At 70.4% G+C, this 56,858-nt stretch carries 54 protein-coding genes (1 of these 54 running past the window's edge); 15 read left to right on the top strand and 39 right to left on the bottom strand.

Annotation, left to right across the window (positions count from 1 at the left end; genetic code table 11):
• The 5 genes from ACTMTF_RS22975 to ACTMTF_RS22955 all read right to left on the bottom strand — a co-directional run.
• On the bottom strand, window positions 1-608 hold the 5' portion of the coding sequence (locus tag ACTMTF_RS22975; RefSeq protein WP_441112530.1) for a PrsW family intramembrane metalloprotease. It extends 529 nt beyond the left edge of the window; 608 of the gene's 1,137 nt are visible here — the first part of the coding sequence; the start codon lies at window positions 606-608; its stop codon lies off the left edge, out of view.
• Between the two features lie 167 nt (window positions 609-775).
• Window positions 776-1,174, bottom strand: coding sequence for an IS200/IS605 family transposase (gene tnpA / locus ACTMTF_RS22970; protein WP_441112529.1), 399 nt, complete (start codon window positions 1,172-1,174; stop codon window positions 776-778).
• 26 nt (window positions 1,175-1,200) lie between these two features.
• Window positions 1,201-2,139, bottom strand: a complete 939-nt coding sequence (locus tag ACTMTF_RS22965; protein WP_441112528.1) for a cation diffusion facilitator family transporter — start codon at window positions 2,137-2,139, stop codon at window positions 1,201-1,203.
• A complete protein-coding gene (locus ACTMTF_RS22960; RefSeq protein WP_397013398.1) occupies window positions 2,139-2,522 on the bottom strand; it encodes an ArsR/SmtB family transcription factor in 384 nt (127 codons plus the stop codon). Before ACTMTF_RS22960 ends, ACTMTF_RS22965 begins: the two co-directional genes overlap by 1 nt.
• Window positions 2,523-2,571: 49 nt before the next feature.
• Window positions 2,572-3,531, bottom strand: coding sequence for a heme o synthase (locus ACTMTF_RS22955; RefSeq protein WP_397013399.1), 960 nt, complete (start codon window positions 3,529-3,531; stop codon window positions 2,572-2,574).
• A gap of 258 nt (window positions 3,532-3,789) precedes the next feature.
• Here ACTMTF_RS22955 and tkt point away from each other — a divergent pair, with 258 nt between their 5' ends.
• From tkt to pgl, 5 genes are all read left to right on the top strand, one after another.
• Complete coding sequence (gene tkt, locus ACTMTF_RS22950) at window positions 3,790-5,898, top strand: transketolase (RefSeq protein WP_441112527.1); 2,109 nt, start codon at window positions 3,790-3,792, stop codon at window positions 5,896-5,898.
• A gap of 4 nt (window positions 5,899-5,902) precedes the next feature.
• Window positions 5,903-6,997: a transaldolase gene (gene tal, locus ACTMTF_RS22945; RefSeq protein WP_441112526.1), complete on the top strand. Its 1,095-nt coding sequence runs from the start codon at window positions 5,903-5,905 to the stop codon at window positions 6,995-6,997.
• 106 nt (window positions 6,998-7,103) lie between these two features.
• Window positions 7,104-8,705: a glucose-6-phosphate dehydrogenase gene (zwf, locus tag ACTMTF_RS22940; protein ID WP_441112525.1), complete on the top strand. Its 1,602-nt coding sequence runs from the start codon at window positions 7,104-7,106 to the stop codon at window positions 8,703-8,705.
• On the top strand, window positions 8,706-9,620 hold the full coding sequence (locus tag ACTMTF_RS22935; protein WP_441112524.1) for a glucose-6-phosphate dehydrogenase assembly protein OpcA: 915 nt from the start codon (window positions 8,706-8,708) through the stop codon (window positions 9,618-9,620).
• 66 nt (window positions 9,621-9,686) lie between these two features.
• A complete protein-coding gene (gene pgl / locus ACTMTF_RS22930) occupies window positions 9,687-10,460 on the top strand; it encodes a 6-phosphogluconolactonase (protein ID WP_397013406.1) in 774 nt (257 codons plus the stop codon).
• A 4-nt stretch (window positions 10,461-10,464) separates the two neighbouring features.
• Here pgl and add read toward each other — a convergent pair whose 3' ends face one another.
• From add to ACTMTF_RS22915, 3 genes are all read right to left on the bottom strand, one after another.
• Entirely contained in the window at window positions 10,465-11,481 is a 1,017-nt protein-coding gene (gene add, locus ACTMTF_RS22925; RefSeq protein ID WP_441112523.1) for an adenosine deaminase, read from the bottom strand.
• Window positions 11,482-11,919: 438 nt separating this feature from the next.
• Window positions 11,920-12,684 (bottom strand): hypothetical protein, encoded by a 765-nt coding sequence (locus ACTMTF_RS22920; protein ID WP_441112522.1) that lies wholly within the window; start codon window positions 12,682-12,684, stop codon window positions 11,920-11,922.
• 88 nt (window positions 12,685-12,772) lie between these two features.
• Window positions 12,773-13,825 carry an N-acetyltransferase family protein gene (locus tag ACTMTF_RS22915; protein ID WP_441112521.1) on the bottom strand — a complete coding sequence of 351 codons (1,053 nt, stop codon included), beginning with the start codon at window positions 13,823-13,825 and terminating at the stop codon, window positions 12,773-12,775.
• Window positions 13,826-13,932: 107 nt separating this feature from the next.
• On the opposite strand from ACTMTF_RS22915, the gene ACTMTF_RS22910 reads away from it, so the two are divergent.
• Both ACTMTF_RS22910 and ACTMTF_RS22905 read left to right on the top strand, forming a co-directional pair.
• Window positions 13,933-15,324, top strand: a complete 1,392-nt coding sequence (locus ACTMTF_RS22910; protein WP_441112520.1) for an NAD(P)/FAD-dependent oxidoreductase — start codon at window positions 13,933-13,935, stop codon at window positions 15,322-15,324.
• Between the two features lie 75 nt (window positions 15,325-15,399).
• Window positions 15,400-16,980: an amidohydrolase gene (locus tag ACTMTF_RS22905; protein WP_441112519.1), complete on the top strand. Its 1,581-nt coding sequence runs from the start codon at window positions 15,400-15,402 to the stop codon at window positions 16,978-16,980.
• 55 nt (window positions 16,981-17,035) lie between these two features.
• Here ACTMTF_RS22905 and ACTMTF_RS22900 read toward each other — a convergent pair whose 3' ends face one another.
• From ACTMTF_RS22900 to gap, 5 genes are all read right to left on the bottom strand, one after another.
• Complete coding sequence (locus ACTMTF_RS22900; RefSeq protein WP_189140373.1) at window positions 17,036-17,380, bottom strand: RNA polymerase-binding protein RbpA; 345 nt, start codon at window positions 17,378-17,380, stop codon at window positions 17,036-17,038.
• A 71-nt stretch (window positions 17,381-17,451) separates the two neighbouring features.
• On the bottom strand, window positions 17,452-17,682 hold the full coding sequence (secG, locus tag ACTMTF_RS22895; RefSeq protein ID WP_397013414.1) for a preprotein translocase subunit SecG: 231 nt from the start codon (window positions 17,680-17,682) through the stop codon (window positions 17,452-17,454).
• 99 nt (window positions 17,683-17,781) lie between these two features.
• Window positions 17,782-18,558 carry a triose-phosphate isomerase gene (tpiA, locus tag ACTMTF_RS22890; protein ID WP_441112518.1) on the bottom strand — a complete coding sequence of 259 codons (777 nt, stop codon included), beginning with the start codon at window positions 18,556-18,558 and terminating at the stop codon, window positions 17,782-17,784.
• Between the two features lies 1 nt (window position 18,559).
• A complete protein-coding gene (locus tag ACTMTF_RS22885; RefSeq protein WP_441112517.1) occupies window positions 18,560-19,747 on the bottom strand; it encodes a phosphoglycerate kinase in 1,188 nt (395 codons plus the stop codon).
• Between the two features lie 47 nt (window positions 19,748-19,794).
• Window positions 19,795-20,799 carry a type I glyceraldehyde-3-phosphate dehydrogenase gene (gap, locus tag ACTMTF_RS22880; protein WP_397013419.1) on the bottom strand — a complete coding sequence of 335 codons (1,005 nt, stop codon included), beginning with the start codon at window positions 20,797-20,799 and terminating at the stop codon, window positions 19,795-19,797.
• 185 nt (window positions 20,800-20,984) lie between these two features.
• On the opposite strand from gap, the gene ACTMTF_RS22875 reads away from it, so the two are divergent.
• Window positions 20,985-21,608, top strand: a complete 624-nt coding sequence (locus tag ACTMTF_RS22875) for a hypothetical protein (RefSeq protein WP_441112516.1) — start codon at window positions 20,985-20,987, stop codon at window positions 21,606-21,608.
• Window positions 21,609-21,694: 86 nt separating this feature from the next.
• Here the strand turns inward: ACTMTF_RS22875 and whiA are convergent, their stop codons facing one another.
• The 8 genes from whiA to uvrA form a co-directional block, all read right to left on the bottom strand.
• Window positions 21,695-22,675, bottom strand: a complete 981-nt coding sequence (gene whiA, locus ACTMTF_RS22870; protein WP_397013423.1) for a DNA-binding protein WhiA — start codon at window positions 22,673-22,675, stop codon at window positions 21,695-21,697.
• Window positions 22,676-22,746: 71 nt separating this feature from the next.
• A complete protein-coding gene (locus ACTMTF_RS22865; protein WP_397013486.1) occupies window positions 22,747-23,664 on the bottom strand; it encodes a uridine diphosphate-N-acetylglucosamine-binding protein YvcK in 918 nt (305 codons plus the stop codon).
• Window positions 23,665-23,744: 80 nt separating this feature from the next.
• On the bottom strand, window positions 23,745-24,614 hold the full coding sequence (gene rapZ / locus ACTMTF_RS22860) for an RNase adapter RapZ (protein ID WP_397013425.1): 870 nt from the start codon (window positions 24,612-24,614) through the stop codon (window positions 23,745-23,747).
• The gene (gene uvrC / locus ACTMTF_RS22855; protein WP_441112774.1) at window positions 24,611-26,512 is read right to left on the bottom strand and encodes an excinuclease ABC subunit UvrC; all 1,902 of its coding nucleotides are present in this window, start codon (window positions 26,510-26,512) and stop codon (window positions 24,611-24,613) included. Before uvrC ends, rapZ begins: the two co-directional genes overlap by 4 nt.
• 108 nt (window positions 26,513-26,620) lie before the next feature.
• Window positions 26,621-27,076, bottom strand: coding sequence for a Rieske (2Fe-2S) protein (locus ACTMTF_RS22850; RefSeq protein WP_441112515.1), 456 nt, complete (start codon window positions 27,074-27,076; stop codon window positions 26,621-26,623).
• A gap of 46 nt (window positions 27,077-27,122) precedes the next feature.
• A complete protein-coding gene (locus ACTMTF_RS22845) occupies window positions 27,123-27,584 on the bottom strand; it encodes a Rieske (2Fe-2S) protein (protein ID WP_441112514.1) in 462 nt (153 codons plus the stop codon).
• A 105-nt stretch (window positions 27,585-27,689) separates the two neighbouring features.
• The gene (locus ACTMTF_RS22840) at window positions 27,690-28,121 is read right to left on the bottom strand and encodes a Rieske (2Fe-2S) protein (protein ID WP_441112513.1); all 432 of its coding nucleotides are present in this window, start codon (window positions 28,119-28,121) and stop codon (window positions 27,690-27,692) included.
• Window positions 28,122-28,307: 186 nt separating this feature from the next.
• Window positions 28,308-31,148, bottom strand: a complete 2,841-nt coding sequence (uvrA, locus tag ACTMTF_RS22835; protein WP_441112512.1) for an excinuclease ABC subunit UvrA — start codon at window positions 31,146-31,148, stop codon at window positions 28,308-28,310.
• Between the two features lie 237 nt (window positions 31,149-31,385).
• Between uvrA and ACTMTF_RS22830 the strand changes: the two genes are divergently transcribed.
• Together ACTMTF_RS22830 and ACTMTF_RS22825 are read left to right on the top strand one after the other, a co-directional pair.
• On the top strand, window positions 31,386-32,177 hold the full coding sequence (locus tag ACTMTF_RS22830) for a maleylpyruvate isomerase family mycothiol-dependent enzyme (protein ID WP_441112511.1): 792 nt from the start codon (window positions 31,386-31,388) through the stop codon (window positions 32,175-32,177).
• A complete protein-coding gene (locus ACTMTF_RS22825; protein WP_441112510.1) occupies window positions 32,174-32,830 on the top strand; it encodes an MBL fold metallo-hydrolase in 657 nt (218 codons plus the stop codon). Before ACTMTF_RS22830 ends, ACTMTF_RS22825 begins: the two co-directional genes overlap by 4 nt.
• A 203-nt stretch (window positions 32,831-33,033) precedes the next feature.
• On the opposite strand, the gene ACTMTF_RS22820 is transcribed toward ACTMTF_RS22825, so the two are convergent.
• The 13 genes from ACTMTF_RS22820 to ACTMTF_RS22760 form a co-directional block, all read right to left on the bottom strand.
• A complete protein-coding gene (locus ACTMTF_RS22820) occupies window positions 33,034-33,309 on the bottom strand; it encodes a hypothetical protein (RefSeq protein ID WP_397013439.1) in 276 nt (91 codons plus the stop codon).
• 87 nt (window positions 33,310-33,396) lie between these two features.
• On the bottom strand, window positions 33,397-34,218 hold the full coding sequence (gene pssA, locus ACTMTF_RS22815; protein ID WP_397013440.1) for a CDP-diacylglycerol--serine O-phosphatidyltransferase: 822 nt from the start codon (window positions 34,216-34,218) through the stop codon (window positions 33,397-33,399).
• The gene (locus tag ACTMTF_RS22810) at window positions 34,205-34,846 is read right to left on the bottom strand and encodes a phosphatidylserine decarboxylase (protein ID WP_397013442.1); all 642 of its coding nucleotides are present in this window, start codon (window positions 34,844-34,846) and stop codon (window positions 34,205-34,207) included. Before ACTMTF_RS22810 ends, pssA begins: the two co-directional genes overlap by 14 nt.
• Window positions 34,847-34,956: 110 nt before the next feature.
• The gene (locus ACTMTF_RS22805; RefSeq protein ID WP_441112509.1) at window positions 34,957-35,940 is read right to left on the bottom strand and encodes a TerC family protein; all 984 of its coding nucleotides are present in this window, start codon (window positions 35,938-35,940) and stop codon (window positions 34,957-34,959) included.
• A 178-nt stretch (window positions 35,941-36,118) separates the two neighbouring features.
• Complete coding sequence (locus ACTMTF_RS22800; RefSeq protein WP_441112508.1) at window positions 36,119-37,222, bottom strand: glycosyltransferase family 4 protein; 1,104 nt, start codon at window positions 37,220-37,222, stop codon at window positions 36,119-36,121.
• Window positions 37,223-37,321: 99 nt separating this feature from the next.
• Window positions 37,322-38,944, bottom strand: coding sequence for a murein biosynthesis integral membrane protein MurJ (gene murJ, locus ACTMTF_RS22795; RefSeq protein ID WP_441112507.1), 1,623 nt, complete (start codon window positions 38,942-38,944; stop codon window positions 37,322-37,324).
• Between the two features lie 40 nt (window positions 38,945-38,984).
• Entirely contained in the window at window positions 38,985-39,830 is an 846-nt protein-coding gene (locus ACTMTF_RS22790; RefSeq protein WP_441112506.1) for a hypothetical protein, read from the bottom strand.
• Between the two features lies 1 nt (window position 39,831).
• The gene (locus tag ACTMTF_RS22785) at window positions 39,832-40,809 is read right to left on the bottom strand and encodes a copper transporter (RefSeq protein ID WP_441112505.1); all 978 of its coding nucleotides are present in this window, start codon (window positions 40,807-40,809) and stop codon (window positions 39,832-39,834) included.
• Complete coding sequence (gene steA / locus ACTMTF_RS22780) at window positions 40,806-42,002, bottom strand: putative cytokinetic ring protein SteA (RefSeq protein ID WP_397013454.1); 1,197 nt, start codon at window positions 42,000-42,002, stop codon at window positions 40,806-40,808. Before steA ends, ACTMTF_RS22785 begins: the two co-directional genes overlap by 4 nt.
• 73 nt (window positions 42,003-42,075) lie before the next feature.
• Window positions 42,076-43,815, bottom strand: coding sequence for a DNA repair protein RecN (gene recN / locus ACTMTF_RS22775; RefSeq protein ID WP_441112504.1), 1,740 nt, complete (start codon window positions 43,813-43,815; stop codon window positions 42,076-42,078).
• Window positions 43,816-43,896: 81 nt separating this feature from the next.
• A complete protein-coding gene (locus tag ACTMTF_RS22770) occupies window positions 43,897-44,796 on the bottom strand; it encodes an NAD kinase (RefSeq protein ID WP_441112503.1) in 900 nt (299 codons plus the stop codon).
• Complete coding sequence (locus ACTMTF_RS22765; protein WP_441112502.1) at window positions 44,793-45,605, bottom strand: TlyA family RNA methyltransferase; 813 nt, start codon at window positions 45,603-45,605, stop codon at window positions 44,793-44,795. Before ACTMTF_RS22765 ends, ACTMTF_RS22770 begins: the two co-directional genes overlap by 4 nt.
• Entirely contained in the window at window positions 45,602-45,760 is a 159-nt protein-coding gene (locus ACTMTF_RS22760; RefSeq protein WP_397013461.1) for a hypothetical protein, read from the bottom strand. Before ACTMTF_RS22760 ends, ACTMTF_RS22765 begins: the two co-directional genes overlap by 4 nt.
• Window positions 45,761-45,885: 125 nt before the next feature.
• Here ACTMTF_RS22760 and ACTMTF_RS22755 point away from each other — a divergent pair, with 125 nt between their 5' ends.
• Window positions 45,886-46,233, top strand: a complete 348-nt coding sequence (locus ACTMTF_RS22755) for an SCP2 sterol-binding domain-containing protein (protein WP_441112501.1) — start codon at window positions 45,886-45,888, stop codon at window positions 46,231-46,233.
• A 13-nt stretch (window positions 46,234-46,246) separates the two neighbouring features.
• On the opposite strand, the gene ACTMTF_RS22750 is transcribed toward ACTMTF_RS22755, so the two are convergent.
• Window positions 46,247-47,218, bottom strand: coding sequence for an HAD-IIA family hydrolase (locus tag ACTMTF_RS22750; protein WP_441112500.1), 972 nt, complete (start codon window positions 47,216-47,218; stop codon window positions 46,247-46,249).
• Window positions 47,219-47,295: 77 nt separating this feature from the next.
• Here ACTMTF_RS22750 and ACTMTF_RS22745 point away from each other — a divergent pair, with 77 nt between their 5' ends.
• A complete protein-coding gene (locus tag ACTMTF_RS22745) occupies window positions 47,296-47,736 on the top strand; it encodes a TipAS antibiotic-recognition domain-containing protein (RefSeq protein WP_441112499.1) in 441 nt (146 codons plus the stop codon).
• A gap of 316 nt (window positions 47,737-48,052) precedes the next feature.
• On the opposite strand, the gene ACTMTF_RS22740 is transcribed toward ACTMTF_RS22745, so the two are convergent.
• Complete coding sequence (locus tag ACTMTF_RS22740) at window positions 48,053-48,475, bottom strand: tetratricopeptide repeat protein (RefSeq protein ID WP_441112773.1); 423 nt, start codon at window positions 48,473-48,475, stop codon at window positions 48,053-48,055.
• Between the two features lie 100 nt (window positions 48,476-48,575).
• Between ACTMTF_RS22740 and ACTMTF_RS22735 the strand changes: the two genes are divergently transcribed.
• Entirely contained in the window at window positions 48,576-50,060 is a 1,485-nt protein-coding gene (locus ACTMTF_RS22735; protein ID WP_441112498.1) for a DUF1015 family protein, read from the top strand.
• A gap of 1,241 nt (window positions 50,061-51,301) precedes the next feature.
• Here ACTMTF_RS22735 and ACTMTF_RS22730 read toward each other — a convergent pair.
• The gene (locus ACTMTF_RS22730; protein WP_441112497.1) at window positions 51,302-51,715 is read right to left on the bottom strand and encodes a single-stranded DNA-binding protein; all 414 of its coding nucleotides are present in this window, start codon (window positions 51,713-51,715) and stop codon (window positions 51,302-51,304) included.
• A 109-nt stretch (window positions 51,716-51,824) separates the two neighbouring features.
• Here ACTMTF_RS22730 and ACTMTF_RS22725 point away from each other — a divergent pair, with 109 nt between their 5' ends.
• On the top strand, window positions 51,825-52,751 hold the full coding sequence (locus ACTMTF_RS22725) for an MBL fold metallo-hydrolase (protein ID WP_441112496.1): 927 nt from the start codon (window positions 51,825-51,827) through the stop codon (window positions 52,749-52,751).
• Window positions 52,752-52,790: 39 nt separating this feature from the next.
• On the opposite strand, the gene ACTMTF_RS22720 is transcribed toward ACTMTF_RS22725, so the two are convergent.
• Together ACTMTF_RS22720 and ACTMTF_RS22715 are read right to left on the bottom strand one after the other, a co-directional pair.
• Complete coding sequence (locus tag ACTMTF_RS22720; protein WP_441112495.1) at window positions 52,791-54,005, bottom strand: hypothetical protein; 1,215 nt, start codon at window positions 54,003-54,005, stop codon at window positions 52,791-52,793.
• Window positions 53,945-55,420 (bottom strand): hypothetical protein, encoded by a 1,476-nt coding sequence (locus ACTMTF_RS22715; RefSeq protein ID WP_441112494.1) that lies wholly within the window; start codon window positions 55,418-55,420, stop codon window positions 53,945-53,947. Before ACTMTF_RS22715 ends, ACTMTF_RS22720 begins: the two co-directional genes overlap by 61 nt.
• Before the next feature lie 538 nt (window positions 55,421-55,958).
• Here ACTMTF_RS22715 and ACTMTF_RS22710 point away from each other — a divergent pair.
• On the top strand, window positions 55,959-56,708 hold the full coding sequence (locus tag ACTMTF_RS22710) for an SAM-dependent methyltransferase (RefSeq protein ID WP_441112493.1): 750 nt from the start codon (window positions 55,959-55,961) through the stop codon (window positions 56,706-56,708).
• Window positions 56,709-56,858: the final 150 nt, after the last annotated feature.

Below are 56,858 nucleotides of genomic sequence, written 5' to 3'. Positions count from 1 at the left end.
ACCGCCACCCCGATCATCGAGGTGAACAGCGGATGGGCGAACGGCGACAGGATGCCGCGCAGCACCACGGTGACCGCCAGCCCCACCCCGCCCTGCTCCGAGTTGAGCGCGGCCAGGTAGTAACTGACGTTCTCGCTCATGGCGAAGCCGAGGCCGACCATGCTGGCGTAGATGATGCCGTCGGTCAGCCCGTCGAGCTCGGTCCTGCGGAACTTGAACAGCCCGAGCAGCACCAGGCCCTTCATCGTCTCCTCGACCACCGGGGCGCCGAAGGTGGCGGCGATGTTGCGGGCGCTGGCCTCGGAGAGCTGGACGGTGTCCATGATGTAGTGCAGGTTCAGCGAGTTGACCAGGCCGGCCACGAGCACGGCGACGCCGGCTCCCCAGGCGAAGGCGAAGACCAGGTTGCTGCGCGGCTCGGGCTCCATGCGGTCCAGCGCGAGCACGGCCGCCAGCAGCAGCGGGACGGGGGCCAGCGCCAGGCCGAGCGCGATGAAGAACTGCACCGGCTCGCCGTTGAGCACGTCGAAGGAGAACGAGGCCAGTGCGCAGAGCCCGGTGAGGACCAGGCCGGTGATCAGCCCGGACGAGGGGCGGTCCTTCAGCACCCAGCGCGGATCACGGGACGTCCTGGTGGGCCCTTCGTGTCCGAAGGGCCGGGACGCGTTCACGGCGCCCCGGCGGCCGGCCGCCGGATCGTCGGCCCGGATGCTCGCGGGTCCCGCACGACCTCATGGTCCCGGCTGAGCGGGCGCGCCGTCCAGGGCGGCGGCATTCAACGGCCCTGCTGCTGCTCGAGGTAGTGCTCGACCATCTCGTCCTGAGCGCCCCCCACGGTGGCGACGAGGTAGGAGTTGGTCCACAGCGTCGGCAGCCGGCTGCGCAGGTGCGGGAACTCCTCGCGCAGCGCGTGGGAGGAGCGGCCCTTCACGGCCTTGACCAGCCGGTGCACGCCATACTGCGGGTCCACCTCCACCACCAGGCGCACGTGGTCGGCCTTCACCTCCGACTCCACCAGCCAGGCCTCCTTGTCCGCCACGACCTCGTGGATGAGCTCCGTGAGGCGTCCTCCGACCTTGTCGCCGAGCACCTGCCTGCGATATTTCGTGCACCACACGACGAGGAAGGCGCATCGGAAGACGACGCTGCCGTTGGACCGCAGAGTCACAGCCACCCGAATAATATACAGCTTGGGGTTATCTAATGCTCACGCGCCGTCCTCCCGAGATGCCGGGGTCCGTGGGGATCTTCGCAGTGCTCGCCGGTCTCGGCGGCGCCGTGGTCGACCTGCAAGGTGGTGTGCCCGATGTCGAAGCGGTCATGCAGCAGGCTCGCCAGGCGCACGCGCAGGCTGTGGCAGTCGGACCCGCGCGCCGCGATGATGTGCGCCGACAACGTCGGATAGCCGCTCGTCACCGTCCAGACGTGCAGGTCGTGCACCTCCACCACGTCCTCGTCGGCGGCCAGCAGCCGGCCGATCTCGTCCGGGTCGAGGTCGCTCGGCGCGGCCTGCAGCAGGACTCGCGCCGAGTCGCGCAGCAGCCCCCAGCCGGCCTTCAGCATGAGCGCGGCGACCACCAGCGCGGCGATCGCGTCGGCCTGCCGGAACCCGGTCAGCCAGACCACCATGCCGGAGACGGCGGTGGCGATGAAGGCGTACATGTCGTTGAGCACGTGCTGGAAGGCGCCCTCGACGTTGAGGCTGCGCCGGTCGGCCCTGGACAGCAGCCAGGCGGCCAGCGCGTTGATCGCGATGCCGGCGACCGCCGTGACGACCACCAGGGGCCCCGACACCTCGGGCGGGTCCACGAGCCTGTGCACGCTCTCGTAGACGAAGTACGCCACCAGCAGGAGCAGGGTCACGCCGTTGATCTGGGCGGACAGGATCTCGGCGCGCTTGAAGCCGAAGGTGTACGCGCCCCGCGCCGGCCTGGCGGCGATGCGCATGGCGAGCAAGGCCAGCGCGATGGCGGTGGCGTCGGTGAGCATGTGGGCCGCGTCGGAGATCAGCGCGATCGAGTTGGCGACGAGACCGGCGACCACCTCGATCACCATGAAGCCGGCGATGAGGGCGAGCGCGCCGACCAGGTAACGCTTGTCGGCCGTGGCGGAGTGCCCGTGCCCGTGCCCGGTGCCCATCAGGTCACCTCTCTCAGGTGCTCGCGGCTCAGGTCCAGCAGCATCCGGACGTGCCCGTCGGCCAGGCGGTAGTAGATCATGCGGCCCGCGCGGCGGCTGGCCACGATGCCGGCCGTGCGCAGCAGGCGCAGCGCGTGGGAGACGGCCGTGTCGGTGACCTCGACGACGTCGGCCAGGTCGCACACGCACAGCTCACCCGCCTCCAGCAGCGCGTAGAGCAGCCGGGCCCGCGTCGGGTCGCCGAGCAGCCTGAACAGCTCGGCCAGCCGGGTGGCCTCCTCCGGCGTGACCAGCCGGTCGCGGGTGGCGGCTACACGCGCGGCATCCGGCTCCGGCGTGACACACGCGTCCAATCCCGCCACAACACCTGAAGAGCTGTTCATATGTGCATATTACGGCCGGAAAGAGGCCCGCCGCAACGGCGCGGCGGGCTCAGGCCAGCAGAGGGTCGATCGCGACGGCGAGGAAGAGCAGCGCGAGGTAGGCGTTGGACCAGTGGAAGAAGCGCATCGGGCGCAGGTCCACCCCGGTCCTGCCGGAGTTGAGGCGGGCCATCAGGCGATGCACCTCCCACAGGCACATCACGCCGAGGACGCCGGCCACCGCCGGGTAGAACAGCGTCGTACCCGCCACCGGCCACAGCGCCAGCGAGCACGCCACCGTGGCCCAGGTGTAGACGATCGACTCCTGGATCACCCGGCGCTCGGTGGCCACCACGGGCAGCATCGGCACCTTGGCCGCCGCGTAGTCCTCCTTGTAGCGCATGGCCAGCGTCCAGGTGTGCGGCGGCGTCCAGAAGAACACCACGCCGAAGAGCACCAGCGGCGCCCAGTCGAGCCGCTCGGTGATGCCCGCCCAGCCGATCAGCACCGGCATGCAGCCCGCGATGCCGCCCCACACGATGTTCTGGGCGGTGCGCCGCTTGAGGATCATCGAGTAGACCAGCACGTAGAACAGGATGGCGCCGGTCGACAGCACGGCCGCGAGCCAGTTGGTGGTCAGCCAGAGCCCGACGGTGGACAGCACGCCCAGCACGATCCCGAAGACCAGCGCGCCCCGTGGCGACACCTGGTGCCTGGCCAGCGGGCGCCGCCTGGTGCGGCGCATCATCTGGTCGATGTCGCGGTCGACGTAGCAGTTGAGGACGTTGGCGCTGCCCGCCGACAGGGTGCCGAACACCATCACCGACACGGCCGTCCACAGCGGCGGCAGGCCGCCGGCCGCCAGGAACATCACCGGCAGAGTCGTGATCAGCAGCAACTCGATGATCCGCGGCTTGGTCAGCGCGATGTAGGCCTTCACGACCGCGCCGACAGAGCGGGGGCCGATCGTTCGCGGCGCCTCGGCCTCGAGGGCGGGGGCCGTCGTCTGCCTGTTCGTCAGCACCGTCAAGGCGCTTCCAGCACGTGCGGAGTCAACGCGTAACCTCAGATTAGAGCGGATTCGTGAACGGGTGCCGTGGCTCCCTGCGAACAACCAAACTGTAGTCGCAGGGTGGGCCGGTCCGGCCAATGGGGGGCGCGCGCCATCTACGGACACCACGACAGAAAGGGAATCGATCGCCATCCCCACTCGGTTAGGGTCCGATGTGGGCGGGATATGCCAACCGGCACCACCACTAATGACAAGTAGATTCCGGAGACCGAGCACTTGAGCACCGAACTCGTGCCAGCCCTCGAATGGACCGACCTCGACAAGCGGGCGGTCGATGTCGTTCGAGCCCTGGCGATGGACGCAGTGGAGAAGGCGGGTTCGGGACATCCCGGCACCGCCATGAGCCTGGCCCCCGCCGCCTACCTGCTCTTCCAGCGCACGATGCGGCACGATCCGACCGACCCCAACTGGCTCGGCCGCGACCGTTTCGTCCTGTCCGCGGGGCACACCAGCCTGACGCTTTACATCCAGCTGTTCCTGTCCGGCTACGGACTCACGCTGGAGGACCTGCGCCGCCTGCGCCAGTGGGACAGCCTGACGCCGGGCCACCCAGAGCACGGCCACACCGCGGGCGTGGAAACCACCACCGGCCCGCTCGGCCAGGGCCTCGGCAACGCCGTGGGCATGGCGATGGCGGCCCGCCGCGAGCGCGGCCTGTTCGACCCGGAGGCCGAGCCCGGCACCTCCCCCTTCGACCACCACATCTGGTGCGTCGTCAGCGACGGCGACATCGAGGAGGGCATCAGCCACGAGGCCAGCTCCCTGGCCGGCCACCAGCAGCTGGGCAACCTCGTCGTCATCTACGACGACAACAAGATCTCCATCGAGGACGACACGCAGATCGCCCTGTCGGAGGACGTCCTCAAGCGTTACGAGGCCTACGGCTGGCACACCGCGAGCGTCGACTGGACCGACTCCGGCAAGTACGCCGAGGACGTGGCCGCCCTGCACGCGGCGCTGGAGGAGGCCAAGGCCGAGACCGGCAGGCCGTCCTTCATCCGGCTGCGGACGGTCATCGGCTGGCCCGCGCCCAACAAGCAGAACACCGGCAAGATCCACGGCTCGGCGCTCGGCGCCGACGAGGTGGCCGCCACCAAGCGGGTCCTCGGCATGGACCCGGCCAAGTCCTTCGACGTGCCGGACGAGGTGCTCGAGCACGCCCACCAGGTGGCCGCCCGCGGCCGCGACGCGCACACGGCGTGGAAGCAGGGGTACACGAGCTGGCGCGAGGCCAACCCGGAGCGGGCGGCGGAGTACGACCGCATCTCCCGCCGGGAGCTGCCCGCCGGCTGGGCGCGCGCGCTGCCGTCGTTCGAGATCGGCGCCTCGATGGCCACCCGCAGCGCCTCCGGCGAGGTGCTGAGCGCGCTCGCGCCGGTGCTGCCGGAGCTGTGGGGCGGCTCGGCCGACCTGGCCGGGTCCAACAACACCACGATGAAGGGCGAGCCGTCCTTCATCCCGGAGGAGCACCAGACCAAGGACTTCCCCGGCAACCGCTACGGCCGCACGCTCCACTTCGGCATCCGCGAGCACGCCATGGGCGCCATCCTCAACGGCATCGCGCTGCACGGCGGCACCCGCCCGTACGGCGGCACCTTCCTGGTCTTCTCCGACTACATGCGGCCTTCCGTACGGCTCGCCGCGCTGATGAAGCTGCCGGTCACCTACGTGTGGACGCACGACTCCATCGGCCTGGGCGAGGACGGCCCGACGCACCAGCCGATCGAGCACCTGTGGGCGCTGCGCGCCATCCCCGGCCTCGACGTGGTGCGCCCCGCCGACGCCAACGAGACCGCCGCCGCCTGGAAGGCGGTGCTGGAGCACAACGACCGCCCCGCCGCGCTCGCCCTGTCCCGGCAGAACCTGCCGGTGTACGACGGCACCAGCGCCGAGGGCGTGGCCCACGGCGGTTACATCCTGCGCGAGGCCGCAGGCGGCCAGCCGCGGGTGATCCTCATCGCCACCGGCAGCGAGGTGCAGATCGCCGTCGAGGGCAGCGAGCTGCTGGAGTCGCAGGGCATTCCGACACGAGTGGTGTCCATGCCGTGTGTCGAGTGGTTCAAGGGGCAGGATTCCGCGTACAGGCAGACCGTTCTGCCGCCGTCGATCCGGGCTCGGGTGGCGGTCGAGGCGGGCATCGCACTCGGCTGGCACGAGTTCGTCGGGGAGTGCGGCGAAGTCGTCAGCCTCGAGCACTTCGGCGCCTCCGCGCCGTACAAGACTCTGTACGAGCAGTTCGGGCTGACGGCGGAGCGGGTGGCCGCGGCAGCCAGGGCGAGCCTGGCCAAGCTGGGTCAGGACAAGGGCGAGACGACGGGAAACTGAGAAGATGAGCGAGATTTTGAACAAGCTGTCCGGCCAGGGCGTGTCCATCTGGCTCGACGACATCAGCCGTGAGCGGCTGCGCACCGGCAACCTGGAAGAGCTGATCCGCGACAAGAACGTGGTCGGTGTGACGTCCAACCCGACCATCTTCGCCGGCGCGCTCAGCAAGGGTGACGCCTACAACACCCAGCTGCACGACCTGGCCGTCCGCGGCGTCGACGTGGGCGAGGCCGTGCGGGCCATCACCACCTACGACATCCGCTGGGCCGCCGACGTGCTGCGTCCCGTCTACGACGCCACCTCCGGCGTCGACGGGCGGGTGTCGATCGAGGTCGACCCGCGCCTGGCCCGTGACGCCGACAAGACGATCGCCGAGGCCCGCGCCCTGTGGTGGCTGGTCGACCGGCCCAACCTGTTCATCAAGATCCCGGCGACCGTGGAGGGCCTGACCGCGATCACGCAGGCGATCGGTGAGGGCATCAGCGTCAACGTCACGCTGATCTTCTCGCTGGCCCGCTACCGCGCGGTCATGGACGCCTGGCTGGCCGGACTGGAGGCCGCGCAGGCCAAGGGCCTCAACCTGGCCACGATCGAGTCGGTCGCGTCGTTCTTCGTCAGCCGCGTCGACTCCGAGATCGACAAGCGCCTCGACAAGATCGGCGGCCAGGACGCGCTGAAGGGCAAGGCGGGCGTCGCCAACGCGCGCCTGGCCTACGCCGCCTACGAGGAGGTCATGAACTCCGAGCGCTGGCAGCGCCTGCGCGCCGCCGGAGCCCGTACGCAGCGGCCGCTATGGGCCTCCACGGGCGTGAAGAACCCCGACTACTCCGACACGATGTACGTCGACGACCTCGTCGCCCCCGGCACCGTCAACACGATGCCGGAGAAGACGCTCGACGCCGCCGCCGACCACGGCAACGTCACCGGCGACACCATCCGCCCCTTCTACGAGCAGGCCTGGAACACCATGGCCGAGCTGAAGGAGGCCGGCGTCGACTACGACGATGTGGTCCGGGTGCTGGAGGACGAGGGCGTACAGAAGTTCGAGGCGTCCTGGAACGAGCTGATCGAGAGCGTCAGCAAGAACCTGGTCCCTTGATGAGACTGTCCCACCGCGATGAGGGAGAGGCCGGCGCCGCCTCCCTGTCGCGGGGCCGCGCGGCGGGGAGCCGCGCGGCCGCTCCCAGCGGCGCAGGAGGTTTGAGATGAGTGAGCCGGCAGGGCCCCCTGAGGAGGCCGTCGCCGTGGCGGCCGCCGTCGCCGGCACCTCCACCACACTGGAGGTGGCGGCCGCGAACCCGTTGCGGGACCCGCGTGACAAGCGGCTGCCGCGGGTGGCGGGGCCGTGCGTGATGGTGCTGTTCGGTGTGACGGGCGACCTGGCCAAGCGCAAGCTGCTGCCGGCGATCTACGACCTGGGCAACCGGGGGCTGCTGCCCCCGGGCTTCTCCCTGGTCGGTTTCGCCAGGCGCGACTGGAAGGACCAGGACTTCGCCAAGCTGACCCATGACGCCGTCAAGGCCCATGCCAGGACCCCCTTCCGCGAGGAGGTCTGGAACCAGCTGCGCGAGGGCATCCACTTCGTGCCGGGCGAGTTCTCCGACGACGGGGCGTTCGACGCGCTGGCGATGGCGCTGCGGGAGATCGACGAGCTGCGGGGCACGGGCGGCAACTATGCCTTCTACCTGTCGGTGCCGCCGAAGTTCTTCCCCGTGGTGGTGGAGCAGCTCCGGCGGACGGGGCTGGCCGACGCGCCCGACGGGTCGTGGCGGCGGGTGGTCATCGAGAAGCCGTTCGGCCATGACCTGAAGTCGGCGCACGAGCTGAACGAGATCACCAACTCCGCCTTCCCGGAGAGCTCGATCTTCCGGATCGACCACTACCTGGGCAAGGAGACGGTCCAGAACATCATGGCGCTGAGGTTCGCCAACAACCTCTACGAGCCGATCTGGAACCGCAGCTTCGTCGACCATGTGCAGATCACCATGGCCGAGGACATCGGCATCGGCGGCCGGGCCGGCTACTACGACGGCATCGGCGCCGCCCGCGACGTGATCCAGAACCACCTGCTCCAGCTGCTGGCGCTGGTGGCGATGGAGGACCCGACCTCCTTCGACGCCGCCGCCCTGCGGCGGGAGAAGGAGAAGGTGCTCAAGGCCGTGCGGCTGCCCGCCGACCTGTCGCTCAACACCTCGCGCGGCCAGTACGCGGCGGGCTGGCAGGGCGGCCAGAAGGTCGTCGGCTACCTGCAGGAGGACGGGATCTCGGTGGAGTCCACCACGGAGACCTACGCCGCGGTCAAGCTGGAGATCGCCAACCGGCGCTGGGCCGGCGTGCCGTTCTACCTGCGCACCGGCAAACGGCTGGGCCGCCGGGTCACCGAGGTGGCCGTGGTGTTCCAGCGGGCGCCGCACCTGCCCTTCAGCAAGGACGACACCGAGATCCTCGGCCAGAACGCGCTGGTGATCAGGGTGCAGCCGGACGAGGGCATCACCGTGCGGTTCGGCTCCAAGGTGCCGGGCACGGCCATGGAGGTGCGTGACGTGTCCATGGACTTCGCCTACGGCGAGTCGTTCCTGGAGTCGTCGCCCGAGGCGTACGAACGGCTGCTGCTCGACGTGATGATCGGCGACCCGCCGCTCTTCCCGCACCAGCGGGAGGTCGAGCTGTCGTGGACGATCCTCGACCCGATCGAGGAGTTCTGGTCCACCCAGGGCCAGCCGGAGCCGTACCCGTCGGGTTCGTGGGGGCCTGCGGCGTCCGACGCGATGATGGCCCGCGACGGGCGCGTCTGGAGGAGGCTGTAAGTGACCACGTTCATGCTGGCCGACACGACGGCAGGCAAGATCTCAAGTCAGCTCACCCAGTTGCGCCACCAGATGGGCGCGCCCGCCGTCGGCATGGTGCTGACGCTGGTCGTGGTCTGTGAGGAGCGCGACCAGTACGACTCGCTGCGCGCCGCCACCGAGGCGGCGCGCGAGCATCCGTCGCGCATCCTGGTGGTGATCAACCGGGAGACCGACGAGGCCAACCGGCTCGACGCCGAGCTGCGCATCGGCGAGTCCTCGCCGGGCGAGACGGTGGTGCTGCGCCTGTACGGCGAGCTCACCGAGCACGCCGACTCCGTGGTCAGCCCGCTGTTGCTGCCCGACACGCCGGTGGTCGCGTGGTGGCCGAGCCGCGCTCCGGAGGTGCCGTCGGCGGACTCGATCGGCATGCTCGCCCAGCGGCGACTCACCGACGCCAGGAACGCCGGCGACGACGGCGTCTCCTTCCTCGCCGACCGGGCCAAGGGCTACGCGCCGGGCGACACCGACCTGGCGTGGGCGCGGCTCACGCCGTGGCGCAGTCTGCTGGCGGCCGCCTTCGACCAGCCCGTGGGCAAGGTGCACGAGGGGATCGTGGAGGCGTCCGCGGGCAACCCGAGCGCGCCGCTGCTGGCGGCCTGGCTGTCGGATCGGCTCGGCGCGGAGATGCGGGTCGGCGCCTCCGACGGCCCCGGCATCACCGCGGTCCGGCTCACGATCGACGACGGGGAGCTGTCGGTGATCCGCGACGACGCCCGTCAGGCGGTGCTGTCCCGCCCCGGGCAGCCCGGCAGGAACGTCGCGCTGGCCCGGCGGCAGCTGTCGGAGCTCCTGGCGGAGGAGCTGCGCCGGCTGGACACCGACGAGATCTACGAGTCCGCGGTCAAGCGCCTGGCGCAGTTGTACCGGCGCTGAGTCCCGGGCGCCGCCGTGCTCGCGCGGCGGCGCCCGGGCATGCCCGAAACGTGAAAGAGTGTTCCAGTGAGCGTTCCCACTGTTGTTGTGCACCGTGACGGCGAAGTGCTGGCCAAGGCCGTGGCGGCGCGGATCATCACCCGGCTGGTCGACGTGCAGTCCGCCACCGGGTCGGCGTCGCTGGTGCTGACCGGAGGCACGGTCGGCACCGCCACGCTGGCGGCGATCCGCGACACGCCCGCCCGAGACGCCGTCGACTGGCGCCGTCTGGACATCTGGTGGGGTGACGAGCGCTTCCTGCCCACCGGTGACCCCGAGCGCAATGAGACCGGGGCCAGGCAGGCGCTGCTCGACCACGTCGACGTCGACCCCGAGCGGGTGCACGTCATGCTCGGCCCCGACTCCGGCCTGTCGGCCGAGGAGTCGGCCGACGCCTACGCCACCGAGCTCCGCAAGGCCTCCCGTCCGGAGGACCACGGCCCGGCGCCCAGCTTCGACGTGATGCTGCTCGGCATGGGCCCCGACGCCCACGTGGCGTCGCTGTTCCCCGGCATGCCGTCGCTCTACGACACCCGTGCCGTGGTGGCGGTGCACGGCGCGCCCAAGCCGCCGCCGACGCGCATCTCGCTGACGCTGCCCGTCATCCAGGCCTCGCGCGAGGTGTGGGTGGTGGCGGCCGGTGACGGCAAGTCCGGTGCCGTACGGCTCGCGCTGTCGGAGTCCGGGCCCGTCCAGGTGCCCGCGGCGGGCGCCCGCGGCCGGGGCCGGACGCTGTTCCTGCTCGACCGCGCCGCCGCCGGGAAGATCCCGCCGGGTCTGGGGCGCATCGCCTCTCCCTGACCGCTCAGGCGGCGGCCAGCGCGTCGATCTCGTCCAGGAGCGCCTGCTTGCGTCCGGCCGGCAGGTAGGACGCCCGGACGCCGTTACGCGCCAGCAGCGTCAGCTCCTGGACGCCGAAGCCGAACACCCGGGCGGCGACCCGGTACTCCTCGCTCAGCGTGGTGGCGAACATGGGCGGGTCGTCGCTGTTGAGCGTGACGAACAGGCCCTCGGCGAGCATGCGCGGCAGCGGGTGGTCCTCCATCCGCCCGACCTGGCCGGTGCACACGTTCGAGGTGGGGCAGACGTCCAGCGGGAGCTGGGTCTCGCGCAGGTGGGCGACCAGGCGCGGGTCGTCGAGGCAGGCGATGCCGTGACCGATGCGCTCGGCGCCCAGCCCCTCGATGACCTCCCAGATGGTCTCCGGGCCCGTCATCTCACCGCCGTGCGGAACGCTGTGCAGCCCGGCCGCCCGCGCCGCGGCGAACGCGTCGCGGAAGACGTCCCTGAACGGCGCCCGGCGCTGCTCGATCCCGCCGATCCCGAAACCTACCAGCGCGGCGGGAGGTTCACCCAGCGCGTGGTCGAGCGTGATCTCTGCCGCCTCCTTCCCGAACTCCGAGGGGATGTCGAAGATGTACGCCATCTCGACGCCGTGCTCGGCCAGGGACTGCTTGGCGGCCAGGTCCAGGGCCTGAGTGATCTCCCGTTTCGGCAGGCCCATGATGTGGTGCGCGTACGGGGTCACCTGCAGTTCCGCGTAGCGGCCCCCTTGGGTGGACAGGTCACGCGCCAGTCCGAGGACCAGGGTCGCCACGTCCTCGGGCTCCCGCACCAGCGCGTTGACGGCGCCGTAGACCTGGGCGAAGTGGGGGAAGTCGCGGAAGGTGTAGAAGGCTCGGAGTTCCTCCTCGCTGGTGGGCACCTGGCTGTCCGGGTGCCGCCGCGACAGCTCCAGCACCGTGGCCACCGAGGCGGAGCCGATCAGGTGCACGTGCAGCTCGACCTTGGGCAGAGCTTGGATGAAGGCGTCGATGGTCATACCGACGACGATAGGGCTGACATTTCGCGTTCGGTAAGCGTTTATGGCGATATCTCACACAAAAATGTCGGTTTTCTGACCGTCGCTCACGGCAGCGTGCCGCCCCTCCTGCTCCACGGCGTCCGACCACGACGGGAACCCGGCCAGAAGCGGCTGTAGGGGCTCCAGCTTGCCCCTGCGGCCCACAGACTCCCAGGTGTCCCGGCCAGGCCATGCCGGAGCGCTGTGGGCCCGCCCAGCGCTCCTGCGACCCCACCCGCCGACCGCTGCCAAGCGCGCCCCTTCGGCAGCCGCTCCCAAGCGCGCCGGCCCCCGGCTTCGGTCGCTGCCGCACGCCTGCTCCCCGGCTTCGGTCGTTGCCGTGCCTGCTCCCCGGCTTCGGTCGTTGCCGTGCCTGCTCCCCGGCTTCGGTTGTTGCCGCACGCTGGCTCCCCGGTTCTACTCTTCCAGCCGTTGCCGGGCGTGCCGCTCCTCGCGCCTGGTCACCTCCAGTCGCTGGGCACTCTCGGCGAGCCGCTTGCGCGCCTTGGCCAGCTTGGCCTCCAGCCTGGCGACCTTGTCCGCGCGTTCGCCGTGCTCCCGCTCGGCCTCGGCCAGCGCCTCACGCCACTCGCGGTGCGCGGCCTCGGCCTCCTGCCGCTCCCTGGCCTTTCGGGCCTCGGCCTCCGCGCGTTTTCCGGCCCGTGCCTCCTCGTCCTCCCCGGTGGGCTTCTTCCGGCCGCCGGGACGTCCGCCCGTAGCGGGCGCCGGGGCGAAGCCGCTGTAGCTGAGCGGCTTGACCAGCCGGCCGCGCCGTACCTCCTCGGCGGCGTCGGCGTCCACCACGGCGGCGTCGAGCGTCTGGTCCACCTCGGCCGCGGCGGCGGCCGAGACGTCGCCGCCCTGCCTGATCAGCCTGGCGAGCCTGCCGGTCACCTCGCCGCGCCGCCGGGTCAGCTCCGCCAGCGCCTCGGCGTCCTGCGCCTGCCAGGCCGCACGCAGTTCCTGGCCCACGGAGAGCAGTTCGTCCAGTTCGCCCGGATGCTCACGGGCGACCCGGTTCACCGCCCAGGCCGAGACCGTGGGCCTGCGCAGCCCGGCGATCCGCCGGGCCAGCGCGGCGTCGCCCGCCTGCTTGGCCGCGGCTGCCTCCGCGGCACGGGCGGCGGTGAACTCCGAAGGCGGGAGCGCGTACAACCGGCCTGCCACCTCGTCAAGATCCACACAGGTCAGATACCCCACCTGGGCGGGTTTCTAGCGCATGGCGCAGGCCCCCACGCGAACTCCGATCGCCCCCGCAGGGTCGCCGTCCTCACCCAGGAGGAAGCGCGGCCGATGAGGATCGGACCGACGCCACCGCTCCGACCGGCAGCCGGGCCTCCACGACGCCGGGGTCCTCGGTGTAGTTGAGGGGTGCGCCCAGCGAGATCAGCAGCCGGCGCATCCGGACGTTGTCCGACAGCATGGTGGCCTTCACCTCGGCGTAGCCCCGGTCGCGCGCCTCGCGCACCAGCATCCGGGCCAGCACCTGGCCCAGACCGCGCCCCTGCCAGCGGTCCTCGACCAGGAAGGCCATCTCGGCGACGCCGGGATCGGCGGTGAAGAACAGGTTGGCCAGCCCCACCACCTGTCCGTCGTTCCCCGCCACCAGGGAGTATCCCCGGCTGCGGTCACAGAGCCGGTCGAACAGGCGCGGCGGCAGCGTGGGCATGGCGGTGAAGTAGCGGAACCTGCGCGCCTCCGGCGAGCACCTGTCGTGCAGGTCGCGTACGGACTCGCGGTAGATGGAGGTGAGCGGCCGGATGGTGATCTCGGCGCCGTCGACCAGCTTGACCGGGCTCTCGCCTGCGGCCTGCTCCACCGGCGGCTGGGCGAGCCGGGCGAAGGAGGCCGCCCTGGCCGCCTCGGTCAGGGTGAAGGGCAGCTCGGCGCGGCGCAGTCGTACGGCACGCCTCGGCGCGACGGGCACCACGAGCTGCGTCGGGTCGGGAAGATCGCTCACCGCCTCACCATAGATCCACCTGGCGTCGTCGGCGCGCAGCAGCTCGGCCAGGAGCTCGGGCAGCCGCCAGGGCATGGCGCGCAGCCTGGAGGCGAGCAGCAGCGCGCGGGTGGGCTCGTCGGTCAGCTCGTGCGCGGTCGCGGGGACCACCTGGACCCGGCGGCCCCCGGCCGCCTCCAGGGCCTCGCGCACGGCTTCGGGGTGTGCGGGGATGTCGGCGACGAACTCGTCGACGGTGCCGTCGCTGTCGGACTGGACGCTCAGGCCGAGGATGTTGCCACCCCGGGCGGCCAGGGCCGCGGCGAGGGAGGCGAGCCGTCCCGGCCGCTCGTCGACCGTGGTGCGGATGCGCATGAATCCCATAGGAGAAGGATGCCGGGTGCCTGTTACGGTGCCGCTAACGTCATGTTTCGTCGCGGAATTCGTACCGAGATGCGCAAACTTATCCGGATATAGCAGGATATGGCGTCATGAGCGCGCGAGTTCCCTTGTCACCCGGATACGTCAATGGCGATGTGGCCTTCTGGTACCGCTCCTCCGGCGTGCCCACCCCCGGCCCGCCGCTCGACCGGGACCTCCAGGCCGACGTGGCCGTCGTCGGCGCCGGCTACACCGGGCTGTGGACGGCCTACTACCTCAAGCAGGCCCGTCCCTCGCTGGAGGTGGTGGTGCTGGAGCAGGAGTTCGCCGGGTTCGGCGCCTCCGGCCGCAACGGCGGCTGGCTCACCGGCGACCTGGCCGGCTCGCACGAGCGGTACGCCAGGACGCACGGGGCCGAAGAGGCCAGGCGGCTGCAGCGGGAGATGTACGCCTCCATCGACGAGGTGATCGCCGTCTGCGAGAAGGAGGGCATCGACGCCGACATCGTCAAGGACGGCGTCGTCAACGTGGCGCGCACCACCGCCCAGGCGGCCCGGCTGCGGGCCTCGGTCTCGGCCGCCCGCGCCTGGGGCAGCACCGAGCAGGACCTGCGGCTGGTGGAGCCCGGCGAGCGCCTCCAGGTGGCCGGAGCCGTCGCCGCCACCTGGAGCCCGCACTGCGCCCGCATCCAGCCGGCCAAGCTCGCCCAGGGCCTGGCGCAGGCCGTACGCGACCTGGGGGTGACGATCTACGAGGGGACACCCGTCACGCGCATCACCCCGCACCTGGCGCGGACCCCGTACGGCACGGTGCGCGCGCGGCATGTGATCCGCGCCACCGAGGGCTTCACCGCGCGACTGCCGGGGCTGCGGCGGCAGTGGCTGCCGATGAACAGCTCCATGATCGTCACCGAGCCGCTGCCCGCTTCGTTCTGGGAGTCGACCGGCTGGCACGGCGCCGAACTGCTCGGCGACCTCGCGCACTACTACATGTACGCCCAGCGCACCGCCGACGACCGGATCGCCTTCGGCGGCCGGGGCAAGCCCTACCTGTACGGCTCCCGCGTCGACGCCCGCGGCCACACCCACGAGCGGACGGTCGAGGCCCTGTGGGACCTCCTGACGGACTTCTTCCCGGCGGCGGCCTCCTCCAGCGTGGCGCACACCTGGTCGGGCGTGCTCGGCGTGCCGCGCGACTGGTGCTCGGCCGTGCACCTGGACCCGGCGACCGGGCTCGGCTGGGCCGGCGGCTACACCGGTCACGGGGTGACCACCACCAACCTGGCCGGTCGTACCCTGCGCGACCTGATCCTGGGCGAGCGGACGTCGCTCACGACGCTGCCGTGGGTGGGGCGCGAGGTGCGGGCGTGGGAGCCGGAGCCGCTGCGCTGGCTGGGTGTGCACGCGATGTACCGCCTCTACCGGGTGGCCGACCACCGGGAACGCTCCATGCCCCGCACGTCCGTGCTGGCCCGGCTGGCCGACCGGATCACCGGCCACTGACCATCCGCTCCGGGCATGATGGGCGGCACCGAGATGGGAGACACCCCTGTGGACATCCTTTTCAGAGGCGGACGCGTGTTCACCGCCACGGACGGCTTCGCCGAGGCCGTCCTGGTGCGGGACGGGACCATCGCCGCCGTCGGCGCCGAGCGGGAGCTCGCCCGGCTCACCGCCGCGTACGACATCGTGGACCTGGACGGCGGGCTGCTCGTGCCGGGGTTCACCGACGCGCACCTGCACCCCGTCCAGGCGGGTCTCGAGCGCGCCAGATGCGACCTGTCGGAGCTGTACGGACTCGGCGACTACCTCGACGCCGTGGCCGCCTACGCCGAGGCGAATCCCGGCAAGGAGTGGATCGACGGCGGCGGCTGGGACATGACGGCGTTCCCCGGCGGGCTGCCCCGGCGCGAGCAGCTCGACTTCCTCGACCGGCCGGTCTACCTGATCCAGCGCGACCACCATGCCGCCTGGGTCAACAGCCGGGCGCTGGAGCTGGCCGGGGTCACCAGGGACACGCCGGACCCGGCCGACGGGCGGATCGAGCGCGACGCCGACGGCGCCCCCAGCGGCGTCCTGCACGAGGGCGCGATGGACCTGGTGGGCCTGCTCACGCCCCGGCCCACCGCCGAGGACCTCGACGCGGCCCTGGCCGACGCCGAGCGTCACCTGCTGTCCCTGGGCATCACCGGCTGGCAGGACGCGATCGTGGGCTCGTACGCGGGCTCCGACGACCAGCTCCCCACCTACCTGTCGGCGGCGCGCTCGGGGCGGCTGCGGGCGCGGGTGGTGGGCGCGTTGTGGTGGGACAGGACCCGCGGCCTGGAGCAGATCGACTCCCTGGTGGCGCGCCGGGCCTCCGCCGAGGGGCTGGACCGCTTCGCGGCGACCTCGGTGAAGATCATGCAGGACGGCATCACGGAGAACTTCACCGCCGCCACGCTGGAGCCCTACTGCCGCTGCGGCGGCACGGGCCTGTCGTACGTGGACCCGGCCAAGCTCAAGGAGTACGTCGCGGAGCTGGACCGGCTGGGCTTCCAAGTGCATTTCCACGCGATCGGCGAGCGGGCGGTGCGTGAGGCGCTGGACAGCTTCGAAGGCACCGACCCGGCCAACCGGCACCACATCGCGCACCTGCAGATCATCGAGCCGTCGGACGTGCCGCGCTTCGCCGCGCTCGGTGTCACCGCCAACCTGCAGCCGCTGTGGGCCACCCACCACGCGCAGATGGACGAGCTGACGCTGCCCTTCCTCGGCGAGCCCCGTTCGTCGTGGCAGTATCCGTTCGCTGACCTGCTGGCGCACGGCACCTCGTTCTGCGCGGGCAGCGACTGGCCGGTGTCGACCGCCGACCCGCTGCAGGCCATGCACGTGGCGGTGAACCGCACCGAACCGGGCAGCTCGGTGCACGCGGACTACCCGACGGCGCGGACACCGTTCCTGCCGGAGCAGCGCATCGACCTGGCGACCGCGATGACCGCCTACACGGCGGGCTCGGCCTGGATCAACCGCTCCCCCGCCGGCGTGATCGAGCCGGGCCGCCCGGCGGACCTGGTGGTGCTGGACCGCGACCCGTTCGCGCTGCCCGCCGCGGAGATCTGGACCACCGGGGTCCGCATGACCTTCATCGACGGCGTCCCCGTCCACGAACGGCCGTAGCACAACAGCGTGGCCCCGGCGACAACGGTCGCCGGGGCCACGCTCACGTACGGTCCTACCAGGGGGACTTGTTGTTGCGCAGACGCTCCAGCGCTTCCTCGAGGATCGCCTTGCCGTCCTTGTCGCTCCTGCGCTCCTTCACATACGCCAGGTGCGTCTTGTACGGCTCGTTCCGGGGCGGGGCAGGCGGGGCCGCCTCGTCCTGACCGGCCGGGAGCCCACAACGCGGACAGTCCCAAAGCTCGGGAACCGCCGCGTCGCTGGCGAAGCTGGGGCGCGTCTCATGCATGTTGGCGCACCAGAACGAGACCCGCACTCTCGGAGCTGCCTCGCCGCGCTCGGCCTCCCCCATAGGGCCGGCGCCGACTCGGCTGCCACGGATCGCGTTGCCACTACCCACGGATGAACTCCTCGCTCGATCGCCCCGTGAGACACGGGGGGAGAATCACTGTCACGCGTTTACTTGGCCTCTCAGGGCCTGACGACCAGGCCCAGAGCGATGATGCAGACGAACCAGACCACGCCCGTGATGACGGTCAGCCGGTCGAGGTTGCGCTCCACCACCGAGGAACCACCGAAGTTCGACGAGAAGCCACCGCCGAACATGTCAGACAGGCCGCCTCCCTTGCCCTTGTGGAGCAGGACGAGAAGGATCATGAGAAGACTCGCCAGGGCGACGGCGATGGAGATTCCGAGTTCCACGGTATGCCTGTTCCTTCAATGCTCTGTTACGCGTGACGATTCAAACTTGCTTCTTGAGGGTACGGCCTGTTGTCAAGTCGCACCCCCAGAACGACTCAGTTAGCCAGGCATATCGGAGAAACGGCAGATTCGCACGAGCTCCGGGGCATCGATGCTGGCACCGCCCACGAGCGCGCCATCGACGTCCTGTTGCGCCATGATCCCCGCTATGTTTCCTGACTTGACCGAGCCTCCGTAAAGGATACGGACTGACGAGGCCACTTCGGCGTCGTAGAGCTCCGCGAGTCGCACTCGCAGCGCCCCGCAGACCTCCTGGGCGTCCTCGGGGGTGGCCACCTCGCCGGTACCGATCGCCCATACCGGCTCGTAGGCCACCACCATCGATTTTGCCTGATCGGCGGAGACCTTGCGCAGGCCGCCGTCGAGCTGGCCCAGCGTGTGCGCGATCTGACCGCCCGCCTGGCGCACCTCCAGCCCCTCGCCCACGCAGAGGATGGGGGTGAGCGAGTGGCGCAGGGCCGCCTGCACCTTGGCGTTGACCAGGTCGTCGTCCTCACGGTGGTACTGACGCCGCTCGGAGTGGCCGGCCAGCACGAACGTGCAGCCCAGCTTGGCCAGCATGGCGCCGGACACCTCACCGGTGTAGGCGCCGGCGTCGTGCGCGGACAGGTCCTGGGCGCCGTAGAGGATGCGCAGCTTGTCGCCGTCGATGAGCGTCTGCACGCTGCGCAGGTCCGTGAACGGCGGCAGGACCGCGATCTCCACCTTGTCGAAGTCCTTGTCGTTGAGCGCGAAGGCCATCTTCTGGACCAGCGCGATCGCCTCAAGGTGGTTGAGGTTCATCTTCCAGTTGCCGGCGATGAGCGGCTTTCTCAAGTCAGTCCTCCAAGGCGGCGAGTCCGGGCAAGGTCTTGCCCTCGAGGTATTCCAGGCTCGCCCCGCCACCGGTGGAGATGTGGGAGAAGCCGTCTTCTGCCAGGCCCAGCCTGCGCACGGCCGCCGCCGAGTCGCCGCCGCCCACCACGGTGAAGGCGTCGGAGGCGATCAGCGCCTCGGCCACCGCCCGGGTGCCGCCGGCGAACGCCTCGAACTCGAACACGCCCATGGGGCCGTTCCAGAAAACGGTCCTGGCGTCGGCCAGCTTGGCCGCGAACAGCTCCCGGGTCTCGGGCCCGATGTCGAGCCCCTCCCGGTCGGCCGGGATGCGGGTGGCGTCCACGACGTCGTACGGCGCGTCCTCGGCGAAGCCGGTGGCGGCCAGCACGTCGACGGGCAGCACCAGGTCGACGCCGCGCTTGGCCGCCTCGTCGAGGAAGCCGCGCACCTGGTCGAGCTGGTCGGCCTGCAGCAGTGAGTTGCCCACCTCGTGGCCCTGGGCCGCGAGGAAGGTGTAGGCCATGCCGCCGCCGACGAGGAGCCTGTCGACCTTGGTGAGCAGGTTGGCGATGACGCCGAGCTTGTCGCTGACCTTGGCGCCGCCGAGCACGACCACGTAGGGCCGCTCGGTGTCGTCGGTGAGCTTGCGCAGCACCTCCACCTCGGCCACGACCAGCCCGCCCGCCGCGTGCGGCAGCAGCGCGGGCACGTCGTAGACGCTGGCGTGCTTACGGTGCACGGCGCCGAAGCCGTCACCCACGTAGAGCTCGGCCAGCGCCGCCAGCCTCTCGGCGAACGCACGGCGGGTGGCGTCGTCCTTGGACTCCTCACCCGGCTCGTAGCGCAGGTTCTCCAGCAGGGCCACCTGGCCCTCCTGGAGGCCCGCCACGGTGCTCTGCGCGCCCGGCCCCGCCACGTCGGTGGCGAAGGCCACGTCCTGGCCGAGCAGCTCGCCCAGGCGCCGGGCCACCGGCCGCAGCGAGAACTCGGGCTTCGGCCGGCCCTTGGGCCTGCCGAGGTGGGCGCAGACGATGACCTTCGCCCCGGCCTCGGCCAGGGCGGTGATCGTGGGCACGGAGGCGCGGATGCGCCCGTCGTCGGTGATCGTCTCACCGTCGAGCGGCACGTTGAGGTCGGCGCGCACGAGCACGCGCCGGCCCTTGACGTCGAGATCGTCCAGCTTGCGCAACTAAGCTCCTCCCGTCCGCTCGGACGGCCCGGTGCGGCGGCCTCCGGTCACAGGTCCTTGCCCACCAGCTCGATGAGGTCGGCGAGGCGGTTGGAGTAGCCCCACTCGTTGTCGTACCAGCCGACGACCTTCACCTGGTTGCCGATGGCCTTGGTCAGGCCGGCGTCGAAGATGCAGGAGGCCGGGTCGGTGACGATGTCGGAGGAGACGATCGGGTCCTCGGTGTAGCTGATGATGCCCTTGAGCGGCCCCTCGGCGGCGGCCTTGACCGCGGCGTTGACCTCGTCGGCGGTGACCTCGCGGCCGAGGTCGACGGTGAGGTCGGTGGCCGAGCCGGTGGGGATCGGCACGCGCATCGCGAAGCCGTCGAGCTTGCCCTTGAGCTCGGGCATGACCAGGCCGATGGCCTTGGCGGCGCCGGTGGAGGTGGGCACCACGTTGAGCGCGGCGGCGCGGGCGCGGCGCAGGTCCTTGTGCGGGCCGTCCTGCAGGTTCTGGTCCGCCGTGTAGGCGTGGATGGTGGTCATCAGACCCCTCTCGATGGTGAAGGTGTCGTGGATCACCTTCGCCATCGGGGCCAGGCAGTTGGTGGTGCAGGAGGCGTTGGAGACGATGGTGTGCCGCGCCGGGTCGTAGGCGCCGTGGTTGACGCCCATCACGACGGTGACGTCCTCGTTCTTCGCCGGGGCGGAGATGATGACCTTCTTGGCGCCGTTGTCGACGTGCGCCCTGGCCTTGTTGGCGTCAGTGAACAGGCCCGTGGACTCCACGACCACGTCCACCCCGAGGTCACCCCAGGGCAGCTTGCCCGGATCGCGCTCCGCGAAGACCTTGATGGCCTTGCCGTCCACGGTGATCTCGTCGCTGGAGGCCTTCACCTCGTACGGCAGACGGCCCAGGATGCTGTCGTACTTCAGCAGGTGGGCCAGCGTCGCATTGTCGGTCAGGTCATTGACCGCGACGATCTCGATGTCCTTGCCACTGGCGGCGACCGCGCGCCAGAAGTTGCGACCGATGCGGCCGAAGCCGTTGACGCCTACGCGGATGCTCACGGAACCGATCTCCTCGTACGTGATGGCGGACTACTTACCTCAACCATCGAACCCTATCGGAACCAAATTGGTTTAGACCACTGCAACCCCCGCCTTGGGAATCGCTGTTCAGGAGGCATAGTTTGCGTGGTTCGAGTAAAGTGCCCGACTCGTCGGAGTAAATTAGGCATTCTCTGGGGGCTGAGATGTCACACAAGGGGTCCGGCCTGCTACGCGGACTGATCATCGGGTTGATCGCGGCGTTACTGACGGCGGCGGCATACGGCACGTGGCTCTTCTACCGCGTCCAACTGCCCTACGACGTCCGGTGGCTCGGCGGCGGCGACGTGCTGCCCGCCGCCGGCGCCTTCGTCGTCGGGCTCGTGACCGCTCTCGCGCACTGGGTGGCGCGGGCGCGGAGTCTCCTCCTGCCGTTCAGCGCGGCGCTCTACGCGCTGCTGGCCATGGCGCTCAGCTTCATCGGCGGCCAGACCGCCTACATCATCATCACCGTAGGCTTTCCGGTTGACACCTCGGAGAGAATCCTGCGCGTCCTGGCGGACGCGGCGTTGGGGGTCACGACCTCGTTCCGGGTCTCACCCGACCATTGGCGGGATCTGTCCATCGCCGCGGGCACCGCCCTGCTCCTCACCCTGCTGCGCGTGCTGCGCCTGCGCCGCCGCGCACGACTCGCCCAGGCCGCCGCCGAAGAGGAGACGCCCGCGGACCGGGAGGCCGATTACCGCGCTCCCTTCGAGCCGCTCCAGGCCGCCAAGCCCGCCGCCGCCCCGCCCAACCTCTTCAGCCCGCCCGACCGCGGCGAGGCCTGACCTCACCCTCCCGTACGAATTCCGTACAGGAGGGTGAGTACGGCAGGGACCGGGCGGCCGTGGCCGCAGGCACGGCGCGTCGCAGGTCAGGACGACAGCATGTCGACCGTGAGGTTGGCCTCGGTGTTGGGGACGCCGAGGTCGGAGGCGCGCTTGTCGGCCATGGCCAGCAGCCGCCTGATCCGGCCCGCGATGGCGTCCTTGGTCAGCGGCGGGTCGGCGATCTGCCCCAGCTCCTCCAGAGACGCCTGCTTGTGCTCCACCCGCAGCCGCCCGGCCACCACGAGGTGCTCGGGCGCCTCATCACCGAGGATCTCCAGCGCGCGCTGCACCCTCGCGCCCGCCGCGACCGCCGCGCGGGCCGAGCGGCGCAGGTTGGCGTCGTCGAAGTTGGCGAGGCGGTTGGCGGTGGCCCGGACCTCGCGGCGCATCCGCCGCTCCTCCCAGGCCAGCACGCTGTCGTGCGCGCCGAGCCGGGTGAGCAGTGCGCTGATGGCGTCGCCGTCACGCACCACGACGCGGTCCACGCCGCGCACCTCACGGGCCTTGGCGTGGATCTTGAGCCGCCGGGCGGAGCCCACCAGGGCCAGCGCGGCCTCCGGCCCCGGGCAGGTGACCTCCAGGGACATGGACCGCCCCGGCTCGGTGAGCGAGCCGTGCGCGAGGAAGGCCCCCCGCCAGGCCGCCTCCGCGTCACAGGCCGCGCCCGCCACCACCTGGCGCGGCAGCCCCCGCACCGGCCGCCCGTGGTTGTCGATCAACCCCGTCTGGCGGGCGAGCGCCTCGCCGTCGCGGTAGACGCGCACCACGTAACGCGAGCCCTTGCGCAGCCCGGCGGGCGCGAGCACGAGCACTTCCGCCTTGTGGCCGAACACCTCGCCGATGTCCTTGATCAACCGCCGTGCGGTCGCGTTGGTGTCAAGCTCCGCCTCGATCACGATGCGCCCGCCCACGAGATGCAGGCCGCTGGCGAACCGCAGCAGCGTGGACACCTCCGCCTTGCGGCAGCAGGGCTTGAGCACCGGCAGGCGGCTCAGCTCGTCCTTCACCACACCCGTCATCGCCATAAGCGTTAGTCCTCCCCCATTCAGACCGGCTCACAGCAGTCTCTCGCACCTTTCCGCCGCGCCGACCAGGATCAACGCTTCTGGAGGAAAATCTCGTCCAGGACGGAGGCAAGACGTCGTGGGTCATGCCGGGGCGAGCCGTCGGAGGCGGCCACGTCGGCCATGACCAACCGCGCGCCGAACCCGGCGGCGGCCTTGTCAAGGGCGTCGGGGTCGTCGACCACCCCGGCGTCGGCGAGCACGACGTCCAGCGACAGGCCCGGGGCGTGCTGTCTGAGCACCTCCAGGTGCTGCTGCGGGGAGAAGTCGTCGGTCTCGCCCGGCTGCGGCGCGAGGTTGAGCGTGACGAGCCGCTGGGCCCGCGTCCGGTGCAGCGCCCTGGCGAGCTCGGGCACCTTGAGGTGCGGCAGCACGCTGGTGAACCATGAGCCCGGCCCGAACACCACCCAGTCGGCCTCCAGCACCGCCTCGACGGCCTCCGGCCGCGCGGGCGGATCCTCGGGCACCAGGGTGACCGACTGCACCCGGCCGGCGGTCTGCGCGCACGCCACCTGGCCGCGCACCGTGGAGATCACCCCGTCGAGCTCCACCTGGGCGACGATGTCGAGCGGCACCGACGCCATCGGCAGCACCCGGCCGTGCGCGCCGAGCAGCCGCCCCACCCAGTCGAGCCCGGCGACGGGGTCGCCGAGCAGCTCCCACAGCGCCACGATGAGCAGGTTGCCCACGGCGTGCCCGTGCAGGTCGCCCTCGCTGCGGAAACGATGCTGGACGACCTCGCTCCAGGTGCTGCCCCACTCGTCGTCGCCGCACAGCGCCGCCAGCGCCATCCGCAGGTCACCGGGGGGCAGCACGCCGAGCTCGCGCCTGAGCCTGCCGCTGGAGCCGCCGTCGTCGGCGACGGTCACCACCGCGGTCAGCGCGTCGGTCACCACGCGCAGGGCCGACAACGAGGCGTAGAGGCCGTGCCCGCCGCCCAGCGCGACCACCTTCGGACCGCCGGGCGGATCCTGCGTCCTGGACGAGATCCGGCTTAACTCGCTCGCGGCCGCGCCGAGGCGTTCATCGGTCACTCCCGCCCCACATCCCGGTGACTCACCTGGACCTCCATGCCGCGGTCGCGCAGGCGGGCGGCTATCTGCTCGGACATGGCCACGCTGCGGTGCTTGCCACCCGTGCAGCCGACGGCGAGCGTGGCGTAGCTCTTGCCCTCGCGCGCGTAGCCCCCCGCGATGACCTTGAGGACCTCCTCGTAGGCGTCGAGGAACTCCTTGGCGCCGGGCTGGCCGAGCACGTAGTCGCGCACGGACGGATCCATGCCGTTCATCGGCCGCAGCTCCGGCACCCAGTGCGGGTTGGGCAGGAACCGGCAGTCGACCACGAGGTCGGCGTCGACCGGCAGGCCGTACTTGAACCCGAAGGACACCACGTTGACCCGCAGGCCGGGCCGGTGGTCGCCGCCGAAGTAGGCGACGATCCTGCCGCGCAGCTCGTGCACGTTGTGCGCGGAGGTGTCGATGACCAGGTCGGCGTTGGCGCGCACCTCGCGCAGGATGCCGCGCTCGCGGGCGATGCCGTCGACCAGCCGGCCCTCGCCCTGCAGCGGGTGGGGGCGGCGCACGTTCTCGAAGCGGCGCACCAGCTCCTCGTCACTGGCCTCCAGGAAGACCACGCGCACCTTGACGCCACGGCCCTCGAGCTCCTCGATGGCGGCGTTGAGGTCGGTGGTGAAGGCCAGGCTGCGCACGTCCACGACGGCGGCGACCTTGTCGGCCGCCAGCTTGACCTTGCCGGCCTCCTCGGCCATGGCGAACAGCAGCCCCGGTGGCAGGTTGTCGATGACGAACCAGCCGAGGTCCTCCAGGGCCTTGGCCGCGGTGCTCCGCCCAGCCCCCGACATGCCGGTGACGATGACGAACGCCGGCTCGGTGGTGTTCACTGTCCATCCCCCTTCAGGGTCGACACGATCACGTCGGCGGTGGCCGGGCCGATGCCCGGGACCTCGCAGATCTGCTCCGCGGTGGCCTCGCGCAGTTTCTTCACCGAGCCGAAGTGCTTGAGCAGCGCCTGACGGCGCGCCGGTCCGAGGCCGGGCACGCTGTCGAGCGCGCTCTCCTTCACGGACTTGGACCTCTTGGCTCGATGGTAGGTGATGGCGAACCTGTGTGCTTCGTCTCTGACACGTTGCAGCAGGTAGAGGCCCTCGCTTGAACGGGGCATGATCACCGGTTGGTCGTCGCCCGGCAGCCACACCTCCTCCAGCCGCTTGGCCAGGCCGACCACGGCGACGTCGTCGATGCCGAGCTCGTCCAGGGCGCGCTGCGCGGCGGCGGCCTGCGGCCCGGCGCCGTCGACCACGACCAGATTAGGCGGGTAGGCGAACTTGCGCGGCTTGCCCGTCTCCGGGTCGATGGGACCGTGGGCGTCGTCCTCGGCGGCCAGCTCGCCGGTCGCGGAGCGCTCCTCCAGATAGCGCCGGAACCGGCGCATGATGACCTCGTGGATGGAGGCGACGTCGCCTTCCTTGGACTTGACGGCGAAACGCCGATACTCGCCCTTACGGGCCAGGCCGTCCTCGAACACCACCATCGAGGCCACGACGTTCTCGCCCTGGAGGTGGGAGACGTCGTAGCACTCGATGCGCAGCGGCGCCTGCTCCAGGTCGAGCGCGTCGGCGATCTCCTGCAGCGCCTTGCTGCGCGTGGTCAGGTCGCCGGCCCGGCGGATCTTGTGCTGGGCGAGCGACTCCTTGGCGTTGCGCTCGACGGTCTCCATCAGCGACTTCTTGTCGCCGCGCTGCGGCACGCGCACGTCCACCCGGGCGCGGCGCTGCTCCGACAGCAGCTCGACGACCGCCTCGGCATCCGGCGGCAGCGTCGGCACGAGGACCTCGCGGGGCATCGACTCGGCGCCCGCCTCGCCGTACATCTGCAGCAGGAACTGCTCGACCAGCTCGCCGGGCGTGACCTCGTCGACCTTGTCCACCACCCAGCCGCGCTGGCCGCGGATGCGGCCGCCGCGCACGTAGAACACCTGGACGGCGGCTTCGAGCGGGTCCTCGGCGAGCGCGATCACGTCGGCGTCGGTGGCCTCGCCCAGCACCACCGCCTGCTTCTCCAGCGCCCGCTGCAGTGCCTGGATGTCGTCGCGCAGGCGGGCGGCGCGCTCGTACTCCTGCTTGGCGGCGGCCGCGCGCATGTCCTGTTCGAGGCGCTTGATGAAGCGGGTGGTGTTACCGCCCATGAAGTCGCAGAAGTCCTCGGCCAGGTCGCGGTGCTCCTCCTCGCTGACCCTGCCGACGCACGGGGCCGAGCACTTGTCGATGTAGCCCAGCAGGCACGGACGGCCGATCTGCCCGGCCCGCCGGAACACCCCGGCGCTGCACGTGCGCACCGGGAAGACGCGCAGCAGCAGGTCGACGGTCTCGCGGATGGCCCAGGCGTGGGAGTAGGGGCCGAAGTAGCGGGTGCCCTTGCGCTTGGCGCCGCGCAGCACCTGCACGCGCGGGAAGTCCTCGCCCATGGTGACCGCGAGGTAGGGGTAGGACTTGTCGTCGCGGTACTTCACATTGAAGCGCGGGTCGAACTCCTTGATCCAGGAGTATTCGAGCTGCAACGCCTCCACCTCGGTGCCGACGACGGTCCAGTCGACGTCCGCGGCGGTGGTCAGCATGGACTGGGTGCGCGGGTGCAGGGCGGAGAAGTCGGCGAAGTAGGAGTTGAGCCGCTGCCGCAGACTCTTGGCCTTGCCGACGTAGATCACTCGGCCGTGGGCGTCCTTGAACCGGTAGACCCCGGGTGAATCGGGGATGGAGCCTGGTCTGGGCCGGAAACTCAAGGGGCTGCCCGCTGATCTCGCCACGATTCCAGCCTAATGGCCCGCACCGACAAGGAAGCCCGCCGTACCTTCGAGCCAGGTACGGCGGGCGGAGCGGAAGCGTACGGGTCAGGCGAGCGTGATCTGGTCGCCGTCCACCTTGATCTCCTGCGCGGGGAGCGGCTTGGTCGCCGGACCCTGCGTCACCGAACCATCCTCGATCTTGAACTTGCTGCCGTGGCACGGGCAGTCGATGAGCCCGTTCTCGATGCTGGCCACCGCGCAGCCCTGGTGGGTGCAGCTCGCGCTGAACGCCTTGAACTCACCCTCCGTCGGCTGGGTGACCACGATCTTCTGCTCTTTGAAGATCTTGCCGCCGCCGACGGGGATGTCGGCGGTCTTTGCCAGTCCCTCGGCGGCCGCGGGGGCACTCGACGTGGCCGGCGCACTGGCCGCCGGCTCACTCGTCGCGGGCGCGGCGGTCGTGGTCTCACCGCCCGCGCCACACGCGGTCAACGCCAGCGCCAGGCCGCCCGCGCCGACGCCCGCGAACACCGTTCTACGACTCTTAAGGTCATCTCCCATGCGGCACAGCCAAGCGTACGCACCTGAGAAATTGATGAATATCGCCTTACGCGAGCCTGATCTTGCCGTCCGCCACCTTGATCTGCTTCTCCTCCAGCGGCTCACCGGCGGGCCCCTTGGCCACGGAGCCGTCCTCGATCTTGAACTGGCTGCCGTGGCAGGGGCAGTTGATCACACCGTTGGAAATGCTGGCCACCGTGCAGCCCGCATGGGTGCAGGTCGCGCTGAAGGCCTTGAACTCGCCCTCCGTCGGCTGGGTGATCACCAGCTTCTGGCCCTCGAATATCTTGCCGCCACCCGTGGGAATGTCACTGGTATCGGCGAGCGCCTTCGGCGCCTTGGCCTTCTTCGTCGGCGCGGCCGACGACTCCTCGTCGCCGGCGGGCTCCTCGGCCGGATCCGCCACCACCGTGGTGGGCGAGCCGTAGCTGGCGCACGCTGTCAGAACTGCGGCCAGCCCGGCGCCTCCGGCTCCGAACACCACCGCGCGGCGCGTCGATTCGGTCATGGTGCGTCCTCCCAGGTATTGGGTTTCACTTCAGGTACGTCTCCCGCCCTGACCCGGGTTCAGCGTGCCGTGACCCAATCCCGCGCACTACGCAGAATTACCCGTTCACACCACCACGATGCCGTCGCCCTCGACCTTGACCTGGTAGGCGACCAGCGACCTGGTCGCGGGGCCCGTCATCACCTTGCCCGTGTCGGCGGCGAACTCGCTGCCGTGACACGGGCACCTCAGCACGTTGTCCCGCGGCGCGCCGACCGCGCACCCGCGATGCGGGCAGGCGGAGCCGAACGCCTTGTAGACGCCCTTCGACGGCTGCGTCACCACGATCTTCCACTTGCGCACCACCGTGCCGCCGCCGACGGGCACGTCGGCGGTCTTCGCGATCACCTGTCCCTTGATCCCGGCCACGGGCTTGGCCTCGGCGTCGCCGGCGCCGCACCCGGCGAGCGCCAGCCCGCAGGCCGCGACCCCGGTCGCCCCCAGCGCCTCGCGCCGCCCGACCGCGGGCATGGCGGAGCCCCCCTCAGTAACCGTCATCGCCGCTGACCCCTCCGCGTCCCCGCTGACCCCGTGCAGGTCAGGCCGTTACCGTCCCTTCACCCTAGGGGCGGCACCCCTCGGTCCCGTAAGCGGGTGGCAAGACCCCACGGCCTCACGCGGCACGGCCCCTGACGAGCTCCCAGGTGCCCTTTCTCCCGTACGTCTCCTCAAGTCTGCAGGGATCTAGACAGACAGGATCTTGCGCAGGAAGCGTCCCGTGTGGCTCTCGTCCACCAGGGCGACCTCCTCCGGCGTGCCGGCCGCGACCAGGGAGCCGCCGCGTGAGCCGCCCTCGGGCCCCATGTCGATGACCCAGTCGGCCGTCTTGATGACGTCGAGGTTGTGCTCGATGACGATGACCGAATTGCCGCCGTCGACCAGCCGCCCGAGCACCCCGAGCAGCCTGCGGATGTCCTCGAAGTGCAGGCCCGTGGTGGGCTCGTCGAGGACGTAGATGGTCCGCCCGGTCTGCCGGCGCTGCAGCTCGGAGGCGAGCTTGACGCGCTGCGCCTCGCCGCCGGACAGCGTGGTGGCCGGCTGGCCGAGCCGTACGTAGCCCAGGCCGACGTCGTTGAGCGTCTGCAGGTGGCGCTTGATCGCCGGGATGGCGTCGAAGAAAGCGAGCCCCTCCTCGATCGGCATGTCGAGGATCTCGGCGATCGTCTTGCCCTTGTAGTGGACCTCCAGCGTCTCCCGGTTGTAGCGGGCGCCGTGGCAGACCTCGCAGGGGACGTAGACGTCGGGCAGGAAGTTCATCTCGATCTTGATGGTGCCGTCGCCGGAGCACGCCTCGCAGCGGCCGCCCTTGACGTTGAAGCTGAACCTGCCGGGTTGGTAGCCGCGCACCTTGGCCTCGGCGGTGGCGGCGAACAGCTTGCGCACGTGGTCGAACACGCCGGTGTAGGTAGCCGGGTTGGACCTCGGGGTGCGGCCGATCGGCGACTGGTCGACGTGCACGACCTTGTCGACCTGGTCCATGCCGTTGATGCGCGCGTGGCGGCCGGGCACCGTGCGGGCGCCGTTGAGCTCCTTGGCCAGCGCGTTGTAGAGGATGTCGTTGACCAGCGTGGACTTGCCGGAGCCGGACACGCCGGTGACCGCGGTGAACACGCCGAGCGGGAAGTCGATGTCGACACCCTGGAGGTTGTGCTCGCGCGCGCCCTTGACGGTGATCTGGCGCTTCCTGTCGCGCTTACGGCGCTTGGCGGGGATCGGGATGCTCCTGCGACCGGACAGGTACTGGCCGGTCATGGACTCCTCGCTGGCCAGCAGCTCCTGCACCGTGCCGGAGACGACGACCTGGCCGCCGTGCTCGCCGGCGCCCGGGCCGATGTCGACCACCCAGTCGGCGGCGGCGATGGTGTCCTCGTCGTGCTCGACCACGATCAGCGTGTTGCCCATGTCGCGCAGCCTGATGAGCGTGTCGAGCAGGCGCATGTTGTCGCGCTGGTGCAGGCCGATGGAGGGCTCGTCGAGCACGTAGAGGACGCCGACCAGGCCGGAGCCGATCTGCGTGGCCAGCCGGATGCGCTGCGCCTCGCCGCCGGCCAGGGTGGCGGCGGCGCGGTCCATGGTGAGGTAGTCGAGGCCGACGTCGAGCAGGAAGCCCATCCGGGCGTTGATCTCCTTGACCACCCGCTCGGCGATGTGCATGTCGCGCTCGGACAGCTTGAGCGCGGCCAGGAACTTCGCGCACTCACCGATCGACATGCCCGCCACGTCGGCGATCGACTTGTCGGCCACCGTGACGGCCAGCGTGACCGGCTTGAGCCTGGCCCCCTTGCAGGCCGGGCAGGGGATCTCGCGCATGTAGCCTTCGAACCGCTCGCGGGTCGCGTCGCTCTCCGCCTCGGCGTGCCGGCGCTGCACCCACGGGATGACGCCCTCGAAGGTGGTGTAGTAGGAGCGCTGGCGGCCGTAGCGATTGCTGTAGCGGACGTGCACCTGCTCGTCGTGGCCGAACAGCAGCGATTTCTGCGCCTTCTTGGGCAGCTTCTCCCACGGCGTCGCGAGGGTGAAGCCCATGGTGTGGCCGAGCGCCTCGACGAGACGGACGAAGTATTCGCTGGTGTGGCCGCCCGACCAGGGGTGCAGCGCGCCCTCGCCGAGCTCGCGCTCGGGGTCGGGCACGACCAGGTCCGGGTCCACCTCCATCTTCGTGCCGAGGCCGGTGCACTCGGGGCAGGCGCCGAACGGCGAGTTGAAGGAGAACGAGCGCGGCTCCAGCTCCTCGAACGACAGATCGTCGTAGGGGCAGTAGAGGTGCTCGGAGTAGAAGCGCTCGCGGCCGGGGTCGCCCTCCGGCAGGTCGACGAACTCCAGCGTGATCGTGCCGCCGGACAGCTGCAGCGCGGTCTCGACCGAGTCGGTCAGCCTGCGCCGCGCCGAATCCTTGACCGACAGGCGGTCGACGATGACCTCGATGTCGTGCTTCTCGTACTTCTTGAGCGTCGGCGGCTCCTCCAGCCGGACCACGGTGCCGTCGACCCTGGCGCGGGCGAAGCCCTTGGTCTGCAGCTCGCGGAACAGCTCGCCGTACTCGCCCTTACGGCCTCTGACGACCGGGGCCAGCACCTGGAACCGGGTGCCCTCCTCCAGGTCCATCACCCGGTCGACGATCTGCTGCGGGGTCTGCCTGGCGATCGGGCGGGCGCAGACCGGGCAGTGCGGCTTGCCGATGCGGGCCCACAGCAGCCGCAGGTAGTCGTAGACCTCGGTGATCGTGCCGACGGTGGAGCGAGGGTTCTTGCTCGTCGCCTTCTGGTCGATCGACACCGCCGGCGACAGGCCCTCGATGAAGTCGACGTCGGGCTTGTCCATCTGGCCGAGGAACTGGCGCGCGTACGCCGACAGTGACTCCACATAACGGCGCTGGCCCTCGGCGAAGATCGTGTCGAAGGCCAGGCTCGACTTGCCGGAGCCGGACAGGCCGGTGAAGACGATCAGAGCGTCTCGCGGCAGGTCCAGCGAGACGTCCTTGAGGTTGTGCTCTCGTGCACCACGCACGATCAGGCGGTCTGCCACGGTGATCCCGGATGTCGAAAGGCGGATAGGTCCACGGGGGATGGTAGACGGGGGGTCCGACAATTTCGGCAGGGCCGCATACGGCCTGGCGGAAATCCGTCCCTCTCAGGTTACGGCCTACTCCCACCCCGACAGGAGGCCTTGCTCATTCAACCCCGCGACCTGCCCGTTTATGCCCCTCACCGGCGGCCGGGCCGGTCATGCCCAACCTGATCACAGATGATGAAATATCAAATCATGACTCTTCTGCAGAGACTGCTGGCCGAGATGTCCACCGCCAACGATCGGTTGCTGACCACCGCCGCCTCCCTGTCCGACGACGACATCCTCGCGCCGTCCCGCCTGCCCGGCTGGTCCAGGGGCCACGTGCTCGTCCATGTGGCCAGGAACGCCGACAGCCACGTCAACCTGCTCACCTGGGCCAGGACGGGCGTCGTGACCCCGCAGTACCCGAGCCCGGCCGTCCGCGAGCAGCAGATCGAGTCCCGCGCCGCCCTCCCGGCCGCCGAGCACGTCGCCGACCTGAGGGACAGCGTCGCCCGCCTGGACGCCGCGATCCGCGACCACCCGGAACAGGCGTGGCAGGCTCCGGTGGCCGGCCTGCGCCCACCCCCGCATCCCGCCTGGTACATCGTGGTCAGGAGGCTGCGCGAGCTGGGCATGCACCACGTCGATCTCGGCGCCGGATACCGCCCCTCGGACTGGGCCGGCGCGTTCGTCCGCAGAGAGCTGAACGACTGCCTCATGACCTGGTCGCGCGAGCACAGTACGGTCAGCGCGGTGCGCTTCACCGGCTCCTCGCACACACCGTGGCACGACCTCGGCCAGGGCCCCGAGGTGGAGGGTGCGCCGGCGGACGTCCTGGCCTGGCTCACCGGAAGATCGGCGGGCGAGGGCGTTAAGGTGGTGCCAGTGGGACGATCGTCGCGACCCGGCGCGGCAGGCCAGGACCTTCCGCCGGCACCGCCGTGGCTGACGATGACCGCCCCCGCTGACCTGCCCGCGACGCCACCGAAGGACTACCCATGACCTACACAGGCGACGTTCAGGTCGGCGGCCCCGCCGACGTGCGGGAGCTGCCCGGTCTGACGATCTACAAGCTCGCGGTCGGCCCGTACGACAACAACGCCTACCTGCTGCGCTGCACCGAGACGGGCGACGGGCTGCTCATCGACGCGGCGGCCGAGCCGGACCGGCTGCTCGCCCTGGTGGCCGACCAGCCGATCAGCGCCATCGTCACCACCCACCAGCACGGCGACCACTGGCAGGGGCTGGAGCAGGTGGCCACGGTGACCGGCGCGCAGGTGCTGGCCCACCCGCTGGACGCTCCCGGCCTGCCGATCCCGGTGGACCGCACGATCGAGCACGGCGACCGCATCGCCGTCGGCGTCGTCACCGTCGAGGCCATCCACCTGCGCGGCCACACCCCGGGCTCGGTCGCCCTGCTCTACGACGGCGGCGAGGACGAGCAGCACCTGTTCACCGGTGACTCGCTCTTCCCCGGCGGAGTGGGCAACACCCAGAAGGACCCCGAGCGCTTCCAGCAGCTCTACACGGACGTGGTCGAGCGCCTGTTCGACCGCCTCCCGGACCACACCTGGGTCTATCCGGGCCACGGCAAGGACACCACCCTCGGCGCCGAACGCCCCTCCCTGCCGGAATGGAAGGCCCGAGGCTGGTAACCGCCCCCGCACCGCCGGACCACCGCGCAACGTAACGCCCACCAGCCCCACAACCCAGGAGCGGGCCCGCGCTACGAGCCACAACAGGGGAAAGCGCCGCACGGAGAAGGCACCGCGCGGAAGGCACCGCACGAGGGAAGCCCCTGGGAGAAGGCGCGGCAAGAGGGCCGTCGCCAGCCGCCATGCTCGCGTGATGGTGACGGTCAGCGGCGGGCGAGCACGCGTACGATCCGGGCGGCGGCCAGCGCGGGATCGTCGGCCGCCCCTACCAGATCCCCCCACGACCACCGGTAGAACCACCCCTCCGGCAGGGGCACACAGTCGACGGTCTCGGCGAGCAGCGCCGTGTCGTCGGGATCGCTGACCCGCAGCGCGGGCGGGTCGGCGCGCAGGGTCGCGGTCAGTCCGTGCTGCTCCAGCTCCACGGCCAGTCTGCCGAGGAAGTACGTACGCGTGTGCTCGCGGGGCGTGGCCGGCATGCCTCCATCAAATCCGATGGCACCGCGAAAATCCCGCCCATCGCGATGCCATCCACGTCACAGCCCGGCTGAGAAGCCCTGTCCGGCTCAGGAGCCGATGCGCTCGGCCTCCCGGCGGAGTTCGCGCTTGTAGAAGAGCACACGCAGCGGGATGGCGGCGACCAGCGCGATCTGCATCGTCGCGCCGATCTTGATGGGCAGGTCGCCACCCTCGGGCCAGGCGACCCAGAAGGTGAGGAACGCCACGTTCACCATGATCCATGCGAGGACCACGGCCGCGAGCTGTCCCTTCGGCTTGGGGTACTCGATCCGGCTGACCATCAGCCAGGCCACGCCCAGCACGGCCAGCAGCGACCAGAAGCTCGGCTCGAACAGCAGCACGATCGAGATCACGGTCATCGCGCCCATCGGGATGGGCAGGCCCATGAAGTCGCCGCTCTTGGTCTTGACGCAGGCGAACCGCGCCAGACGCACGACACCGGCGACGAGCACGGCCGCGGCGGCGCCCACCGCCGCCGCGAAGGGCACCTCGTTGGTGAACCCACCCCAGATCACGATCATGAACGCGGGCGCGAACCCGAAGCTGATGACGTCGGCGAGGTTGTCGAGCTCGGCACCCATGGCAGAGGCGCGGAAGCGCCGCGCGACCAGGCCGTCGAACAGGTCACAGGTGGCGCCGATGAGCAGCAGCACCACCGCCGTGGCGAAGTAACTGGGCGCGGGCGTGAACTTGCCGTCTGTCTGGAGCGCCTCGATCGCCGAGGCGGCCAGCACGCATACGGCGAGAAATCCGCACAGAGCGTTGCCCAGAGACAGGGAGTCCGCAGCGGACAGGCGGAACGCCTTTCCGACAGGGCCCCGAGGTTCTTCCTCTTCGACCTGCCAACCGCCGGCGTCAGCCGTGGTCAATTCTGGTCACCCCCGCAACCGTCTTCTCGCCCACGGACACCGCGGGAGAGATCCCTTCGGGAAGGTAGATGTCGACCCTCGAACCGAACCTGATGAGCCCGATCCGCTCGGCGCGCGCGACCTTCGCTCCGGCGCTCACGTACGGCACGATCCTGCGCGCCACCGCGCCCGCGATCTGCACCATCTCGATGTCGCCGAGCGCGGTCTCGAAATGCCACACCACGCGTTCGTTCTGGTCGCTGTCCTTGTTGAAAGCCGGCACGAACCCACCTGGCACATGCTGCACGGAGGCGACATTTCCCGCAAGAGGGGCACGGTTGACGTGAACGTTCAGCGGGCTCATGAAGATCGCGACCCGGGTGCGGCCGTCCGGCCAGGGGTCGACGCTCTGCACGACGCCGTCGGCGGGAGACAGGATCCGGCCCTCGCCAGCGTTGCGGTCGGGGTCGCGGAAGAACCAGAGCATCGCGCCGGTCAACGCGCCCAGCGGCACTGCCGCGAGCGCCCACCGGCGGTCCCGTCGCGTCAGAAGCGCGGTGGCGGCCGCCGTGGCCACCGTCGGGAAGAGCCACGGGGAGACCCCGCGTGCGAGCCTTACGCGGCCCGACTTAGCAGAATCGACTGACACGTACAACCTTCGGTGGTGACTAGGACTGAGGCGCTTTGCCGTGATGTTACAGAACACGCAACTATGACACGACGCAACTACACAAGCAAAGCGCCTCGAAAGCCATTCCGCTAGACCTGCTCCGATTGGGTTTGCTCGCTCTTGCGCACGTCGATGCGGGACTTGACCAGGCTCGCCACTGTTGTGACGACCATGGTGACGCCGATGACCGTGAGCGACACCCAGATGGGGATCTGCGGTGCCCAGGAAACCCCACTGGCGTGCAGAGCTTCCAATACGAGCTTAACCCCAATGAACCCCAGGATGAACGCCAAACCGTAGCTGATGTACACGAGTCGCTGCAGCAGCCCGCCCAGCAGGAAGTACAGCTGACGCAGTCCCATCAGGGCGAACGCGTTGGCGGTGAAGACGATGAACGGATCCGTGGTGAGCCCGAAGATGGCCGGGATCGAGTCGAGCGCGAACAGCAGGTCGGTGCTGCCGATGGCGATCATGACGATCAGCATGGGGGTGACCATGCGCTTGCCGTCGATCTTGACCGTGATCTTGGAGCCGACGTAGGTCTCCGTGGTGGGGAAGGTCCTGCGCGCCCAGCGGAGCAACAGGTTCTCGTTGACCTGTTCCTCTTCACCCTTGCGGTGCTGGCGGATGATGTTGATCGCCGTGTAGATCAGGAAGGCGCCGAAAATGTAGAACAGCCCGCTGAACCGCTCGAGGGCGGCGGCGCCGACCGCGATGAAGATGCCGCGCATGACCAGGGCGAGCAGGATGCCGACGAGAAGCACCTTGTGCTGGTAGGCCTTCGGCACGGCGAACCGGCTCATGATGATGAAGAAGACGAACAGGTTGTCGACGCTGAGACTGTATTCAGTGATATATCCGGCGAAGAACTCGCCGGCCTTCACAGGTCCCGATGTCGCCCAGAGGATCACCCCGAAGATCACGGCCAGCGCGATGTAGAAGGAGACCCAGTAACCGGCCTGCCGCATCGAGAACTCGCGGGCTTCGCCGCGATCGACGATCCACAGGTCGATCGCCAGGACGACCAGAAGGCCGCCGATGACGACAGCCCAAGCCCACCATGGTTCGCTCACGTTGTATTACCTCCGGCATACACGACGGATTGCCGGAGGTCTCTCCCGCCCGCCTGACACGCGGACCGGCAGCCCCGGGGGCCCCGTGGAGTGGGACTACACCGTGATGACGAGGCTGCCGCGAAGGGATACTCCCCTCCCTTAACGCACGCAGTATACGAGAACGCGTATGGCTCACCTAATCAGGGCTTCGATCTGACCGTTCGTAGACATCCAGGACGCTCCTGACGGCGTCGTCCTCCCCCGGCAACTCCGCGCCGCGCCGCGCCGCCGCCGCGGCCAGCCGCGCCGCCGCCTCCGGATCCGCGATCACCTCCTGTACGGCGATGCGCAGAGCGTTCACGTCCCCGTAAGGCACCAGCACGCCGGCGTCGCCGACGAGCTCGGGGACCCCGCCGACGGCCGTCGCGACCACCGGCCGCCCGGCCATGAGCGTCTCGCTGAGGCTCAGCGGCTGCCCCTCCCACCTGCTGGCCCAGACCGCCACGGTGGCGGCGGCGAGCAGATCGGGCACGTCGTCCCGGTTGCCCGGCAGGAGCACGGGCAGCCTCTCGTCGTCGATCCTGCGCTGCAACGCGGCCCGCGACGGCCCTTCTCCGGCGATCACGAACAGCGGCTCCCGCCCGCCCGGCCAGGGGCCCGCGGCGGCGTCCAAAAGGCTTTCGAGCCCCTTCTGCTGGGCGAGCCTGGCGATCGTGAGCACGATGGGCCGCTCCCCCGCCCCCAGCTCGGCCCGGACCTCGGCCGGGGCACGCCGGGCAGGACGCGGCACCGGCGCGGGAACCACCGCCGGGCGCACGTCACGGGCGCCGAGCGCGCTCATCCGCTCTCCCAGGTCGGGCGAGACGACCAGGACATGATCGGCCAGGCGCGCCACGATCCGTTCCAGCACCCCGTAGACCGCCCCGACGGCGCCACCGGCGGTGAGCGCGTTGTGCAGGGTGACGACCAGCCTCGGCCCGCCCCGCCGTACCGGCCGGCCCAGCCCGGCCAGCCCGGCCAGCGCACCGGCGCGCAGCCCGTGGGCGTGCACCACGTCGGCTCCCCTGGTCAGGCGTCTGATCGCCGCGACCGTGCGCAGGTCGTTGACCGGATCCGGCCGATCGGAGACCCGCACCTCCGCGAAGCGGGCTCCCGCCGCGCCGAACCCGAACTGCTCCTCGACGCTGCGCGGCCCCACCACCACCACGCGATGCCCGAGCCGAGCCAGGCCACCGGCCAGCATCAGCACATGCCGCCCGGTGCCTCCGGACGTGGTGCCCAGCACGAATGCCACCCGCACAGCCACTCCTCCCTCTCAACCGACCGTCACCGACCCCCGGCCCAGCCCCTCGCCCGACCTCACGAGGCCCCGCTCGCCCCCATCGACCTGCAGCTCACTTCACGGGCCTTCGCGCCTGCCGAGCGCCCCGGCCACCATCCTGGCGTCGGCCCGGTCCACCAGGACCACGACACCGCCTCCCACGGCCAGCGCCACCACGGCGGCCAGCAGCGTCGCCCCCACGTTCGCCCACGTCCCGGTGGTCGCCCCGAACGCGTCGGCCACGGCGGCCCCTGCCCCGAACCCGGCCACGCCGGCCGCGACGGCGGCGGCTCCCGCCCGCCCCAGCCCGGCCATGGCGGACCTGCCCCGCGCCCGCACCACGAAGAACAGCAGCGCTCCCCCGCCGGCGGTCATCCCGGCGGTCATCCCCAGCGCCATCCCCGCGATCTGCCACCCGGCGGGGAACGCCAGCGCGAACCCGGTCTGCGCCACCATCACCACTCCCCACCCCACCACCGTCCCGGCGGCGGCGGCCCGTCCCCGCCCGAGGGCGTACAGCACCCGGCTCAAGTGCGCGATGAGCCCGTAACCGATCAGCCCCGGCGCGAACAGCGCGACCGTCCGGGCCAGCTCGACCGGCGACACCGTGGTCTGGCTGCTGTCCAGGAACACCACCGAGCCCGGCTCGGACGCGGCGGCGAGCACCCCGGCCGCCACCCCCGACACCAGCACGACCGCGCGCGTGGTGCTCGCCGCGAGCGCCGAGAACGCTTCCGTCTCGCCCCCCTCCGCCTGCGCGCTCAGCCTGGGGAACGCACTGGTGGCGATCGGTACGGCCAGCACGGCGTAGGGCACCAGATAGATGGCCCACGCGTAGTTGTAGGCCGCGAGCGCCCCCTCACCGATCACCTTGTTGGACAGGGCCAGCACGACCACCATGGCGGCCTGCTGCGCCATGAGCGCGGCGATCCCGGCCAGGGCGAGCCTGCGCACCTGCGCGGCCACCCCGTCGGGGAAGCGCAGCGTGGGCCGCCACCGCAGGCCCAGCCTGGCGGTGGGGCCGATGACGGTGAGGACGAGCGCCAGCACACCGAGGCTGGTGCCCACGGACAGCGCGAGCTCGGCGGCCCGTGGCACCTGGCCGGGATCCGCATGGCCCTCGCTGAGCGGCACGAACAGCAGGTACCCGACGATGACCACGATGCTGGAGACGAGCGGCGCGACGGCCGGCCCGGCGAACCTGTTGTGCGACTGGAGCAGTCCGTAGAGCACGACGGCCACACCGTACAGGGGGATCTGCGGCGCGAAGACGACCAGCATCCGGGTCGCGACGGCGTCCACCGCCGCCGCCTCGCACCCGTCGACGCTGAACAGGCCGACGATCGGCCCCGCCAGCAGCGCGGTGAGCACGGCCACGGGGACGAGCACCACGAGCACCCAGGTCAGCAGCGCCGAGGTGATCCGCCCCACCCGGTCGCGGCCGGACCCGGGCTCGGTGACTCCGGCCGCCGAGCCGGCCAGCACCGGCACCACCATCCCGGCCAGCGCCCCGCCGATGACGACCTCGAAGACGATGTTGGGGATCTGGTTGGCCGTGAAGTACGCCGAGGAGAGGCAGTTGGTGCCGACGGTCTGGGCGAGGGCGTACTGCTTGGCGAATCCCGTGACGCGGGCCAGGACGGTGATCGCCCCGATGAGCAGCGCGCCTCCCGCCACGCCGCGAGCGAGCCGGGACGTCACGCTCCTCCTGACATTCGCCCGATGACGGCGGGCACGGTCCTCACACGGGGTCGACGGGGCGGCGGCCCAGCATGTCCAGCCGGTTGAGCACCCGATTGCCCGCGATGACCTTGGTGAAGCTGATCTTCTCCGAGGCGGCGGTGAGCGCCGCCACGGTGCCGAGCAGGACCAGCCTGCCGGGGCGGCCGAGCTGGGTCACGGCGGCGAGGCCGAGCAGGGCGCCCAGGGCGTTGGCTCCGGCGTCGCCGAGCATCGCCTGCTCGCCGAGGTCCTCCGGCAGCAGCGCGGCGGCGGCCCCCAGCGGCACCGCGGCCAGCGCCGCCGTCATCGGCGAGTCACGGACGACGGCGGCCACGAGCAGCGGCCCGCCGGTGAGCAGGCCGACCTTGATAGCGCGGCCGGGGCGCAGGTCGAACAGGTTGGCCAGGTTGGCGGCGCCGGCGATGGCCGCGCCGTTGACCACGGTGTCGACCGGCCCGCGGGAGACGAGGGCGGCGGCGCCGAGCCCGGTCGCGCCGATCCCGAGGATCTTGACGGCGCCGCTGGTGACCTCGCCGCGCGCGAGCGCCGTCAGATGCCCCTTGAAGCCCTTGGACGAGGTCGTCCCGTAGAGGTCGTCGTAGGCGCCGAGCGCCCCGCTGCCCGCCCCGGCGAGCAGGGCGGCCAGGCGCACCCGTGGTGGCAGCCCGGGCGCCAGTGCGGCGGCGACGCCGGAACCGGCCACGAAGGCGGGGCCTTCCAGCAGCGTGATGGGCTCACCCCGGTGGTTCTTGCGGGCCCAGCGGCTGCCTGTGTCCTTGTCGCGGGTGAAGGCGGTGTAGGCGGCGCGGGCCGCGGCGGCGCCGAGCGCGGCGCCGGCGAGGGCGTAGAGCAGGCCACGGGCCATGTCAGCTCCCTGACTCGGTGGATGTCGGGGTCGGGGTCGGAGTCGGCTCCACGGGCTGGAACGCGCTGACTCCCTGGCCGGTGCCGTACTGCCCGGCGCCCCCGCTCACTTGCTCCCGCAGAGCGTAGACGATCACGATCCGGCCCGCGGGCAGATCGGCACTGTCGACGGTGGAGACGCGCTTGGCGAGCTCGGCGTCCTCCCGCAGCGCGGTGATCACTCCGCCGGGGGCGGCGGCGGTGTCGGCGCCGGCGATCACCAGGCCCTTGCCGCCCGCGTCCAGACCGCCCGCGAGCGCGGTGAAGGCCGCCGCCTGAGCCGGTGCGCCCTCACCCTCGAAGGGATTCTCCGGCGCGAACATCACCGCGACCGTGGCCCGCTTGTCCGGGTCGCCGTCGATGTTGAGGAACCCGCCCGTCTCCAGACCGGTGAGCACGGCCGCGGTCGCCTCGTTGGGGGCGCCCACCTGGGCCTGGTCGGTGGTCATGACGGTGGCGGCGAGCAGGGTGGCGACCTTGTCGTGGGTGCCTGCCGTCGTGGCGAACGTCATCTCGGCCGGCTTGAGCTGATTGACCAGGCCGTCGAGCACGCCCACGCTCTTGGGGTCGAAGAACCGCTCGGTCAGCGACAGGCGGCCGGTGACCAGGGCGCCCGCCGCCGTGAGCACTTCCTGCTCGGCCTCGCGCACGGCGGCGTTGGTCCCCGGCGCCTCCACCAGCAGCACCTGCTCACCGGCGAGCTCGCCGTCGACCAGCTTCGGCATGAGGGTGGTCACGAACGAGTCGGTGGCCTGACTCTGGCCCAGCACCTCGTCGATCTGTTCGCGCTGCTCCTGCTTCTCCGCGGTGAGCTGGCGCGTCAACTCCTCGGCCGACCTGATGGCGGGATCCTCCAGCAGCGTGGTGCCCAGGACGATGCCCACGGCCAGCGCCAGGAAGATGGCGACGATGGAGACCAGGTGATAGCGGAAATCGATCACGAGAAGAGCCCGACCAACCAGAAGATGAAGGAGTTCCAGAAATCTTGCAGGCCGTTCAGCCAGGTCTGGCCGAGCGGTGACAGTGCGAGGGCGACCCCCATGGTGATCAGCGCCGTGATCGCCAGCAGCAGCAGCTGCGGGGTGGAGATGCGGCTGCGGTAGAGCATGCTCACGCCCTTGGCGTCGACAAGCTTGCTGCCGACGCGCAGGCGGGTGAGGAAGGTGCTGGCCATGCCGGAGCGGCCCTTGTCGAGAAACTCCTCCAGCGTGCCGTGGGTGCCGACGGCCACGATGAGCTCGGCGCCCTTGTCGTCGGCCAGCAGCATCGCGATGTCCTCGCTGGTGCCGGTCGACGGGAAGATCACGGCGTCGCGGCCGAGCTGGTGGACCCGCTCCAGGCCGGGCGCCCGGCCGTCACGGTAGGCGTGCACGATGAGCTCGGCGCCGCAGGTGAGCGCCTTGGTGGAGACGGAGTCGAAATCGCCCACGATCACGTCGGGCAGGTAGCCGGCCTCCAGGAGCGCGTCGGCGCCGCCGTCGACGCCGATGAGCACCGGCCGGTATTCCCTGAGGTAGGGGCGCAGGGTGGCGATGTCTTCTTTGTAGTGGTAGCCGCGCACCACGATGAGGGCGTGCCTGCCCTCGATGACGGTGCGGATCGGCGGCACGCCCACCCCGTCGATGAGCAGCTTGCCCTCGCCGCGGACGTACTCCATCGTGTTGACGGCGAACGCCTCGATCTGCACGGCCAGCCCGGCCCGGGCCTCGGCCATGGCGGCTTCGACGGCCTCTGGGGTCTGCGCCTCGCCCTTGCCGACGACCTCGTCGCCGAGGTAGACGGCGCCTTCGTGCAGCCGGACGGTGTCGCCGTCCTTGATCCGCTCGAACAGCTCCTGGCTGGCGTTGTCGACGAACGGGACGCCGGCCTCGATGATGATCTGCGGCCCGAGGTTGGGGTAGCGGCCGCTGATGCCCGCGGCGACGTTGACCACGCCCGCGGCCTCGCATGACACCAACGCCTCCGCGCTGACCCGGTCCACGTCGACGTGGTCAATGATCGCGATCTCCCCCGGCTTGAGGCGCTTGGTGAGCCTCTTCGTCCGCCGATCGATTCGCGCCACACCCGTGACACCGGGAAGGTCGTTGACCTTCCGCCCGCGGAGGCCCGGCATCTTGTTACCCGGAACCTTCATCAAGACCATCCTGCCAGAGGGAAACACTTAGGCGGCCACGCACTGCGGGGCGTGTCCGCTATGTCACGCAGGATCACCGGTCATTCGCGGCCAGGCCGAGCAGCTCCTCCGCGTGTGCCCTGCCCAGCTCGGAGTCCTCCAGGCCGGCGAGCATGCGTGACAGCTCCTTGACCCTACCTTCGTGATTGAGCGTGACGACGCCACTGCGCACCACGCTTCCGTCGCCGGCCTTCTCCACCACCAGGTGCTGATCGGCGAAGGCCGCGACCTGTGGCAGGTGGGTGACGACGATGACCTGCGCGGTGCGGGCCAGCCGGGCGAGCCGGCGCCCGATCTCGACCGCGGCCTTGCCGCCGACCCCGGCGTCGACCTCGTCGAACACGAACGTGGGCACCGGGTCGGCGCCGGCGAACACCACCTCGATCGCGAGCATGACCCGGCTCAGCTCGCCGCCGGATGCGCCCTTGTTGAGCGGGAGCGGCGGCGCGGCGGGGTGGGCGGCCATCCGCAGCTCCACCTCGTCGATGCCGTCGGGGCCGAACTCGGCCGCCTGGGAGAGCTGGACGGTCACCCGGGCGTGCGGCATGGCCAGGGCGGTGAGCTCGTCGGTGACGGCCTGGCCGAACCGCTCGGCGGCCGCCTGCCGGATCCGGGTGAGCTCGGCGGCCAGCTCGGTCAGGCGCTCGGTCAGCTCCTCGTGCTCGCGGGTCAGCTCCCCGATGCGGTCGTCGTCGCCCTCGAGCTCGGTCAGCCGGCCGGCGGCCTCCTGCGCCCAGGCCAGGACCGAGGCGCTGTCCTCGCCGTACTTTCTGATGAGCCCGGTCAGCACCGAGCGCCGCTCCTGTACGGCGGCCAGCCGGGCGGGGTCGCTCTCGATCGACTCGGCGTAGGCGGCCAGGTCGGTGGCCACGTCGGAGATGAGGTAACCGGCCTCGGCGAGCCTGTCGGCCATGTCGGCGAGCTGGGTGTCGAAGTCGCGCACCGCCTCGACGGCCGTGCGGGCCTCACCCAGCAGCGAGATCACGTCGTGCGCGCCGCCGGTGGCCTCCATCGGGTCGCCGAGCAGCGCCGTGTGGGCGGTGGTGGCGGCGCTGCGCAGGGCGTCGGCGTGCGAGAGCCGCTCCTCCTCGCTGAGCAGCTCCTTGTCCTCGCCCGCCTTGGGGTCGACCTTCTCGATCTCCCGCAGGCCGAACCGGAGCAGGTCGGCCTCCTGCGATCGCTCCCTGGCCCTGGTGGTGAGCTCGTCGAGCAACGCGGCGACCTGCTTGTGCCGTTTGTAGGCCTGTGTGTAGGCGCGCAGTGGCTTGACCAGGTCGTTGCCGGCGTAGCGGTCGAGGGAGGCGCGCTGCCTGGCCGGCTGGAGCAGGCGCTGCTGGTCCATCTGGCCGTGCACGGCGACCAGGTCGTCGGCGAGGTAGGTCAGGGTGCCGACGGGCACGGTGCGGCCGCCGAGCCAGGCCCTGGATCTGCCCTCGGCGGAGACGGTGCGGGCGATGATGAGCTCGCCGCCCTCCGCCTCGCCGCCGATGTCCTCGACCTGCTGGGCGACGCGGCCGCCGCCCTCGATGATGAGCGTGCCCTCGATGGTGGCCTTGTCGGCGCCCGGGCGGATGCGCGCGGGGTCGGCCCGGCCGCCGAACAGCAGCCCGAGCCCCGTGACGACCATCGTCTTGCCCGCACCGGTCTCGCCCGTGACCACGTTGAAGCCCGGCGAAAGCTCCAGCACGGCCTCGTCGATGACGCCGAGTCCCTGGATGCGGACCTCCTCGACCCTTGGTCGCAACTGCCCACTCCCGTCACTTCCGTGTTTCATGATCACGCGCTCGGCGAACCTCTCAGGCGTGTTCCGAACACCTGTGCGCATGTGATCCTACGCGCTCGCGCCTCAATTGACTCAGGGTCGCACCCTTCCGCGCCACCCCTGAACGGGTAGTTCGAACTTGGCGACCAACCTGTCGGTGAACGGCGCGCCGGTGCTCTCCACACCGTGCAGGCGGGCCAGCCGTACCGGCTCAGTGCCGCGCCGGACCTCCACCCGCGCGCCCGACGGCAGGTCGAAGCGCCGGCGGCCGTCGCACCACAGCACACCTCCGGGCGTGTCGGGCAGGATCTCGACGGCGAGCGTGGAGCGCGGCGAGACGACCATCGGCCGGGCGAACAGCGCGTGCGCGCTGATCGGCACCATCAGCATGGCCTCCACCTCCGGCCACACCACCGGACCACCGGCGGAGAAGGCGTAGGCGGTGGAGCCGGTCGGAGTCGCGCAGATCACGCCGTCGCAGCCCCAGCGGGACAGCGGGTGGCCGTCGATCTCGGCCACCACCTCCAGCATGCGGTCCTGCTTCTCCACGGTGATCTCGTTCAGCGCCCAGGTGTCGGCGATGATCTGGCCGTTCTGCCTGGCGAGCACGTCGATGGTCATGCGCTCCTCGACGTCGTAGCGGCCCGCGACCACGTTGTCGACGGCGTCGGTCAGGTCGGCCACCTCGGCCTCGGCGAGGAAGCCGACGTGGCCGAGGTTGACGCCGAGCAGCGGGGTGCCGGTGGGCCTGGCGAGCTCGGCCGAACGCAGCAGCGACCCGTCGCCGCCGAGCACGATCATGACCTCGGCGTCCTTGACGGCGCTGGGCTCGCCCATCACGACCTCCGCGCCATGGCAGCCGAGGTCACCCGCCTCCACGTCGAGAACCTTGACCCGAATGCCCGCCTCAAGCAGTCGGTCGATCACCAGGCGGGCGCTGTCGATGGCGGCCTCCCGTCCGGTGTGCGCGGTGACCAGCACTGTCCGGTTCATTGCGGCCCTTCCGCCACGGCCCGCCGGATCTCGGTCTCGAGGTCGGCGACCGGCGGCTCGCCTTCACCCTTGCCCAGCCAGAGAAGGTACTCCACATTGCCGGCCGGTCCGGGCAGCGGACTGGCGACGACGCCGCGCACGGTCAGGCCCAGCTCCCGCGCCTTGGCGGCGGCCTCGCGCACGGCGCCGGCGCGCAGCTCGGGATCGCGCACCACGCCGCCCGCTCCGACCAGCTCCTTGCCCACCTCGAACTGGGGCTTCACCAGCATCACGAAGTCCGCCCGCGGCGCCGCGACCGTCACCAGGGCGGGCAGCACGAGCCGCAGCGAGATGAACGACAGGTCGCCGACGATCAGCGTCGGCGGCTCACCGACCAGCTCGGGCGTGAGGTCGCGCACATTGACCCGCTCCATGACCGTCACCCGCTCGTCGCTGCGCAGCGGCCAGGCGAGCTGGCCGTAGCCGACGTCGACGGCGAGCACGCACGCGGCTCCGCGGCGCAGCAGCACGTCGGTGAACCCGCCGGTGGACGCGCCCGCGTCCAGACAACGGCGGCCCTCCACCGACAGCCCGGCGAACGCGTCCAGGGCCCCGACCAGCTTGTGCGCGCCACGCGAGACGTAGTCGGGCCCGTCGGCGGACTCCGCGACGACGATGGCAGACGCGGTGTCCACCTGGGTCGCGGGCTTGGCCGCGCGCCTGCCTCCCACGCTGACCCGGCCCGTCTCGATGAGCTGGGCGGCCTGCTCGCGCGATCTGGCCAGGCCGCGTCGCACCAGCTCGCTGTCGAGCCGGAGCCTGCGGCTCACTGGGCGTCCACGGCGCTGAGGGTGGCCTCCAGCCCGGAGAACGCCTCGTCGAAGACCGCCACGTGGTCGCTCACCGGCAACTCGGCCAGGCGGGCCAGCCCGGCGAGGACCGCGTCGACCCGCTCGTCGCCGGTCTCCTCTGGCAGCTCACTCATGACACGACGGTAACGCCTCGCACGAGCGTCCGGGACCTCGGAAGGGGTGTCAGTCGTTGGAGGTTCGTACGGGTGACCGCGATGTGGAACGCTACGGACCGTAAGAAGGCAGAAGGGAAGGCATCATGGCAAGCGTCGAGGAGTGCCGGGCGGCACTGGTCAAGCTCGTCGCCCAGTTCGACGAGATCGACGAGGCGGACCGGGCCAAGCACGTGGTCGAGCGTACGGTCAGCTGCAGGGTGTCCGACCTCGGCGTCGTCTTCTACGGCCGCCTGCACCACGGAGGGCTGGACCCGTTCGTGGAGGAGGCGCCGGCCGGCGGCAACCCCGCCGACGTCAAGATCACCATCCGCAGCGACGACCTGATCTCGCTGGTCGACGGCGAGCTCGACCTGGGCCGCGCGCTGTTCGGCGGCCGGGTGAAGATCGACGCGAGCTTCGGCGACCTCCTCCGGTTGCGCCGCCTCCTCTGAGCCTTCGACTTGATCAGGTGATGCGGTCGAGCACCGGCTTGACCGCGTCCTCCTCGGCGCTCCCCGCCCCCGCCGCCTCCCAGGCCGCGTCGCAGGCGGCGCGCAGCCCGTCGATCCGGCTGCCGTCTCCCTCCAGCCGCAGCGAGCCGTTCACCCAGCCGGCCCGCCAGCCTCCGCAGACGCCGTGCCATACGTCCGGATAGGGCAGCAGCAGCGCGGACAGATCCTCGCCGACGTACGTCGGCCTGCGGGCGGCGGGCGCCGTCAGCAGGTCGAGCGGGGTGCAGACGCCCGTGAGCACCGCCAGCCCGTCGACGCCCGCGTTCACGGCGCCCTCGATGTCGGTGTCGAGCCGATCCCCCACCACCAGCGGCCGTCGCGCCCCCGTACGGATCATCGACTCGCGGTGCAGCGGCGGATCGGGCTTACCCGCGTAAACCGGCTCCACCCCGGTGGCCGTGGCGATCACCCGCACCATGGACCCGTTGCCCGGCTGCTCCCCGCGCCCCGTGGGCATCGTGCTGTCGCCGTTGGAGGCCACGAACAGCGCCCCCTGCCGGACGGCCAGCGCCCCCTCCGAGAGCAGCCCGTACGACAGACCGGGCGCGAACCCCTGCACCACCGCCACGGGCGAGTCCGCCGCCGTGCTGACCGGCCTGAGCCCCTGGTCCCGTACGGCCAGCCGGAGCCCCGACCCGCCCACCACCAGCACGTTGGATCCCGCCGGAACCCTCTCGGCGACCAGCCGCGCCGCAGCCTGCGCCGAGGTGACGACGTCGGCGCTGCCCGCGGGCACACCCAGCGCGCGCAGGTGCGCGGCGATGGCGGCCGGCGTCCGCGAGGCGTTGTTCGTCACGTACGCCAGCCGCACGCCACGCCGCTGCGCCTCCTCCAACGCCGATGGAGCCCCGGGCACCGCCCGATCGCCCAGATAGACGACCCCGTCCAGGTCCAGTAGCAGGGTGTCATAGCCGTCGATCAGCACCGCGCCTCATTCCGTTGACCCTCACGTCGCGTCAGACCCTAGCCTCGGCGTCGAACCCACCTAAGAGGAGGCTGACCATGTCCATGGAACTCAATCTCACCACCGAGGATAAAGCGGAGCTTTTCGGTGACTTCCGCCCGGAGGAGTACGCGGCCGAGGCTGAGGAGCGATGGGGCGGCACCGACGCGTGGAAGGAGTCGGCCGCCCGCACCAAGTCGATGACCAAGCAGGACTGGGCCCGTTTCACCGCCGAGGCGGCGGACATCTCCGACCGGCTGGCGGCCCTGATGCGGACCGGCGCCCCGGCGACCGGCGAGCAGGCGATGAGCCTGGCGGAGGAGCACCGGGCGCACATCACCCGCTGGTGCTATCCGTGCGGGTACGACATCCACCGGGGTCTCGGCGAGATGTACGTCGCGGACCCGCGCTTCACGGCGAGCATCGACCAGACGGCCCCCGGCCTGGCGGCCTACTACCGTGACGCCATCCTGGCCAACGCCACCCGCAACGACTCCTGACCACCCCACACCGACCCCATCCTGACCGCCACCCCGGCCCAGACCGCACCCAGGCACCGTCCGGGCCGGACGAGAGCCTGGTCGGGTCGAGTTGGGCCTAGACGGGTCAAAATGATCCTGGTCAGGCCCAGCTTGGTCGGATCGAGCCGGGCGGGCCTGCCCAAGTCGAGTAGTCCGACCTGGACTGGTCATGGTCAGGTCCGGCCTGGAGGGGTCGAGCCTGGACGGGTGGGGAGCAACGCCGACCGGGCGCGTTGTTCCCGCCGGAGAGTCGCCCTCATCGCGCGACCGGGCCGATGCCCGAACTCTCCCAGAACTACATTTCCCGCCGCGCGCGAAGCGTCGCCCGCACACTCTTCAAGGCCGACACGTAGTGGTTCTCGTCGGGCCGCATGGCCACAGCGATGGCCAGCGGCTCCTGCGCCCCCTCGATGTCACCTGTGCGCCACAGCGAGAGACCCAGCCCGAAATAGGCGTAGTCCTCCGCCGGGTTCGCATCGACGATCTGGCGAAAGCTGCTGGCCGCCTCGACGTACTGCCGAGAGTTGAACTGCGCCCGGGCCAGCGCCTCCCGGATGCTGCGCGAGTCGGGCTCAGCATCGGCGGCCCGCTCCAGCAGCGCGGCGGCGGCAGCCGGACTGCCTTCCTGCAACAACTTCACCCCACGCTGGTACCAGTCGTAGACGTCACCGCCTGGGGTCCCATAGGAGTCATCGTGTACGTTTCCGCCCTGGACCATACGTGAGCTCTCCTTCTTCGACATACGACGATTTCCTGCGGAATCGGACGCCGTCGTGGCGTCGGGGCTACTACGGAAAGGCTCAAGGGTTTATGGCAGCATGCCCGGTATGGGGATTTCCGAACTGCCGATTCCGGATGGGCTCGTGCTACGCCCGTTCCGGGGTGTCCGTTTCGCCGTTGATGATCCCGCCAAGGTGACCTCCCCACCGTACGACCTGATTTCGGACGGGGACGTCCACACCTTGCTGGACGCCCATCCCAACAACGTCGTCCGTCTCATCCTTCCCGCCCCGCCCGCACCGGACGCCCCCGTCGAACATCTGCCCCAGTCCCCTGACGCTCCTCGACCAGCCAGCGAGACAAATACCCATAACTCACCTACTCGCCCCCCAAGCTTCGCCCCGTCCCGGTACAGCGAGGCCCGCAACACCTTGCTGGCCTGGCTGAAGTCAGGGGTGCTCGCCCGCGACGAGCACCCGGCCCTGTACGTCTACGAGCAGCGCGGCCAGGACGTCCTCCAGCGCGGACTGATCGGGGACGTGGGCCTGACGGACCCCGCGCAGCGCATCATCCTGCCGCACGAGGACGTGCTCCCCGGCCCCATCACGGACCGCCTCGCCCTCATGAGCACCACACAGGCCAACCTCGAACCCATCTTCCTTCTCTACGACGGCGACCACGGCGCGGCCACGACCCTGGTGGACGAGGTGGCCACAACCCGCCCACCCCTCATCACCGCCCATACGGACGACGGCCTGACCCACCGCCTCTGGGCCATCACCGACCGGGCAGAGATCGACGCCATCAACGCCGACCTGCACCCCCGTCAGGCCCTCATCGCCGACGGCCACCACAGGTACGCGACGTACCGCGTCCTCCAACGCCAGCAGCACCTCACCCACACCACCACAACCTCACCCCATGAGGACACTCCGGCCCCAGAGTCCCGTACGGACACTCCGGACGCAGAGTCCCGTACAGACCCCGGGATGCCCAGATCGAGCCGGCGCGAGTCGAGCCCCTGGGACTTCGGCCTCGCCCTGCTCGTGGACTCCACCACGTACGCACCCAACCTCCGGGCGATCCACCGGGTCATCCCCGACCTCCCGCTGGAGGAGGCCGTAGCCCGGGCGAAGGGATCATGGCGCGTCCACGATCACGAGGACCTCGAACAGGGCTTGGCCGCCCTCGATTCCGCCGTCGAGCCCGCCTTCCTGCTGACCGGCGAGGGAGGCGTCCACCTCATCACCAACCCCGATCCCGTACAGCTCGCCCTCGCCATGCCCGCCGACCACTCCGACCGATGGAACTCGCTGAACACCTCCGTACTCTCTGAGTTCGTACTGCCGAAGGTTTGGGGCTTGGAGGACAACGAACAGACCGTACGCATCGTGCACCACGACGCTGAGGCCGCCGCGGGACTGGCCGTCGCCACAGGCGGCACCGCCGTCATCCTCAAGCCATTGGCCATGGACGACGTCCTGGCAGTCGCGGCAGGCGGTGAACGAGTCCCCCGCAAATCCACCTCCTTCGGCCCAAAACCCAGGACGGGCCTAGTCCTCCGCACCTTCGCCGCCGACTGAACCAACCAGACGGCTGAACCAACCAGACAGACAGCTGACCACCCAAGCGGCCCCACCAGTTGACCGACCAAGCCAACCTCACGAGCCGCCGACCAAGCGACCACAGAAGGTCAATAACGCCTGGACCGCCGGCAAGAGACCCACAGCGAAGTAACCCGACCATGGACTTCCTGGTCGTTTCTCACGGCACGGGCACCTTGGAGCTGCCACGACGCATTCATCTTTGGAAGTTCTCAGGTGTGAAAGCGCGGCAGACCGAGGGGGTTGGTTCGCCCCTTTTCCCCGAGTTGGCGCACCGTTTTTCCCCGGGTTGGCGCACCATCCTCGTATGGCAACTCGGACGCGCCTCCCCCAGCGTGTCTCTCCGGCGCAGCCGCTGTCCGACTCAGGTGCCTAGCGCGCACGGCGTTGCGCCCGAGCACTCAGACCGGGACGCCCACGCTCAGGCTGGCCGGGGGCTCTCCCGCCATGACCCGCCGCCAAATCTCGGTGGACATTCTCAGGCTCAGCCGGCTCCTTCCGGAGACGCACGACGTCTGACAACTGTGCAGGCTCCACCCGACCACACGGCCCACCGCCCTTCAGTCCACCGGCTTCGATGCACCGCCCTGCCGCCACCGTCGCCTGGGACCCATCGACCTCTGGCGCGGCAAATGCTCCGGACTTCCGCAACCCGGGCCGACTGGCACTGCCGCCCGCACCAGAGGATCCCTCACCGTGCCGGCGAAGATGTCGACCGTCTCCTTCCGAACTACCGCGATACCAGGACGCGCCTCCGTCCGGATTACCGCGATGCCAGGGTGGCCGCAGCGTTGTCGGCGGCAGCCTGCATCACCGTGCCGTCCTCTCGACGCGCTTGACGGCCTTCTCCCTGGCGCTGACCGGCAAGACAAGGTCTTGCCAGCAAGAAAGGCGTTCGCCCGAACAATGGCAACCGTACGGTTCACCAGCGCCGCGAGCACGCCCCCTCGGCCTCGAAGGAGAAATACAGCGACCCACGGCAGATCCCAGCGCCGGTGGGGTCCGTCCAGTGACCTACGACAGAGCAGAAGACTCTACGGTTCCCACCGTGCGATAGCGTGCGCGCGAATGCCCCTCGCGATCTCAACGGTCGCGAACCTGATCGGCGGGGCCCGGCGTTTCCAACCGGGCGCTCACTCCACAACGCCGAGCACCGGGAGCCCGCGTGAACTAACTGCGACCGAAGTCCTCGACCCGACCACCCCAACGCGCCTTCGCCATCAACTCGCCTCAGCGAGGTAGGCCACCGGCCGGGGCTGCAGCGTCTCGGGTGGATCAGGTTCGGCTGAGGACTCCGGCCGGGGCAGGGGCAAGGCCTCGGCGTCGATCGCTCTGGCCGTGTTGACCTCCACCTCGTAGCACCAGATCTTCGCCCCCGTCGGCCCGTAGATCCGGCAACGGAAGGCGCCCGTGATCTCCATGGCGTCTCGGGGCTTGAGGTTGCGGACGAGATCGGCCGCCTCCGGGGCGAAGGTGACGCAGGGGATGCTGTCAGTGTGGACGCCACCGCGCTGCCCGCGCCTGCGGCGGCGCACCAGCAGGCGCCACTTCGTCATGATGTCGCCGCTCGGCAGGCACCGGTCCTCGACCGCTGCCGACAGCCGCCCCACCAGCAAGACCTCGTTGCGGTCCACTGTCGTCCTCCCATTGATGTCGTGGTGGAGATCACTCTCTACGATGAGGAGGAAGCCGGTTCGGCTCGAATGCCGTTCTGGGGACAGCCGACGCGGCTCGGGAGTGCCTGTGGACAACATCACCGCCCTAGGCGGCGACGTCTATGAGATCGACACGAAGATGGCCGGCTACACCGGAATCACCGCCGGCTACCTGATCCTCGGTGATCGCCCCTGCCTGGTGGAGACCGGGACCTCGACGTCCGCGCCGGTGGTGCGCGACGCGCTGGCCTCGCTGGGCGTGGGGCCGGAGGACCTCGCCACGGTGGTCGTCACGCACATTCACCTGGACCATGCGGGCGGAGTAGGCGATATCGCCAAATTCTTCCCATCCGCGCAGGTGGTCGTACATGAGAAGGGCGCACGGCACCTCGCCGAACCGTCCCGTTTGATGGCCAGCGCCCGGATGGTGTGGGGAGATCGTCTCGACACGCTCTTCGGCGAGTTGTCCCCCACCGAAGCCGAGCGCATCGTCGCGCTGGGCGACACCGGAGCCATCGACCTCGGCAACGGCAGGACACTGAGTAGCCATTACTCGCCCGGCCACGCCAAGCACCATGTGGGCCTGATCGATTCCACCACCGGCGACCTCTATGTCGGCGACGCCGCGGGCGTCTACATGCCCGAGACCGGCGATCTGCGCCCCGCGACACCTCCGCCGGACTTCGACCTGCAGACGGCACTCGACTCGATCGCCCTGTTCGAGGCGCTCGGTCCGCAGCGGCTCCTGTTCAGCCACTACGGACCGGTCGATGCCGTACGTGAAACGCTCGAACGATCTGCGGAAGAACTCCGCGTCTGGGTGGATCTGACCCGCCAGGCCCATTCCGAGGGCATGGACCTCGATCATGCCGTCGCGATGGTCCGCGACCGCACCAAGGAGCGCTACAGCGCGCTCACCGCCAATGACGGCACGGCCGAGCAGTTCGAACTCCTCAGCGGCGCTCCTTCGAACGTCGCGGGCATCCTCCACTGGCTCGACCGCGTCTCGCCGTAACTCTTCATGCGGGTACGGAAGCCGTACCCGCATGAAGGCCTAACTGTCGCGATTATCGCGCTTCGGGGCGTCCTGAGGCCCTTCATCGGGCTGGTCGAGGATGTCACCGAAGTCCGGCTCGATGAAAGCCGGCGTGATGTTCGGAGCGCCGAGCTCCATGATCTTCTCCGGCTCCGCAGCAGGGGAAGCACCGGACTCGGCAGCCGCCTGACCATCCGAAGCATCGTCAGGCTCGGCATCATCCAGAAGGTCGCCGGACCCGGCACCGGCCGGTTCATCCTGAATGTCTTCCAGATCGGCATCATCCGGGAAGTCGCCGGACTCGGCTTCCTTCAGCCCGTCCTGAACGTCGTCCCGGTCCGCTTCACGCGGATCGTCCAGAACGTCGCCTCGCTCCACGTCCCTGGATTCGTCCAGAACATCGCCTCGGTCGGCAGCCTCCGAGCCGCCCGAATCCCCAGCCGGAGCGGCAGCGACTTCCGTAACCGCCTCCGCTTCCTCCGGATCGTCGTCGAGCTCGTCGGACTCCTCCGCCTCGGACCCTTCGAGGCGGTCGCCATCCTCCTCGGACACCGAAAGCTCGGCATCCTCGAAGTCATCGTCGTCGTCGAACTCCTCCTCGACGTCCTCGATGACGGCACCGGTCAGCTCGGCGTACCGCTCGGCGGCCTCCGTCTCACCGTCCTCGTCGAAGGCCATCGCCCTGGCGAACCAGTCCGTGGCCGCCTCCTCGTGCCCGGCCTCGGCCAGCGCGTCGGCGTAAGCGAAAGCGAGCCGCGCGGACCAGGGCTTCGCCTGCGGATCACGCAGCTCGGGCAGGCGCTGGAGCGTGATGACGGCGGCGTCATTCTGCCCCAGGTCGCGCCGGGCGCCGGATTCGACGATCGACAGCTCGATACGGCCTGCCCGGTCAAGACGCTCAGCCTCGGGCGAACGGACCAGGTCGAGCGCGCGCTCTGGCCTGCCCATCCCCCGCTCGCAGTCGGCCATGATCGGCAGATACGCATCCGAACCGGTCATTCTCCGCGCGGCACGCAGATCGCTCAGCGCCTCGGAGAAGTGCCCCGCACGGTAGGCGACGATACCGGCCGCCTCACGTACGACACCGATGCGGGCCGCGAACCTACGGGCCGCCTTGGTGTGCTCGTACGCCTTGTCGGGATCGTCCTGCTCCAGAGCGCGCTCGGCGGCGATCATGTGCCGGCCGACCAGCTCCGCCAGGTCGTTGGGCAGGGACCGGAGCTCCTCGCGCACTTCCTTGTCGAGCTCGTCAGCCGTGATGTCCGGCTCAAGCTCGGGCAGCGGCTCGCGCGGCGGGGCGTCCGCCTCACGGTCGTCCCTTCCGTACCTGGCGCGGGTGCCACTGTCGGGACGCTCATCACGTGAGTCCCGTGAGAACGGCCGCGACCGGTCATTGCCCTGATATCCGCCTTCGCGGCGGGGACCACGGTCATCCCGGAACGGCCGGCTCTCACCACCGGACGAACCCCCGCGATCGTCCCGCGCACGGAACGGAGGCCGACTCTCGCCACCCTCGCGGCGCGGCCCACGATCATCGCGATCACGGTACGGCCGGCGCGCACCACCCGAGGCGCCCTCACTACGAGGACCACGATCGGACCGGAAGTCGCTCCGAGGCCCACGGTCGTCACGATCCCGGAACGGCCGACGCTCAGGGCCGCCCTCAGCACGAGGTCCCCTGTCGGAGCGGTAACCGCCCTCGCCGCGAGTTCCGCGGTCGGAGCCTTCACTCCTGGGACCGCGGTCGTCCCGGTCCCGGAACGGCCGACGCTCACCGCTCGACGTGCCGCCGCGATCGTCCCGCGCACGGAACGGAGGCCGGCTCTCGCCACCCTCACGACGAGGACCACGATCGCCACCCTCGGCACGAGGGCCGCGGTAGCCACCCCGGTCGTCGCCCCCACGGTACGGGCGACGCTCACCAGCAGCACCCTCCGCACGCGGCCCACGATCGGGACCCTCACGCCTGGGACCACGATCATCCCGATCCCGGAACGGCCGACGGTCACCACCGGAGGAGCCCCCACGATCGTCGCGGAAACCACCCCCACGCTGTGGCCCACGGTCGTCACGATCCCGGAACGGCCGACGCTCACCACCCGAGGCACCCTCACTACGAGGACCACGATCGGAGCGATAGTCGCTACGCGGCCCCCGGTCGGAGCCTTCACTCCTGGGACCGCGGTCGTCCCGGTCCCGGAACGGCCGACGCTCACCACCGGACGTGCCGCCGCGATCGTCCCGCGCACGGAACGGAGGCCGGCTCTCGCCACCCTCACGACGAGGACCACGATCGCCACCCTCGGCACGAGGGCCGCGGTAGCCACCCCGGTCGTCGCCCCCACGGTACGGGCGACGCTCACCAGCAGCACCCTCCGCACGCGGCCCACGATCGGGACCCTCACGCCTGGGACCACGATCATCCCGATCCCGGAACGGCCGGCGCTCGGCACCGCCCTCTGCCCGAGGGCCACGATCATCGCGATCGCGGAACGGCCGACGGTCACCGCCAGAAGCCCCACCACGATCGTCCCGATCACGGTACGGCCGGCGCTCGGGACCGCCCTCGGCACGAGGGCCACGGTCCGAGCGGTAACCGCCCCCGCGGTCATCACGCTGACCGCCTCCGGCGCGAGGACCGCGGTCATCACGCCCTGCGCCCCGCTCGCCACGTCCCTGCGAACCGGAACTCCGATCCTGGTAAGGACGCCGCTCGTCACTACGCGGGTACTCCCGGCGCGGCCCCTGGTCGCCGCGCCCTCCCTCATCACGCCGTGGCCCGCGGTCATCACGACTGAACGGACGTGACCCGCCATCGTCGGAGCGGGACGGACGGTCGCTCCCGGAGCCGCGCTCCTCGCGCCCGCGGGAGCCGTAGCCGCCGCCGCTCCTGTCACCGCCGCTGGAGCGCCCGTCCTCGTGGTCGCCGCGACTGCGCTGTCCGCCGTCCGATCCGCTATCTCTGTTCACTTCTAGGTCCATTTCGTTGGCTCACTCAGCGGACCCTTGCTCTGTACGGCGGCCCGCCGTGGCTGGTCGCCGCCTGTCGAAGGCCTTACGCGACGAAGGCCACCCGTGGTGGGGTGGCCCGGTGACACAAGCCTAGCAAGCCGCAGCGCACGCGAGCGCCGGACGCACGCCGGATATCCAGTCGCCCGGCGCCAGGAGATTCGCGAAACTGACCTCATGTCCCTGCGCTTCCACGAAATCGCCGAGTCACGCCATCGCATTCTCAATCCGCTCACCGAGAACAAGCTCCGACAACTCGGCGAGATCTGCCGCATCACCCCACGCACCCGCCACCTCGACCTGGCGTGCGGCAAGGGCGAAATGCTCACCCTCTGGTCCGCCCAGTACGGCTCGCAGGGCGTTGGCGTCGACATCAGCAAGGTGTTCCTGGAGGCCGCGCAGGCACGCGCCCACGAGCAAGAGGTCGCCGACCGAGTCCGCTTCGTCGAAGCAGACGCCGCCTCGTACACCGACGAACCACAGTCGTACGACATCGTCTCCTGCATCGGCGCGACCTGGATCGGCGACGGCCTGGCCGGCACGCTCGACATAATGCGCCGCCCGCTTCGCCCTGACGGCATCGCCCTGGTCGGCGAGTGCTATTGGGTCACACCGCCACCACCGGAAGCCCGCACCTCTCTGGGCGTGACCGAGGACACCTTCACCTCTCTGGCCGGCACGGCAGAGCGTTTCGAAAGGGCGGGGTTCGAGCTCCTGGAAATGATTCTGGCCAGTCCTGACGACTGGGACAGATACGTGGCGAGCCAATGGTGGACACTCAGCGACTGGCTGCGCGACAACCCGTCCGACCCGGAGGTCGCCGAGATACGCACTTTCCTGTCCCGCTCAAGAACCTCACATCTGGAGTACGGCCGGCAACACCTGGGCTGGGGCACCTTTGTCGTGCGCCAAGCCAGTGACCACTGAGCCCAAGAACTTTCACAACGCAGAAAAAGGGGGTTCCGCACCCGCAGGTGTGGAACCCCCTCAAAAAGCAGGTAGGGCCCCGACAGCCAAAGTGTCGGAGCCCTACCTGAAAGATTGTCCGGCGGTGACCTACTCTCCCACACCCTCCCG

The organism is Nonomuraea sp. ZG12 (assembly GCF_052068115.1).
Classification (GTDB): Bacteria; Actinomycetota; Actinomycetes; order Streptosporangiales; family Streptosporangiaceae; genus Nonomuraea.
The sequence above is the reverse complement of the archived record's forward strand: the minus strand, read 5'-3'. Positions and strand labels throughout refer to the sequence as shown.

What these genes read in the sequence shown, in the direction of transcription:
- ACTMTF_RS22965 (WP_441112528.1), bottom strand. Translation starts at nt 2,139, where the DNA reads ATGGGCACCGGGCACGGGCACGGGCACTCCGCCACGGCCGACAAGCGT.
- ACTMTF_RS22735 (WP_441112498.1), top strand. Translation starts at nt 48,576, where the DNA reads ATGCCCGGTATGGGGATTTCCGAACTGCCGATTCCGGATGGGCTCGTG.
- recN (WP_441112504.1), bottom strand. Translation starts at nt 43,815, where the DNA reads ATGAAACACGGAAGTGACGGGAGTGGGCAGTTGCGACCAAGGGTCGAG.
- ACTMTF_RS22715 (WP_441112494.1), bottom strand. Translation starts at nt 55,420, where the DNA reads ATGACCGCGGTCCTCGCGCCGGAGGCGGTCAGCGTGATGACCGCGGGG.
- ACTMTF_RS22960 (WP_397013398.1), bottom strand. Translation starts at nt 2,522, where the DNA reads ATGAACAGCTCTTCAGGTGTTGTGGCGGGATTGGACGCGTGTGTCACG.
- ACTMTF_RS22845 (WP_441112514.1), bottom strand. Translation starts at nt 27,584, where the DNA reads ATGACCGAATCGACGCGCCGCGCGGTGGTGTTCGGAGCCGGAGGCGCC.
- ACTMTF_RS22850 (WP_441112515.1), bottom strand. Translation starts at nt 27,076, where the DNA reads ATGGGAGATGACCTTAAGAGTCGTAGAACGGTGTTCGCGGGCGTCGGC.
- ACTMTF_RS22830 (WP_441112511.1), top strand. Translation starts at nt 31,386, where the DNA reads ATGACTCTTCTGCAGAGACTGCTGGCCGAGATGTCCACCGCCAACGAT.
- ACTMTF_RS22875 (WP_441112516.1), top strand. Translation starts at nt 20,985, where the DNA reads ATGTCACACAAGGGGTCCGGCCTGCTACGCGGACTGATCATCGGGTTG.
- ACTMTF_RS22840 (WP_441112513.1), bottom strand. Translation starts at nt 28,121, where the DNA reads ATGACGGTTACTGAGGGGGGCTCCGCCATGCCCGCGGTCGGGCGGCGC.
- whiA (WP_397013423.1), bottom strand. Translation starts at nt 22,675, where the DNA reads ATGGCGATGACGGGTGTGGTGAAGGACGAGCTGAGCCGCCTGCCGGTG.
- zwf (WP_441112525.1), top strand. Translation starts at nt 7,104, where the DNA reads ATGAGTGAGCCGGCAGGGCCCCCTGAGGAGGCCGTCGCCGTGGCGGCC.
- steA (WP_397013454.1), bottom strand. Translation starts at nt 42,002, where the DNA reads ATGAAGGTTCCGGGTAACAAGATGCCGGGCCTCCGCGGGCGGAAGGTC.
- ACTMTF_RS22790 (WP_441112506.1), bottom strand. Translation starts at nt 39,830, where the DNA reads ATGGCCCGTGGCCTGCTCTACGCCCTCGCCGGCGCCGCGCTCGGCGCC.
- ACTMTF_RS22915 (WP_441112521.1), bottom strand. Translation starts at nt 13,825, where the DNA reads ATGGGATTCATGCGCATCCGCACCACGGTCGACGAGCGGCCGGGACGG.
- ACTMTF_RS22755 (WP_441112501.1), top strand. Translation starts at nt 45,886, where the DNA reads ATGGCAAGCGTCGAGGAGTGCCGGGCGGCACTGGTCAAGCTCGTCGCC.
- ACTMTF_RS22740 (WP_441112773.1), bottom strand. Translation starts at nt 48,475, where the DNA reads ATGGTCCAGGGCGGAAACGTACACGATGACTCCTATGGGACCCCAGGC.
- ACTMTF_RS22760 (WP_397013461.1), bottom strand. Translation starts at nt 45,760, where the DNA reads ATGAGTGAGCTGCCAGAGGAGACCGGCGACGAGCGGGTCGACGCGGTC.
- ACTMTF_RS22770 (WP_441112503.1), bottom strand. Translation starts at nt 44,796, where the DNA reads ATGAACCGGACAGTGCTGGTCACCGCGCACACCGGACGGGAGGCCGCC.
- ACTMTF_RS22745 (WP_441112499.1), top strand. Translation starts at nt 47,296, where the DNA reads ATGTCCATGGAACTCAATCTCACCACCGAGGATAAAGCGGAGCTTTTC.
- ACTMTF_RS22825 (WP_441112510.1), top strand. Translation starts at nt 32,174, where the DNA reads ATGACCTACACAGGCGACGTTCAGGTCGGCGGCCCCGCCGACGTGCGG.
- add (WP_441112523.1), bottom strand. Translation starts at nt 11,481, where the DNA reads ATGACCATCGACGCCTTCATCCAAGCTCTGCCCAAGGTCGAGCTGCAC.
- ACTMTF_RS22710 (WP_441112493.1), top strand. Translation starts at nt 55,959, where the DNA reads ATGTCCCTGCGCTTCCACGAAATCGCCGAGTCACGCCATCGCATTCTC.
- tal (WP_441112526.1), top strand. Translation starts at nt 5,903, where the DNA reads ATGAGCGAGATTTTGAACAAGCTGTCCGGCCAGGGCGTGTCCATCTGG.
- ACTMTF_RS22820 (WP_397013439.1), bottom strand. Translation starts at nt 33,309, where the DNA reads ATGCCGGCCACGCCCCGCGAGCACACGCGTACGTACTTCCTCGGCAGA.
- ACTMTF_RS22910 (WP_441112520.1), top strand. Translation starts at nt 13,933, where the DNA reads ATGAGCGCGCGAGTTCCCTTGTCACCCGGATACGTCAATGGCGATGTG.